This is a genomic window from Rhodococcus sp. OK302, assembly GCF_002245895.1.
Taxonomy (GTDB): Bacteria; Actinomycetota; Actinomycetes; order Mycobacteriales; family Mycobacteriaceae; genus Rhodococcus_F.
Genome location: NZ_NPJZ01000001.1, coordinates 56,760 through 114,430, shown reverse-complemented (window position 1 = coordinate 114,430; position 57,671 = coordinate 56,760). Strand labels below are relative to the sequence as shown.

Below are 57,671 nucleotides of genomic sequence, written 5' to 3'. Positions count from 1 at the left end.
CGGTGAGCGCATCCCGGAATCCGGCAACGCGCTCGCGGGAAGTGCTGGCATGGTCGGGTCCGGCAATTACCCCGAGGTCTCGGTAGCCGCAGTCGAGTAGGTGTTTTCCGGCGAGATATCCACCGCGGCGATCATCGCCGCTGACATAGGGGAGTCCGACGTCGATGTGTCGGTTGAGGAGCAGAACCGGGAGCGAACGAACGGCGAGCGACTCCACAAAATCGGTGCCCGGCAGGTGGATGCTGCTGAGCATGAGGCCGTCGACCTGACGGCTGATCAGGAACTCGACGGCTTTGCGTTGTGCATCCACGTCATCGGGTGGGCTGGAGAGCAGAACCGAGTAGCCGGCCGCAGTCGCGGCCTCTTCGATGCCTTCGAACATGGTGGCAACGACGCCGTCGGTGAGCCTGGGCATGACCACGCCGATCGTCGTGGTTTTACGTGTTCGCAGGCTGGCGGCCCACAAATTGGGTTGGTAGCCAAGGTCTTCGGCAACTTGGCGTACCCGTCGAGCTGAGTCGGACCACCCGTCGACGGGTTCGGATTGCCGTAGAACGCGCGACGCCGTCGAGATGTGGACCCCCGCCTTGTCCGCGATTTCTCGCAGTGTGGGCGGACGTCCACTGCTGCGGTCAGACGGATGAGGCGGCATCAAGGGCGGGGCTCCTGGTACGAATTCGGGGATTGACGGGTCCGTGGTCGGTCTCTACTCTAGGTGATGCAAACGATTGCACAATCGTTCTCGCCTAGTTTGTCAAGCAGGTTCCAGATTCCCCCATGGAGGTCCCGTGACCACGCCGCAGTCCCTGTCAGAACTCTTTGCCATCGACACCCTGCTCGACGCCGAGGAGATCGCGATTCGCGACACCGTTCGGAAGATGGTCGATAGTCGCATCCGTCCGCACATCGGGCAGTGGTTCGAGGACGCCGCCCTGCCGGCGCGGGAGTTGGCACTGGAACTGGGATCTTTGGGAGTGCTGGGCATGCACCTGGACGGCTACGGCTGCGCCGGGATGAGCGCCACCGCCTATGGGTTGGCGTGCCAGGAACTCGAAGCCGTCGACTCGGGAATTCGCAGTCTCGTGTCAGTGCAGGGTTCGTTGGCGATGTTCGCGATTCATCACAACGGCAGCGAAGAGCAGAAGAACGAATGGCTGCCTCGCATGGCGACCGGTGAAGCCATCGGTTGCTTCGGCCTCACGGAACCCGACTTCGGATCGAACCCCGGGGGCATGCTCACCAACGCCAAGCGAGACGGCGACGACTGGATTCTGAACGGCACCAAGATGTGGATCACCAACGGTTCCATCGCGGATGTGGCGGTGGTGTGGGCGCGAACCGATGACGGTGTGCGCGGATTTGTTGTTCCCACAAACACTCCCGGCTTCTCGGCCCCCGAGATCAAGAACAAGATGTCGCTTCGGGCTTCGGTAACCTCCGAACTTGTACTCGAAGACGTGCGTCTGCCGGCGTCGGCGATGCTGCCCAAGGCCCGTGGCCTGTCCGGTCCGTTGGGTTGCCTCAACGAGGCGCGCTTCGGCATCATCTTCGGTTCGATGGGCGCAGCACGTGACTGCCTGGAGACGGCAATCTCGTATGCCCGAGATCGAAAGGTCTTCGACAAGTCGCTGGCGGCCTACCAGCTTACCCAGGCCAAGATTGCCGACATGGCAGTCGAATTGGGTAAAGGTCAGTTGCTTGCCATTCATCTTGGACGCCTCAAGGACGCGGGCACGGTGCGGCCCGAGCAGGTCAGCACGGGCAAGCTGAACAACGTGCGTGAAGCAATCAAGATTGCTCGCGAATGCCGAACCATTCTGGGTGCCAACGGCATCACTCTCGAGTACCCGATCATTCGCCATGCCAACAATCTCGAATCCGTACTCACCTACGAAGGTACGTCCGAGGTGCACCAATTGGTTATCGGGCGCGCACTGACCGGAGAGGAAGCATTCCGGTGACATCGGCACTGGGAGATCTGGTCATCGCAGACTTCGGGCGAGTGCTCGCCGGTCCCTACGCCACAATGCTTCTCGCCGATCTGGGTGCCGAGGTGATCAAGATCGAGCGTCCCGGCGTCGGTGACGACACCCGAAGTTGGGGGCCACCGTGGGTTGGGGACGAATCAAGTTACTTTCTCTCGGTAAATCGGAACAAGAAGTCCGTGACGTTGGACCTGCGTGACGAACACGATCTGTCGGTCGCGCAAGACCTGGTGCACACCGCGGACGTCGTTGTGCAGAACTTCCTTCCCGGCACCATGGATCGGCTCGGACTCGGTTACGACGCTGTGCGAGAAATGAATCCGGGTGTTGTCTACTGCTCGATCAGTGGTTTCGGCGGCAACAATTCGCTACCGGGATACGACCTGTTGATCCAGGCGGTCGGGGGACTGATGAGCATCACCGGGCCGGATCCGCAGACTCCCACCAAGGCCGGCGTCGCTCTGGTCGATGTCATCACCGGCCTGCATGCGAGTGTGGGAATTCTTGCGGCGCTGCGTCATCGGGATAGAAGCGGCGAAGGGCAGCACGTAGAAGTCAACCTGTTGTCGTCGTTGCTGTCGGCACTTGCCAATCAGTCATCGGGATACGTTGCGGCCGGGATAGTTCCGCAAGTCATGGGTAATCGGCATCCCAGCGTGGCGCCGTACGAGGTATTCCAGACTGCGGACCGACCGTTGGTGCTGGCGGTGGGTAACGATCGCCAATTCGGTGCGTTGGTCGAGGTTCTGGGTATCCCGGAGTTGGCTGTTGACGTGCGATTCTTGTCCAACGGCTCACGCGTCGCGCATCGAGAAGAACTCTTCGATGCCTTGACCGCTGCACTCGCGGCCGGTGACGCGGACTTCTGGTTCGAGAAGCTCACCGAACGAGGGGTTCCCTGTGGGCCGCTCAACAACATTGCCGAGGCAGTTGACTTGGCCGAGCGGTTGAACCTGAATCCTGTTGTGAATATCGATGATCCGCGTCGCCCAGAGCCGATCAGGCAGGTGGCCAACCCGATCGGTCTGAGCGTCACGCCGGCGACGTATCGGACGGCGCCGCCGAGGCTGGGAGAGGACTCGGCTATACCCGCAGGACAAGCTTTCCGGTATTCGCACCCGCAAACAGTAGATTGAGGCTGTCTCCGAAAGCATCGATGCCGCCGTCGACAATGTGTTCACGAGCAGTCAATTGGCCAGTCTTGATCCACTTTCCGATCTGTTCCTGCGCCTCGGAGTATCGATCGAGGTAATCGAACACTACAAACCCTGTCATCGTTGCCCGGTTTACAAGCAGCGAAAGGTAGTGCGACGGGCCGGGTTGAGGTTCGGTGGCGTTGTATCCGGCGATGGCGCCGCAGATGACCACGCGGGCGTGCAAGCGCAGGCGGGATAGTGCAGCGTCGAGGATCTCGCCACCGACGTTGTCGAAGTACACGTCGATTCCGTCGGGTGCTGCTGCGCGCAGAGCCTTGTAGACGGAGTCGTTCTTGTAGTCGACGGCGACGTCGAAACCGAGTTCGTCGGTGAGCCAAGCGCATTTCTCCGGCCCGCCGGCGATACCGATCACCTTGCAGCCGTGGATTTTTGCGATCTGGCCGACGAGGCTGCCCACGGCGCCGGCGGCACCGGATACGACAACGGTGTCGCCGTCCTTCAGCTTCCCGACGTCGAGCAGTCCGAAATAGGCTGTCACGCCCGGGAATCCGAGGGCGCCGAGCCAGGTGGGCAGGGGAGCGATCGACTCGTCGACACGCGTGACGTCGGTGCCGTCGGAAATTCCGTATTCGGAGGCACCGAACGATCCCGCGACAACATCACCGACTTTGTAATCGGGATGCTGAGAGTCGGTGATGTGTCCGACGCCGTGAGCGCGCATGACGGAACCGAGTTTTACGGGCGGAACATACGACTTGACGTCGTTGAGCCAACCGCGCATTGCGGGGTCGAGGGAGAGATATTCGACCTTGACGACAAACTCGCCGGGTCCGGCTACCGGAATGTCACCATCCACGTAGTCCCAGGTGGAGGCATCGGGAAGTCCCGTTGGTCGGGCGGCGAGGCGTACTTGGCGGTTGGGCATGTGTCCCTCTCGGCAGGTCAGTTGAACTTGAGGCCGGATTCAATATAGGCGATCAGGCGGTAACCGGGGAAGGGTTCCGGACCGTTCGCCTCGTATGGGTATGTTCGATCGATGAGCAACACAAACATCGAAGAAGTGCTTGCCGTGCCTGACTGGTTCACCAAGGCCTTGTCAGCGCCGGTCGAGACAGGCGCCCTGGAGGTCGAGGGTGCGACCATCCGGTTCCGTGCCTGGGGTCCGGTCGGGCCGGGAATCATCCTGGTCCACGGCGGCGGTGCGCATAACCGATGGTGGGATCACGTCGGACCGCAATTGGCGCACCGGCATCGAGTTGTCGCCCTCGATATGAGCGGGCACGGGGACAGCGACGCCCGGACAAGTTACGAGATGGCTCAGTGGGGGCGTGAAGCGCTCGCCGCAGGCCGTGCCGGTGGGATCGAGGGAAAGCCGATCCTGGTGGGGCACAGCATGGGCGGCATGGTGTCGTTCGTGACCGCACACGAGTACGGCGAAGAGCTTGCCGGCGTTGTCATCATCGACTCGCCGGTATTTGCGCCGACGCCGGAAGAAGAGGCCGGCCGTCACCAGGTCGCATTCGGGCCGAAAAAGGTCTATCCGAGTAGTGAAGTCGCGAAGTCGCGGTTCCGTTTCGTACCGCCCCAGGACGCCGCATTGCCCTACGTCCGAGACCACGTCGTGGAAACCTCGATGGTTGCCGCCGACGGTGGATGGTCCTGGAAATTCGATCCGAACTTCTTTCTGACGGTGCACAAAGAAGGTGTAATCACCCACCGGCCTCGGTGTCGCACAGCATATTTCCGTGCCGAAAACGGAATCATCTTCGAGAGCATGATGGATCGCATACGCGACCTACTGGGGCCGGAAGCCATCATTGCGGAGATTCCCGACGCCGGCCATCACGTCATGATCGATCAGCCTTTGCAATTGGTGACGGGGATTCGGACTGTGCTGAGCGCGTGGGAATCCTTGTGAAAAAGGCGATTGCCGGGATGATGGCCAGCGAGATCGCACCACCCGCAATCGCGAGAGCGGCGTAGCTGGTTGACGCCATCATGAATCCGGATGCCAGTCCGCCGCCGGCACCGGCGATGGCGATAGAGACATCTACCGTCCCTTGAGTTTTAGCGCGCGCGCTCAAGGGGACGGCTCCGGTGATGATGGTGGTTCCACTGACCAAACCGAAACTCCATCCGAGGCCGAGTAGGCCGAGTGCCAAAGCGAGGCTGAATACCGAATCGGTGGGCGCAACCGCGGCGGTGATTCCGGCAGCAAGAAGTGTGACCGCCGATGCGACTGCGACGACGCGAGGTCCGAAGCGGTCGACCAGAAACCCCGACAGCGGTGAGGGGAGATACATCGCTGCGACATGCACAGCGATCACGATGCCGGTGGCGCCGACCCCATGCCCGTGATGCTGCATGTGGATCGGCGTCATTGTCATGATCGCGACCATGACCAACTGGGACAGGACCATGATCGTCGTGCCGAGCGCCACGGCACTGTTCCACATCGATGTCGGGGCCGAAGTGAGTGAGGGAACGTCGTCGCCCTCGGTGTCGTCGGCAAGTGTCCTCGCCAGGATCAGTGGGTCGGGACGCAAGAGCACCCAGAGAACAAGTCCGGCGGCGCCGTAGGCGAGTGCAGCGAGCATGAACGGCCCGGCGAGGCGGGGAATCGACATCGCTTCGGCGAGATCGCCGAGGACGGTCACGAGGTTGGGGCCGATCACTGCGCCGACGGTTGTTGCGACCAGGACAGTACTGACGGCTCGTCCCCGGTGAGCGGGGGCCGCGAGATCGGCGCCGGCATAGCGGGCTTGGAGGTTGGTTGCCGTTCCCGCTCCGTAGACGAAGAGCGCAATGAACAACAGTGGAATGTTGTCCAAGGCGGCAGCAGCAACGACGCCGAGGCTACCGAGTGCGCCGACGGCATATCCGGTCGCGAGTCCGGCGCGACGCCCGAGTCGCTGCGAAAGCCTGCCGACGGTGGCTGCCGCAGCAGCAGATCCGATGGTGAAGAGAGCACTGGGGAGGCCGGCGAGGCCCGTCGAACCGAGCATGTCCTGCGCCAGGAGCGCCCCGACGGTGATGCCGGCGGCCAACCCTGCTCCGCTGAGGATCTGGGCTGCAACTAGTACTCGGAGGGTTCGCCGTTGAGCGGCGTTGATGTCTGGCGTGATGGTGTTCACGAAGTCAGCTGCGTACTGCTGCGACAAAGTTTTCGATCAACGCGTGATCCTTCACGCCGCGCGAAGATTCGACGCCACTGGATACGTCGACGCCCCAGGCTCCGGTGGCGTCCACTGCGTCGCGGACGTTGTCGGGGTTGAGTCCGCCGGCCAGAATCCACTGCCCCTGCGGGCGTGATTGCTGCTGCGCCCAGTCCCACGGCACTCCGGACCCGGCGTCAGCGCCGTCGATCAGGAGTTCGTCCTCACCCAGATCGAGGTTGTACCCGTCGCGCACCTTGCCGGAAACAACGGCACGAATCACGAGGAGTCCGGCGTCGCGCAGACGCTGGACCTGCTCGGCGGAATCGAGATCGTGGACCTGGACATACTTCAGTCCGGTGGCCCGGGCGATGTCGAGGATCTGATCGAGGGGATTGCCCAGAAATACGCCGACCGCTCTGATGCCGTCAGGTACCCGAGTAATGAGATCTGCCGCCAGTGCGGGATCAACTTTGCGGACGCTCTCGGCGAACACAAAACCGATGGCGTCGACGCCCAGTCGCACAGCTAGATCGACGGTATCGGCGTCGCGAAGTCCACAGACCTTGATGAATGTCACCTGGTTCAGGGTACTAGCCTCGAGCGAGCGACATTTCTTGATGTGAGAGGCACGACGTGGACTGGCTCTATCAAACGAGTGTGATCTCGGGGCCCTTACCGGTGTTCCTGACGGTGCTGGGGGCGCTCGGTGGAGTGTGGCTACTGAGTGGGAAGGCGCGGTGGTTCTACCGCTACGCGATCCCGGTGTGCGGGTTCGTTGCACTCCTGATCATGGTGGCCGCGTGGATCCTGGTGGAAAAGGTGATCGTGCCGTTCCCCGATCCGATCGCGATGTCGATCTACGTGTGGATCGGGATGGGCGTGTACGCGCTGCTGCTTCTCGGCCCACGCATCAAGGCGGGTGGGAGCATTCGCAGCGCCGCTGCCTCCGTGGTGGCAGCGTTGCTGGTTGTTCTCGCAGCTGCGACGCAGATCAATCTGGAGTTCTCGGCCTATCCGACGATCGGAATTGTGCTGGGCCACGACGATTTCGATCGAATCGCTCTCCGCGATGTACCCGGACCGACAACCCCGGTCGTCACCGGAAATCCTACGGACACCGTGTGGAAAGCGCCGGAAGGCATGACAACTCACGGCCGGGTCGCGACTTTGCCTGTCCCCGGCACGGTTTCAGGATTTGTCGCCCGCGATGCGGAGGTGTACCTACCGCCGGCATACTTCACGGATCCGCGTCCGCTGCTTCCGGTTCTGGTGTTGATGGCGGGGCAACCCGGGAGTCCACAAGACTGGCTGCAAGGTGGGAAGCTCACCGCCACAATGGATTCCTTTGCACATGAACACGCCGGGCTGGCGCCGATCGTCGTTCTGGCCGACGCCACCGGTACACAATTCGCAAATCCGCTGTGTACCGATTCCCCGGCCGGCAATGTCGCGACGTACCTGGCCAAGGATCTACCGGCGGCAGTGACCGCAGCATTCCAGGTAGATACGAATCCGAAGGCCTGGGCCATCGGCGGACTCTCCTACGGCGGAACGTGCTCGCTGCAGATGGCGACCAACTTCCCCGACGTCTACCCGACCTTCCTCGACCTCTCCGGTCAGCTCGAGCCTTCACTCGGCGACCGCGCGCGCACCGTCGACCAGATATTCGGTGGCAACGAAGCGGCGTTCAAGAAGGTCAATCCGATGGACATTCTGGCGGGTCGGAAGTTCCCGAATTCGGGCGGAATCGTCGTGGTCGGTTCCGACGACAAGGACTTCAAACCAGGTCAGCAGAAGGTCTACGACGCGGCAAAAGCTGCGGGTATGGATGTGAAGTACCTCGAGCTGCCCGGAGGCCACAGCTTTGTCGTGTGGTCGGCTGCTCTTCAGAAGGAACTGACCTGGTTGTCGCAGCGTATGGGGCTGATCAGCTGAGTTTCTTTCCCTGTAATTGGAACGTGTTCTATATTCGGTGTATGACTGCTCCCCGGCAGTCGTCCTTGATCGTTCACTGACTGGAGTGCAGGCACATGTACGAGTGGTCCGACACCGACCTGATGTTCCGCGACGCCTTGCGGGGCTTCATCGACAAGGAGGTGCGCCCACACGTCGACAAGCTCGAAAGTGGTGAACTGCCTCCCTTCGACATCATCCGCAAGCTGTACGAGACCTTCGGACTGGCCGATATGGCACGCGAAGGCCTCGAGAAGTCGCTCGCCCGTGAGCGTGGCGACGCCCCCGCCGGTGACGGTGAGAAATCCAGCGCCTTCAGTGGCGCCGGCAGCATGGGCGTCGTACTCAACAGTGAACTGGCCGGCGTCACCCTCGGCCTCGTCGCCACCATGGGTGTGAGCCTCGGATTGACCGCCGGCACCATCCGCAGCCGCGGCACCCTGGCGCAGAAGGAACGCTGGCTGCCCGGGCTGGTCACGTTCGACACCGTCGGCGCGTGGGCCATCACCGAACCCGACTCCGGATCGGACGCCTTCGGCGGCATGAAGTCCTACGTACGACGCGACGGCGACGATTACATCCTCAACGGCAACAAGACCTTCATCACCAACGGTCCGTACGCCGACGTCACCATCGTCTACGCCAAGCTCGACGAAGGTGACGCGTCCGTCGACCGCCGCGACCGCAAGGTTCTCGCGTTCATCCTCGACAAGGGCATGGAAGGCTTCACGCAGGGCGCTCCCTTCAAGAAGATGGGCATGAACTCCTCGCCCACCGGCGAGTTGTTCTTCGACAACGTGCGCATCTCCAAGGACCGACTACTCGGCGAAACCGAAGACAGCGGAAAGTCCGACGGAAAATCCAGTGCCAAGGAAAGTTTTGCTGCCGAGCGCATCGGCATCGCATCCCTGGCATTGGGCATCATCAACGAATGCCACCGGTTGAGCATCGACTACGCAAAGTCACGCAAGCTGTGGGGCCGCGAAATCGGGCAGTTCCAGCTCATTCAGCTCAAGCTCGCCGAGATGGAAATTGCGCGAATCAACGTGCAGAACATGGTCTTCAACGCAATCGAGCGCACCGCGGCCGGCGACAAGGTGACCCTGGCAGAGGCATCGGCGATGAAGCTGTACTCATCCCGTGCGGCAACCGAGGTTGCAATGGAAGCCGTCCAGTTGTTCGGCGGCAACGGCTACATGGCGGAGTACCGCGTCGAGCAGCTCGCGCGCGACGCGAAGTCGCTCATGATCTACGCCGGCAGCAACGAAATCCAGGTCACGCACATCGCGAAGGGACTACTAGGCTAGTTCTGGTTCAGAAACGGAATTAGCGACGCCAGAACAGCTTCGGAGGCTGCGACGGCACTGGCATGATCAGTGCCCTCGATAACGGTCAACGAACAATCAGGGATCAGGGATGCGGCGTACTCGGTATCGGGGCGCCGCTCCCGGTCTTTCGAGCCGACAAACATCGACGTCGGGGTGGTCATTGCGCGAAGAACGGCGTCGTCGATTCCGGGTTCGACATCCGACCGTCGCATGTACGCAGCCAAGGCCAGCGCATCATTGCGACGGAACGCCGCAGCAGTCTGCGGATCGACGGGCCTACCGCGTCTGATACCCCAGCCCTCGAGGAAGCCGTCCATACCGGCGCGCTCGAGAGCGTCGACGCAACCCGGGAAGAACAGAGCGTCGAACGCTCCGGTCATAGGTCGACTACTGCCGCCGCCGACGGTCAGCGATCGGACTCGGTCGGAATGTTCGATTGCCAGCGACAATACGGCTCGACCACCGAACGAGTACCCCAAGACATGCGCGGGTTCGAACGGCGATTCGGTATCGAGGATTTCGAGCAGATCCGCAACCACCAGATCCATTGCATAGGAATCGGAATCGTGTGGCTTGTCGCTCCGGCCATGACCACGCATGTCGACGAGGATGAGTCGATACTGCGCTTGCAGGGCTTTGGCGTAGCCGAATCCCCGCCAGATCGAGTGGGACAAGGCTGTGCCGTGCACCATCAGCAGGGGAGTGCCTGTCCCCACAACCTGGTACGCGATACGGGTGCCGTCGACCGGGTTCCTCACGTCCTGCATCACCGATTCAGTATGGACGTGAACCGGGCGGCGGGCTACTCGGGGTCGATTTCTTGAATTCCGTTCTCATCCATACTGATCCAGCGGGTGATTCCGATGTCCCGCAGGAAGGGGAGATCGTGACTGACAACTACAAGCGCACCCCGGAAATCTTGTAGTGCCTGCGTTAGGTGAGCGAGGCTCGGCAGATCCAGGTTGTTGGTCGGTTCGTCCAGTAGTAGGAGTTTTGGTGCCGGCTGCGCCAGAAGGATGGTGGCCAGCGCTGCGCGAAGCCGTTCGCCGCCGGACAGAGCTGACGCCAACACATCGGAATCTGTTCCGCGGAAAAGGAATCGAGCCAGCTGTCCGCGAATTTCCTCACTGGTTGCGTGCGGCGCAGCCAGTGCGACGTTGTCGGCGACCGACAGGTCATTGTCGAACACGTCGAGTCTTTGGGGCAGGGCACGGTAGGGAACGAACGGAGCTGACGCCAAGACTGCGTCGAGCAGTGTTGTCTTGCCGATTCCGTTGCGTCCCACTATTGCAATGCGTTCGGGTCCGGTGATCTGCAGTGAGATTTGTTGGCCGCTACGCAATGTCACCTCGTCCAGCGTAGTCACCTGCTGTCCTGGAAATACCTCGGTGGCAGGCAGATTCAGCCGAATCTCACGGTCGTCCCGAAGCAATTCCTCGGCGTCGGTGAGTGCGGACTTGGCGTCGTCGACCTTTCCGATGTGGCTGACCGCCAGCTTTCCCGCGGACACCTCGGCCTTACGCTTGCGAGTCTGCGCCAGAATGGGTGGCAGACGCTTTTCGTCGAGCATCTTCTGTCCGTACCGCTTTCGGCGGTCCAGCTTGATACGTGTCTCGATCAGTTCGCGACTCTGTTTTGCCAGATCGGTCTTGGCGTCTCGTACAGCAGCCTGGGCGTTTTCCTGTTCGGCAGCAACTATTTCCTGATACATCGAGTAGTTGCCGCCGAACACTCGGAGATTGCCGCGACGCAATTCAACCGTGAACTCCATGCTGTTCAGCAATTCCCGGTCGTGGCTCACCACCACGACAGTGCCCGGAAACTGCTGCACTGCATCGTGAACCCTGCCGCGGGCCTCGCGGTCCAGGTTGTTGGTCGGCTCGTCCAGTAGCAGTACCTGCGGATTTTTCAGTAGTGCAGCCGTGAGGCCGAGTAGTACTGTCTCGCCGCCGGAGAGAGTTCCCACCGTGCGTCCCAAGGCTTGGGTATCGGGTACAACACGCTCGAGGCCAAGGCGATGCAGAGTGGAGATCGCGCGTTCCTCGATATCCCAGTTGTTGTCGACTCGGGAGAAATCGGACTCCGTACCATCTCCGGTTTCTATGCGGTGCAAAGCCTTTCGCAGGTCATGAATGCCCAGGATGTCATCAACTCGGACGGCAGGGTCCAATGTGATGTCTTGGCGCAGATACCCGATCTCGCCGGAAGTGTTGACGGAGCCGGAATCCGGTGTCAGTTGGCCTGCAATCAGGCGCAACAGTGTCGACTTCCCGGATCCGTTCAGTCCCACCAGGCCGACTCGGCCGCTGGGAAACACGAGGTTGAGGCCGGCGAAAACCTGCTCGCCGTCAGGCCAGGTGAAGGTGAGATCGGAAAGCGACAGGTATGAATGAGAATGGGTCATGCGTACTCCAGAGGGTGCGGGGAACCACCCGGCTCAGCCGCGGCTGATGGGTGTGGATGCCTTCGCGTAATTAACCTCTAGATGAGCAACGGCCCGTTTCCTGTTCTGCTGTCTTGCGTTTGATGCGCTCACCGCTGGCGCGGACGCTTGTGATTCGCCGTCAACGGTACTCGATGGCCGTCGACGTAGGCAATTGAATTGTTGCGTGGATCTCCTCTCAGATTTTTGGGCCCTCCGCTCGCAGGTCTTCCACCTTCGACATCGCGTCCCGTAGTTCCGCGAGCCACTGTTCGCTGTGTTGGCCTGCCAAACGAACCGTCCACTTGAGGGCGTCAGCACGTGATCGAGCGACACCCGCGTCGACCAATGTGTCGAGAACCTTGCGCTCGGGTTGCCGCAACCTCGTCATCACCGGAACTGCGAGATGTGTGAACAGGACGGTCTTTTCGTCGAGTTTCACTCCCCACGCGACCTTGCGTCCGTATCGGGCTTCCGCCTCGTCGGCGATACGCATGCGATCGGCGCGTGTGGTTTCACGGAAGCGAGAGATACGCCCCTCGGTAGCCGCGTCTCCGCCGTCGACAGGCGGTAGTTCTCCGATGACAACAATTTCCTCGCGGTCCACCTGAACATCGGCGGGGCCGGTGAACCAGGTGTCGGGGAGTCGGCCGGCGAACCAGTCGGCCGCGTCACCGGCGTCGGGAACAGAAGCTTGTTGCCAACCACCCGGGCGACCGAATCCGCGCTCGCCGGGGCCGTGTGAATTTTTCATGACGTTCTCCTGAGAAGTCGTCTGCAGTGCTTATTGCACTGATTACATGATTACACCGATATTCGAAGCTTCGCCACAAATTCGGGCATGATCGAGAATGTGCGCCAGTCAAGAGTCGATACCCGCCGCAGATTGATCCGACGAGCCATAGCGTCGGTGGCGCTGGGAGCAGCTATGACGGGCAGCGTCGTCGCCTGCAGTAGTGGCCCTGACCAGCCGCGATCAGTGGCCGAGCAGTTCGCGTCGGCGCTCACGGCAGATGATGTTCAGACGGCTGCCAACCTCACAACGGATCCTGCCGCGGCATCGACAGCGATAACAGCCATGATCGACGGACTGGGGAAGGACGAGGGCACGTTCACGGTCTCGGATGCCGAAGAATCCAGCGACAACGCCGGAACCTTCACCCTCGACGCATCCTGGAAGTTCGCCGAAGGGCAGGACTGGTCGTACTCGACGCACGGGAGCGCATCGGCGAGCGGCGACAACTGGCTGATCCGATGGGACCCGACGTTGCTCGCCCCGGATCTGACGGCATCGACAACCCTTCGATACACACCCACGACGGGCACACCGCCCGTCGTTCTCGATTCCGCCCGCCAACCCATCATGGAGCAGCAGGTGGTGACCCTGGTGAATCTCGATCCCACCGCGGATACCGTTGCCGTAGCGGCACTTCTGTCACCGATCGCACCGACCATCACCTCGGACTCCTTGCGCAGCGACCTCGCTGCTGCCGCCGGCAAACCCGTCACCGCCATAACCCTTCGCACGGAAGACCTTGCACCCATTGAAGATCGACTGGTTGCCGTACCCGGTGTGACGCTGGCGCCGCAGGCACGGCTGCTTTCCGTCGACAAGGCTCTTTCGTCGCCGACATTCAGTGGGCTTGCGGATCTGTGGCAGCAAGGTCAGGACAAATCTGCCGGCTGGGCGGTGCAACTGGTGAAAGAGAACGGCGCCGCAACGACTCTCGCCGGGCAGGACGGCCCGGTCGCCCCGAACATTGCAACCACGATCGATCGAAACCTTCAGTTGGCCGCCGAAAACGCACTTGCCGGGGTCACGCAGCCGGGAGTGATCGTTGCATTGCAACCGTCGTCCGGTGCAGTTCTGGCAGTGGCGCAAAATTCGGCTGCAGATGCTGAGGGGCCGATTGCTTTGACCGGTCTGTACCCGCCGGGATCGACCTTCAAGACCGTGACGACGTCGGCCGCGCTGCAAGCCGGCGTCGCGACTCCCGACACGATCCTGCCGTGCCCCGGGACCGAGAACATCGAAGGCCGGCAGATTCCCAACGACGACGAGTTCGACCTCGACTCGGTACCGCTGCACACCGCATTTGCGAAATCGTGCAACACCACGATGGCGAGGCTCGCCGTCGGACTGCCCGCCGACGCTCTGCATAACGCGGCCCTGCAATTCGGATTGGGCGTCGACTATGTCACCCCGGGCCTGACGACGGTGACCGGAAAGGTTCCCGCCGCGAACACTCCGGCTGAGCGTGTCGAGTCCGCGATCGGGCAGGGCGCAGTCACGGCCACGCCGTTCGGGATGGCGTTGGTCGCGTCGTCGATCGCGAATGGTGCGACACCGGTTCCGATGCTTGTGAAGGGGCAACCAGGCGTCGCCGATCAGACGGTTGCGCCCGCTCCGTCGGCGGTGACCGAACAGTTGCGCAGGATGATGCGAGAGACCGTCACGGGCGGAACGGCCACCTCGCTCGCGGACATCGACGGACTGTTGGGCAAGACCGGAACGGCGGAAGTGGACGGGGGACCCGCCCATGGATGGTTTGTCGGGATCAAGGGAGATCTGGCATTTGCGGTGTTCATTGCCGGCGCCGACAGCTCCGCACCTGCTGTGCAGGTAGCCAGTACTTTTCTGCGCTGAAACCTCATTGCGGTTGCAGTTCGATGACGCCTCCGTGGCTCAACCGTGACACGTTCGTAGGCATCCCGTGCTTGTTACCGGTGTGACTGGAGTGAAGAGTTGCTGCAATGGGGACCGGATCACAGATAAGCCGTCGCGGGAAATACGTTATTGCCTCGATAGCTGCTGTCGTTATGACAGTGGCACTCGCATCGTGCGTCGTCGGGGGAGACAAGAAGACCGATGCCGCTTCGGTGGTCGAAGACTTTGTCAATGCCCTCAACAATCGTGACATCGACGCCGCCGCCGCCCTCACCTCGTACCCCAACGCCGCCCGCGCATCGATCGCGCAGATGTTTGACGGCCTCGACGCGAAGTCGACAGATTTCGACGTCGCGCAGGTTATGGACCTCGGTAACGACTCCGCATTCTTCACACTCGATGCCGCCTGGAACTTCGGCGAAGGCAAAGACTGGACCTACCAGTCGCAAGGCGAAGTCCGCGACCTCTCCGTCGGTTGGCGCTTGTCCTGGGATCCGGCCGTCATCGTTCCCGGCCTCGGCAATGGACGCACAGTCTCCTACACCCGGACCGATGCGGCGCCGCCCAAAGTCGTCGACGCCGGCGGCACTCTGCTCATGAACGAGCAGACCATCAACGCCATCACCCTCGACCCGGCAACAATGCCCGATCCCGTTGACACCACCACGCGACTCGCGAAAGTCATCGAACCCGTCGCTCCGCTCGTGACGTCGGAATCGATGCTCGCCGACCTCGCGGCGAACCCCGGCAAGCCGGTCACCGCAGTACTGCTCCGTGACCCCGACTACGCCTATCTCGAAAGCGATTTCGCCATCCCCGGCGTTGTGGTTGTCAAGACACCCAAGTTGATCGCGTCGGACAGGCGGATCGGCTCGCCACTCCTGGATCCGCTGCGCACTGTGTGGCAGGCAAACCGCGACGCCACCGCAGGATGGGCCGTCAACCTCGTTGATTCGGGCGGCGTGCCGACCAAGCAAGCCGGCGTCCAAGGGCCTCCCGGTCCTGATGTAGCCGCAACCTTGGACTCTCACACACAACTCGCGGCCATCGAGGCTGTCGTCAGTGCCGGAACTCCCGCAGCCATCGTCGCGATCCGACCCTCTGACGGTGCGATTCTTGCTGCAGCACAAAACAATCAGGCAATCGAACAGGGACCGATCGCATTTACCGGACTACGTCCGGCCGGGGGTGCCCTCGACCTCGTCCGGCTCGCCGCCTCAATTCAGAACGGCGTCGACCCCCGTGCGGTGTCCCCCGAACAATTGACGGGTACCGCGCAGCAACTCGGCCTGGGCAACGGATTCAACATCCCCGGCTTGGACCAACAGACGGCAGTATTTGCGTCCGACCGCCCGGGTAGCAATCAGTCCGTGAGCAACATTCTGGCGTCGAACAAGACAGTGAACACCGGCGATCCGCAGGTCACTCCGTTCGGAATGGCAATGCTCGCAGCATCTATCGCACGCGGCAGTGCTCCGACGCCGATGATTGTGTTCGGTCAGCCGGCCACCACTGACGTCGCCGCATCCCCATTGCCGGCCGATGTGAACAACCGTCTGCGCGACTCCATGCGCGGCGCCGGTGGGCTGGTGGGGTACCCCGATCTCATGGCGGCGGGGGCTGCGAGCGGTGACGATCGCTGGTTCTTCGGATCACGCGGTGACCTGGCATTTGCAGTGCTCGTCGCTGATGCGGACGGCAACGACCGGGCGCAGCAGATGACGGAGAAGCTCTTTCAGGAGCTTGCCAAGCCTGCCGACAAGTAGGTACCGGCACCGGGTAGGTTCATGATTCGTGAACCTGCTCGATTTCGGATTCCTCGTCGTAGCGGGATTTTTCAGCGGACTCGTCGGATTTGTCACCGGACTGGCATCCATCGTTTCGTATCCCGCGTTAATCAGTGTCGGATTGTCGCCCGTCAGTGCCAACATGACCAATACTGTTGCGCTGGTTGCCGTCGGCGTCGGAGCGTTGGCGAACTCCTCCCGTGAGGTTGCCGACACCGGGCCCAAACTTGTTCGGTGGGGTTTCTATTCGGCACTCGGCGGTGTTGTCGGGGCACTGATTCTCATGCTTGCGCCGGAAGGATCCTTCGAATCCGTCGTACCGGCGATGGTTGCTTTCGCGGCACTCGCATTGCTACTGCAGCCGAAAATTCGTGAGCTTTCCGGTGGGGGAGAGCGTCCGGGAATCTACTCCGCGGCACTGTTTGCCGTTGCCGTCTACGGCGGTTACTTCGGTGCCGGCGCGGGCGTGATCTTTCTTGCGGCAACGCTGATCCTCACGTCCGAAACAGTGTGGCGTGCAACGATCCTGAAGAGCTTCTTTCTCGGTATCGCGAATCTGGTTGCAGCGCTCATCTTTGCGTTCTCCGGACAGGTGCACTGGGTGGCTGCGCTGGCGATGGCTCTCGGCGCGTTGGCCGGTGGTTGGTGCGGACCTCCCGTCGTCAAGAAAATCCCGCCATCGGTACTGCGCGTGGCAGTGGCAATGGCGGGATTCGCTCTGGCGCTGTGGCTGTGGGTCAAATAGCTACTGCACGCCCTGCATCAGCTTCTTGATCCACGGCGACGCGACCGCGAGAATGACTCCGATTCCGATCGACGTGAATCCGATGACCAGGAAGAACGGCTTGCTGTCGTCGATGTCGAAGTAGCCCGCCAAAGTTCCCGCCATCGAAGTGCCCAACGCAACGGACAGGAAGAACAACGCGACCATCTGGGTGTGGAAATGCTCCGGCGCGAGTTTGGTTGCGAGAGAAAGACCAACGGGGGAGAGGAACAGTTCCGCGAAGGTGAAGAGCAGGAGCACTCCCGCCAGTCCGAGGAGTGGCGCGCTGTTCGGTCCACCGCCGGTGATGGGGATGAAGGCCAGAAATGCCAGACCCATGATGCCGGTACCGATTGCGAACTTGATGGGCGACGACGGTTGGCGTGGCCCGAGTTTGGTCCACATCGCTGCAAAGACACCGGCGAAGATGATGATGAACACCGGGTTGATGGATTGCACCCAGGTCGGCGGAAAATCCCAACCGAAGAGGTTGCGGTCCAACAGTTTGTCCGAGATGACGGGCACGGTGGTGAACTGTTGCTGGAACAGCGACCAGAAGGCCGCGCTGGCAATGAACATCGGAATGAACGCGAATACTCGACTGCGTTCGACCTTCGTGATGTTCTTGCTGGTCAGCATGAGCAGGAAGTACCCGACCGACGCAATGATGGTCAAGCCGACCACGATGTCGGACATGTTGTCCGCTCGGATCAGCCCGGTGATCGACGCGATGGACACCACGATGATCGCAACGATGCCGATACCGATGTAGACCGGACGCTTCTCCGGCGGGAGCGGATTGCCCGGGACTTCACCGATACCGCGAAGGTGCTTGCGGCCCAAGGTGTACTGAATCAGGCCCAGTGCCATGCCGACGGCGGCGAGGGCGAATCCGGCATGGAATCCCCACTCCTTCTGCACCGCGCCGGTCAGCAGCGGACCGACCAGTCCGCCGATATTGATTCCCATGTAGAAGATGGAGAATCCGGCGTCGCGACGTTCGTCCTTCTCGGAGTACAGATCTCCGACCAGAGATGTTGCGTTTGCCTTGAGCCCGCCACTGCCGAACGCGACCATGACCAGGCCGATGCCCACACCCCATAAGCCCGGGAACACCGCTAGCGCGAGGTGGCCGGCCATGATCAGCGAAGCGCTGTAGAACAGGGTCCGTTCGGAGCCGAGCAGGCGGTCTGCAACCCAGGCGCCCAGAATCGTGGACAGATAGACGGTGCCGCCGTAGGCGCCGACAATGCTGGTCGCGGCGGCCTGGCTGATGCCGAGGCCGCCGTCGCTGACGCTGTAGTACAAGTAGTAGATCAGGATGCCTTGCATCCCGTAGAAGGAGAATCTCTCCCACATCTCCACACCGAAGAGGTTGGCCAGCGCAAATGGCTGGCCGAAGAACCCTCGGTCTTCTTTTTCGCTACGTTCGACCGGCTCCGTGGTGTTGCTCATCCGAAAAGTGTCCTACTTCTACGGACATTTCGGGACCGTCGACACGGTTACGGCCGGGCGCGAATTTTTGCGACCACCGGCAGCAGAGCGCGCCAACCGAGAATGAAGGCGCCGAGGAAGAGCGTGGCCACCACGATGAAACTGAACTGCGTGCCCTGACCGCTGAGAACTCGAAGCAGCATTCCGAAGACGAGGGTGGAGAGCCACACGACCACGCCGGTAGGGATCAGGAGAGTGGCGTCGAACTTGTCGCGGTAGAGCGCGAGCGTGCCGGACCAACCGATGACCAAGCCGGTAAGGAAGGGCCAGGCAGTCATCGTCAACCCGGCGAGCGCATTCGCTTCGTCGTGGGTACGACGGCCGATTGCGCAGAACACGATCACGATTACGGCGTCGATCAGGAGGGGGAGCGTGTGCTTCTTCACGCCGTCAACCATACGACTGTGCGCCTTTATTAACCGCGGGCGGTTAATAAAGGCGCACAGGGGCGAAGGCCTTAAGCCTGCAGAGCAGCCTCGATCTCGAGGGTCAGGGTGATCTTGTCGCCGACAACCGTTCCGCCGCCTTCGAGGGGCATCTCGAGGGAGATGTCGAAGTCCTTGCGGCTGATGACGGTGGTGGCTTCGAAGCCGGCAACCGGGCCGTTGCCCATGCCCGGGTTGACGCCGTTGAACTCGAGGTTCATTTCGATCTGGCGGGTTACACCGTGGAGTGTGAAGTCGCCGGCGAGGACGAAGTCGCTGCCCTTGGCGCGCACTGCGGTGGACTTGAAGATTGCCTTCGGGAACTTTTCGACGTCGAAGAAGTCAGCGGACTTGATGTGGCCGTCGCGCTGCTCGTTCTTGGTGTTGATGGAGTCGACGGAGATCTCGGCCTCGGCGGAAGGCGTGCCGTCCTCGGCGACCGTGACGGTTCCGGAGAACTCGTCGAACGTTCCGCGAACCTTGGAGACCATGAGGTGGCGAACCGAGAAAGCGACGGCCGAGTGAGTGGGGTCGATGACCCAGGTTCCGGCGGTCAATGCGGGCAAGGTGGTGGTGGCGGTGGTCATCGAAGCTCCTCGATAATTAGTTGAATGTTCAATTGCTTGTTGGTTCAACTATGAACCCTCGGGATTTCTTCCGCAACCCAGAGTGGCTTGCATCACACGGTGTGGATTATTACGTTTGCGGCTAAGCGCCCGGTTGTTGGCGACGCTCGAACTCGATAGCCATCTCGGCGTCGTCGTGACGAGTTGCGCGGAAAGAAATCAGGAAGACAATCCATCCGACGATAACCACCAGCACGAAACTCACCATGCGGTAGACGAATACGGACGCGATTGCCTGCGCGCCGGTGGCTCCGGCGATGGTGAGCGCCGTGATCAATGCAGCGTCCACGTAGCCCAGGCCGCCGGGCATCAGCGGAATACTTCCCACCGCCTTGGCTGCCGCAAAAGCGATCAGCAGCCCGGCAAACGAGGGTTGCGCACCAACGGCCCAGCATGCGAATCCGAGGCACGCCACGTCGGCAACACGATGGATTGCCGACCATCCGAAAGCGACGACGGTATCGGTGCGGCTCAGTTCCACCGAATCCAGTTGAGTGAGAATCTCGGACCAACGCGCCATTCCACGGTCTGCCGGGTTCTCGCGAAAGTTGTTGTATCGGGCAAGAACCCAATGTCCGACGCGCTCGATACTGCCGGGGTTCTGCGCGATGTACCGCAGACCGAAAAATATGAGAGCTACACCGATCATCGAGATGGTCATCGTGATCGGGCTGACCTTGGTGCCGAAAGCCAATGCACCGGTGGCGCCGAGAAGAGCCAGCGTCGCAGCTGCGATCACACCACACATCGCCAACTGCCACGAGGCGACTACCGGCGTCGCACCCCACTTGCGGGTCTGTTTGTACGTGAAGGCCGTGGAGAACACCTGCCCCGCGGGCAACGTCAGCGCCATCGCGGTACTCGCGTAGATGACCGAGAGGTTCCGGGCGTGCCCGGCCACCACCCCGGCAGCATTGAGGAGTCTCTGCTGAACCGATGCGTAACCGCTCAGCGACAAAGCCTGTGCGCCGACGCACGCCGCAACCCAACCCCAATGGATTTCCGTCAGCGTGCGCCACGATTCACTGAGCTTGGGCCAAAGGATGGTTCCCTCGACAATCAGCAGAGCGATCAAGGCCAGACCGACGACGTATTTCAGCCACCAGAAGCGCCCTCTGACCCGGCCGGATGCGGCCTTGGGCGGGGTATTTCCAGGCTGAGCCATTGACTCAGCCTAACCAATCGGTTCGGGATCGACCTCAGGATACTTTTCCGGCCAGGCCAGATGGGTGAGCCGCCGGCGCCCGCGAAGCTGGACCTGCTCGCCCAGTTCCCACTGCGCCTGTTCTTCCTCATCAGCGAAGTACAGTGCGCTCGTCGACGCGAGAACTCGGCTGGGACGGAACTTCGCAAGCTCCGTCAGACGCGAAGCCTCGTTCACCGGATCACCGATCACCGTGTACTCGAAGCGCTCCGCCGCACCGATATTTCCAGCGACCGCCAACCCCGCACTCACACCGATCCCTACGTCCAGACCGGTGATTTCATCGAGCTTGAAGCGCAGTTCGCGGGCCGCGGCAAGGGCAGCGGTAGGCGCATCCGGGCGGTCGAGGGGAGCGCCGAAGATGGCGAGCGCCGCATCTCCCATGAACTTGTTCACGAACCCGTTGTGACGGTCGATCACGTCGACCACAACCCGGAAGAACTCGTTGAGCAGTTCGACTACTTCGCCAGGCGGACGCTCGGCCGCAGCACCCGTCGACCCGACCATGTCGACAAAGAGGACTGCAACAAATCGTGTTTCGCCGCCGAGTTCGGTACCGAACTGCAAAGCGCGTCGAGCAACGTCTTCACCGACATGCTGACCGAACAATTGCCGGAGCAGCCTCCGCTCGTCGGATTCCTTCATCATCCGGTTGAACCCGACCTGCAGACGCCCGATCTCACTGCCGTCGAACACCTCGACACGAACGTCGGTGGCACCGCGCTGGACCCGCTCGATGGCCCGTCGAAGCTGGCGGATGGGGTCGGAGATCTGACTGGAAGTCAACATGGACAGCGCAAGAGCCTGCACGATCGCCATGATCGAGATCAACAGGATTGTCCAGGCCAACGAGTCGGGCGCGAAATCGAAGTCGCTGCTGAGTTGAGTGGCGCAGAGCAGGATGATGCCGGCGACGGGCATGAGCGTGCCCAGCCCCCACGTCATCGCCAGGCGGGTGCCGACGCCCGGAGCCATCGTCCGGTCGAATTCGCCTTCGCTGAGAGCTTGGGCCGCGACGGGTCGCAGGATCCGCTCGCCGAGCATGTACGTGAATCCGAAGGTCGTGGTCGCAGCCATGCACACGGTGACGACCACCGCGATAGCCAATCCGGGTACCTCGTTGATGGTCAGCAGCACGAAGATGACGCCGCCGAGGACCCAGAGAACAAGGTGGACGATCGCCTGCCGGAGCGGGGCATGCAGCGCTGCCATCTGCTCACTGCGTGTCGGCGGCCCGCCGCGCAATCGCCACCGAATGACCTTGCGGAGCATCATCGCCGCCGCAGTCAGACTGACAACTCCCGCAAACGCGAGGTAGATCCCGAATATCGCAAAGTTACGGACATGCTTGGCGACGATCGAGTCGGACTCCTGGATGGGCACGCCGTACCGGACGAACGCAAAAACCAGTACTGCACCGAGCAAATTGGCCGCGAGCATCGAGAGCATATAGATGGGCCATCGACTGCGGATCGTCACCGCTATCGCTCTGTATGAGGCCCGCACAGCGTTCAATTTAGCTGGCTGGGGTCGAACTGTTGGTATGCGCGTCCGATTTTGCGTCCTCCCTCGCTTGTCGGCATAGAGAGTTAGGCTCCCGATGTGAACGCAAATGTGGGGAATGCGGACGGGGATTTCGGTCTGAGCGAGTCCGAGCGGGTATGAGAAAGCCCATCAGCGCCGACGCCCAGGCAGTGCATCCCGGCGTGCGCATCGCCGCCGAATGGTCATGGCGCCTCATCATGATCTTCGCGGGCTTGGCCGTCCTCGCCTACGTAGTATTGCGACTCGAGACAGTGCTCATTCCGGTGGGACTGGCGCTCCTGGCGTCGGCGCTGCTGGTGCCGTTGGTGGACCGCTTGCAGGCGTGGGGTGTACCGCGATCCGCAGCGGTAATCCTCGTACTGCTCGGCGCGATCGGAATTGTCGCCGGAATCTTGGCCTTTGTCGTCGCGCAGTTCATCGACGGACTGCCACAGCTCACCGACCAATTTGCCGCCAGCGTCACCCAGATCCAGAACTGGCTGACCAGCGGCCCGCTCCATTTCAGTGAAGATCAGATTCGGCAGGCCGGCGATTCCATCGTGAAGTCGGTGCAGTCCAATCGTGAAGAACTGACCAGCGGCGCCCTGACCACGGCAACCGTCATCGGTGAGATATTCACCGGTGCCTTCCTGACCCTCTTCACTCTCATCTTCTTCCTGTACGGCGGCGATCAGATCTGGGGATTCGTCACCAGGATCGTTCCGCGTGATTCCAGACGCCGAGTACGGATCGCCGGGTCCGCCGGCTTCGGATCGCTTATCGGATACGTACGCGCGACAGTTGCAGTTGCCGCTGCGGACGCCATCGGAATCGGTTTGGGCCTGGTCATCCTCGGTGTTCCGCTGGCCATGCCCTTGGCTTCGCTGGTGTTCGTCGGCGCGTTCATCCCGATTATCGGCGCCTTTCTCACAGGCTTTCTCGCAGTTCTCGTTGCCCTGGTCACGAAGGGACTCCTGACCGCCCTGATCGTGCTCGGCATCATCATCGGCGTGATGCAACTCGAAGCGCACGTCATGCAGCCGTTGCTGCTCGGACGAGCGGTTCGACTGCATCCATTGGCAGTGGTTCTCGCGATTACCACGGGCATCGTCCTCGCCGGGATAGTCGGCGGACTCCTCGCAGTACCCATCGTCGCCGTCCTCAACACGGCAATTCGCTCGTTGCTCGCAGACGACCCTGAGACTGTGTACGAGCAACTGCACGTCGAAGATCCCGAGACACCCCTCTACCCGGCGCAACCCGACGAAGTGCGAACCGAACCGCGAACCGAAAATCCGATCGCACCGAGCGATGTCACACCCGATGACTGAACCTGAACTGCCTGAACCTGCACAGCCTGAATCTGAGCTGCCTGAACCTGCCGGCCGACGGCGATTGCACTACCGGCCCACCGTTTCCGGAGTAGACACCGATCCGGATGCGCCGCTGTGGCGGGCCGCGCAGGCATTTCGGCTGGTCACACTGATCTACGCGATCAGCTATCAATTCGCGTCGGCTTCGGACTACACAAATTCACGTCTCAGCTGGTTCTTTGTCGCGCTGATGGCGGTGTGGTCCGGAGTCTCCGCGGTATTGCTCGCCGGCGGAACGGTTCCGCACACCGGTACGCTCAAACGTCAGATACAGCGGCGACGTCGGATACGCACTTACGTCGTGCTCACCGATCAAGTAGTCGTCATTGCATTGATGGCGTCGACGAGGCTCGTCTCCGACCCCGAGTGGTACCAGAATCACCAGACCTTGCCCACCACACTGTGGGCGACCAATGCGGTGATTTCTGCGGCTATTCTCGGTGGCCCCTGGCTCGGAATCGCGTCGGGCGTTCTCATCTCCGCGGCGAGCGCGATCATTCGCGACCAGATCAATCTCGATCTGTGGCGTGACGCCACAGCCCCGGTCCTGGTCTCGGTGGGTTTGGCGCTGGGCGTGGCCACCACCACCGCCAGACGCGCCCATTTCCAACTCGAACAAGCGGTGCGTCTCATCGCTGCTACCGAAGAACGCGAACGGCTTGCCCGAGAAGTTCACGACGGAGTTCTGCAAGTTCTGGCGATGGTTCGAAGACGAGGTGCTGAACTCGGGGGCGGCGCCGCGGAACTCGCCGAACTGGCCGGGGAACAGGAAGTCGCGTTGCGGATGCTCATCTCCGAGCAGAGTTCCGGCGTCACCGCCGACGTCGGTGGCCAGAGCGTAGACCTCGCTCCACTGCTCACCACTCAGGCGAGCACAACCGTTTCCGTTTCCACTCCCGCCCACCCGGTGGTTCTCGGTCGCGACTGCGCAATCGAACTGGCCGCAATCGTCGACAATGCCCTGTCCAACACGGCTCTCCACGCCGGACCTGGCGCCAAAGCGTACGTACTTCTCGAGGATCTGCCCGGCGAAGTCATCGTCAGCGTCCGCGACGACGGCGTTGGCATCCCGGCAGGTCGTTTGGCTGCCGCCGAAGCCGAAGGCCGCATGGGAGTATCGAAGTCCATTCTCGGTCGTGTGGCGGCGCTCGGCGGCACCGCAACCCTGCACACCGGCCCCGGGGAGGGCACCGAATGGGAGATCAAGGTTCCGAAGGGGAGCGATGACAGTGACTGAAGAAGGCGGAGTCGCGGGCGTTTCCGTGATGGTGGTCGACGATCATCCGATGTGGCGAGACGGAGTGTCCCGAGACCTCGAATCAGCCGGGTTCACCGTGACAGCCACCGCTGACGGTGTCGAGCGCGCCCGCAATCGGGCAGCCGCCGTCAAGCCGGACGTCGTTCTCATGGACATGCACCTGACAGACGGAAACGGGGCCGAGGCCACCGCAGCAGTGCTCGAAGTCTCGCCGAACAGCAAGATTCTGGTGCTGTCAGCATCGTCCGAACGCGACGACGTTCTCGACGCGATCAAAGCCGGAGCATCCGGCTACCTGGTCAAAAGTGCCTCCGTCGCGGAACTGCTCGACGCAGTACGAGCCACCTACAACGGGCAGGCAGTATTCACCCCGGGCCTTGCCGGACTGGTTCTCGGCGAGTACCGGCGGATGTCCAGTGCCCCGGCTGACGACCGCGCACCGGAGGTTCCCAGGCTCACCGAACGTGAGACCGAGGTACTGCGACTGGTTGCAAAGGGCCTCAGTGCCAAGCAGATTGCGACGCGGCTTTCCCTGAGCCATCGAACCGTCGAAAACCATGTACAGGCCACGCTCCGCAAACTGCAGTTGGCCAACCGGGTGGAATTGACGCGCTACGCAATCGAGCAAGGACTCGACTAGCGCTTATCCTGGAGGCATGGAGGCCAGGAATCTACGAGTATCGGATGCAGAGCGAGAGCACGTCGGCGAATTGCTGCAGAAAGCAGTCGGGCAGGGAATGCTCTCGCTCGGTGAGTTCACCGAACGTATGGACACCGCGTTGGCCGCGAAGACTCGCGGTGAACTGAACGCCGTGCTGGCAGATCTTCCCGGCATCACCTTGATCTCGGATTACGAACCGCCGGCGTATCCGGCAGGCCAGCCCGGCTACCCGTATCCGCAGGCCCAGTACCCGCAACCTCAGCAGACGCAGTATCCCCAGCAGGTTCGGTATACCCAGCCGCAACCGCCGGTCGGTGTTCCCGCAACCGGGCCGTACGGCGCGGCCAACGCAGCGATCGTTCGTGGACGCATGTCGACGGTGACCCGAAACGGGGCCTGGATTGTTCCGCCATCGGTGGTGATCGACACCCGAATGTCCAGTGTCACCATCGATTTCACCCGCGCAGTCATGCAGACTCAGATAGTGCACGTCTCGATCAACGACTATGCGAGTTCGATTGCGCTGATCGTTCCCGAGGAAGCCACCGTCGACATGAACGACGTCGAAGCCATCGGAGGCAGCGCTTCCAACAAGGTGCGCAGCGGGCCGCACATGGGTCCGTTGCATCTTGTGGTGCACGGCAAGGTCCGTTTCGGTAGCGTCACCGCCAAACATCCCTTCGGGACGACCTTCCGAAAGATCCTGGGTTCCTGATCTGAAGAAGCACCCGGGGCAATCGAGTAGTACTACTCATCTGAATCCGGGTCTCCGATAGCAGGCTCGGAGTATGACCACACCAAGTTCTCCGGGCGTCGATCCGCGACTCGTGACGGCGTTGTCGACCGAATGCGAGAGTATCGGTCGAGCGCTGCACCACCTGGGGCAGAACCTGTCGATCCTGCAGTCGCAGTTGGTGAGTGTGCCTGCGCAGATGCCTGTGCAGGTTCCGCCCCCGGCAGCTCCGTCTCATGTTCCGCCGCTGCAACAGCAGTACGCTCCGGCACCCCAACAGCAGTACTCTCCGCGGCCGCAACAGCAGTATGTTTCGGCGCCACAGCAGTATGTCGGCGCGCCGTACACCCGTCGTGAGCCGTGGTGGCAGCGCGACGGAGTGATCAGTCGGCTACTGGCGATTGCCGGCGTCTCGGTCACCTTGATCGGGGTTGTCATGCTTCTGGTGCTGGCGGCTCAGGCCGGATTCTTCGGGCCACCGCTCCGCGTCATCGGTGGTGCCGCGCTGTCCGGGGGATTGATCTTCGCCGGATTTCGGGTGTACGGACGCCCCGGCGGCCGGATAGGCGCAATTGCGCTGGTGGCTACGGGATTGGCCGGTCTCTACCTCGACGTCATGGCCGCGTCGGTCCTGTACGGCTGGCTCGTTGTACCGGTGGCGATGGTGGTCGCATTCGGAATTGCCGCTGCCGGAATTGCCGTGGCAGTGAAATGGGATTCCGAACCGCTTGCACTGCTGATCGTGCTCGGCGCTGCACTGCTGGCCCCGGTGCTGACGGGTGCAATCACATTGACGCTCATCGGTTTTCTGGTCGCAATCCAGCTGGCGGCATTCTCCGCCCAGCTTGGTCGAGAATGGAAGTACCTGGGCTTGGCTCGAACGGTGCCGGTGGTACTCGCACTCGTCGTCGCCGTTGCTTCGGGGCTCATTTCCGGCGCAACCGATAGTGAAGCAGCTCAATTGGTTGTCTGCGCAATTCTTGTCGCTGCGATCGGCTTGACCTCTTCGGTTCTGGTGCAGCGCGCCGGTTCACCTTCACGCGGCGGCGTTCCGGGCGGATGGTCGAGTGCAACCTTCGTTGTTGCGACACTCCCGCTGATCGCTGTCGGCTTGCTCCTCGACCGTCAGATGGTGGCCGTGCTGTACGGCGTCACGGCTGCGCTTCTCCTGTCCGGAGCTGCGGTGGGCCGTGCTCTGTCGGCTAACCTTCGAATGTCAGTTGCCGGCGCCGGGGCATTGGCGCTGCTGCTCTGCTGCGCGGCGGGATCTCCTGAATCGTTGATCGCCGCAGTTCTTCTCGTGGTTGCGATGATTTTCTTCGGTGTTGCATTCTCGGCCGGATCGCGATTCGTGTTCGCCCTCGGATCGATCTTTGCCGCGGCCGGGCTGATCGGATTCCTGGTGTCGGTTCCGCCCGCGGCGCTGATGACGGCTCGGGCTGCGTCGGCGCACCTCGATGCGATCTCTGCCTTGACAGGCCTCGCTGTAATCGGCGTACTCATCGCCGGTGCGTGGACGATCCGACGACTGAAGTTGGTAGACGAGAACAACATTGCCACGATCTGGGCCCTCGCCGGTCTGGGTGCCCTCTACGGATTGACGTGCGCACTGGTGGCTTCGGGCATCGAGATCTGGGGCGCGGCAACAGGATTTGTGTTCGGCCACAGCGCCGCGACCGTAGTGTGGATGCTGGCAGCCACATCTGCCCTGGTGTACGGCCTGAACAACCGCCGGCACGCGCACGTGATGCTGGGAACCGGGCTTGCGCTCACCGGCGCCGCGCTAGCGAAGCTCTTCCTGTTCGATCTCGCAACACTCAGCGGTCTGGTGCGTGGTGTTGCATTCCTCATCGTCGGACTGCTGCTCCTGCTTGTCGGGACGCGCTACGCACGCGCATTCGGCAAGCAGGAACAGGTCAACTCTGCTTCTTCTGCCTCGCAATGAGTTCGCTGACACTGACGGCATTGTTGTCGTCAGGGCGGTGGCGTCCACTGGCTGCATCCTCCGCAGTGCTTCCGGTGACCGCAGTGCTTCCGTTGACGGGGGTTTCGGTGACAGGCTGGCTGGCACCGTTGTGTGCAGTCCCGTTGCTTGCACTCCCGTTGCTTGCACTCCCATTGGTTGCGACAGTTGCTCGCACGACGGGAAGTGGCCTCGATGCGGGCGGCGTCGCCTCCGTGGTGCGCAGATCCGACAACCAGCTTTCGATCGGACGTTCTTCGGCTGCAGTGGGAGACGCCGGTGTAGGTTTCACAGCCTTGTACATCGGGTTGGGAACCGGCGCTTCGATCAGGTCCTGCGGGGCCGTAAGAGGTGGCCGGTCCGTACTGCGGCGCCGCGGCGTCTCGCCGGGCTTGACGGTGGGCGCTTTGACGGACATTTCGCCGAGGGGGATGGGCTCGGTGAGGGGGTCTGGTTCACGTTTACCCGAAGCCGGCGTGATGGGAGGCTGCACCCGAGATGTCGCGGTCTTGGCGAAGCCTGGTCCGGCGATCGCGCCGACAGGCATGAGCTGCGGGATGTTGGCGAGTGCAAGCTCACTGTCCAGAATCGGCTCGCCGAGACCGATCTTTTCCTGGATACGTTTCATCCAGGCCGGAGCCCACCAGCAGTCGTCGCCGAGCAGCTTCATTGTGGCGGGCACGAGGAACATACGGATGAGCGTGGCGTCGATGACGAGCGCCGAGATCATGCCGTACGAGATGTACTTCATCATCACGAGTTCGGACAGGCCGAATGCAGCGGTCACCACGATGAGGATCAGAGCGGCCGCAGTGATGATTCGGCCGGTGTGCGCAGTTCCGATACGGATTGATTCGGTCGTGCTTGCGCCCTGGGCGCGGGCCTCCACCATGCGGGAGAGCAGGAACACTTCGTAGTCGGTGGAGAGGCCGTACACGATCGCGATGATCAGGACCAGAACTGGCGACATGATGGGGCCGGGCGTGAAGTTGAGCATCTCGGAGCCATGTCCGTCGATGAAGATCCAGGTCAGGATTCCGAGTGTCGCCCCCAATCCGAGGGCACTCATCAGAGCTGCCTTGATAGGCAGGACCAATGATCCGAAGGTCAGGAACATCAACAACGTCGTCAGCAGAAGGACCGTGACGACCATCAGCGGCAGGCGGTCGAGGAGTGCGTCGACGCTGTCCTGCTCGATGGCGGGGGTGCCGCCGACGAGGACCGTCGTACCTTCAGGCCATTCCGCGGACCGGAGGTAGTCGACGGTGGGACGAGCCTCGTTGCGTTCGGTCAGGCCCGCTTTGAGGACGTTGACGCCGTTCTTCGTCGCCTGCTCGGGAGTGAACTTCTCGACGAGTCCCGGAGCGGTGTTGGCCGTCTTCATGATCTGGCCGAGAGCTGCATTGTCTGCGCCCTCGATGACCAGACGGACAGGCTCGGTGCGGTTACCCGGGAAGAGTTCGTCGAACTCGGCTTGCGCCACGCGGGTGGGACTGTTGGGCGGCAGATACGTCTCGTTGATGCCACCGAACTTTATGCCGCTGAGCGGAATGATCATCAGGAGCAAAGCGACGATGATCGGGATCGCGACTTTGAGCGGATGTCGCATCACGAACGTGGTGAGCTTGCCCCAGAACCCGTTCTCGATTTCTTCGTTGGTCTTGGTCTGACGCAGTCGCTTGAAGGTCAGGGCGTCCACCCGTTTGCCGAGAATTCCGAGAATTGCGGGCAGGATCGTGACGGACGCAATCGCGGCGAGCATGACGGCGGCGATTCCGCCGTAGGCAACGGATTTCAGGAAGCCCTGAGGGAAGAGTAGAAGTCCGCCGAGGCTGACCGCGACCATCGTGGCCGAGAACATGACTGTTCGACCGGCCGTCATGACGGTTCTGCGGACTGCGGAAGGGATGTCGTGCCCCTCGGCTATCTCTTCGCGGAATCGAGTGACGATAAACAAGCCGTAGTCGATGGCAAGACCCAGTCCGATCAGCGAGACCACGGGCGCAACAAATGCGTTGACCTCGGTGAAATTGGTGATCAGACGGATGATGCCGTTGGCCCCGATGACAGTGAGGCCACCGATGATCAGGGGGAGTGCCGCAGCGACCACGCCACCGAACACGAAGAACAGCAAGATACCGACGGCGGGAATCGCGAGCATTTCCATGCGCTTGATGTCATTGGCCATCGTGTCGTTCAGAGAGTTCGCCACCGGCTGCAGGCCGGCCAACTGAACGTCGACGCCGTCGATGTAGAAGGCGCTCTCGACGTCGCGGAAGTTGTTGGACACAGCTGTGTCGTTGTCGCCCGCGATGGCGACGCTGGCCACCGCGTGCTGCCTCGTCGGATCCGCCAAGGCGGCGACGGAGAGTCCGTCGCCGACCTTGAAGTACGAACCGTTGATCTTCATGATCTGGTCGGGGTGCTCGGCGACGAGTCGTTTCAGGCTGTCGATGACTTTCGCCTGGAACTCGGGATCGTCGACGGTCTTGCCTTCAGGCGCTGTATACAGCGCCAAGACGTCGCCCGTTGTGCTCCGCCCGAATGTGCCGTCAGCGAGTTTGGCAGCCTCGACCGATTGCGATCCCGGATCGTCCCAGCCGCTCTGGCTGAGGTGATCTTGCAGGCTCAGACCGTAAGCGGCGAGCCCAAGAAGACCCGCCACCATGACGGCGATGACGGTGAAGCGGGCACGGTAGACGATGCTTCCCCAGCTGGCGAACACTGATCAACTCCTATTCGGCAACACTTTTTCGCCCGATGAGCAGGGCGGAAAGCGGTCGGAACGGCTGCAACCAGGCGCCCTCGTCGGGCAGAGTATCCAGGCTTACCCGCGGCAGAGGCTCGCGGAAGACGCCGGGAATGTCCTCGAGATCGACGAAGTCCAAGATGTCGGACGACACAGCCCAGCTGGCGTGCTCGCGGAATCCGAGTACTTGAACCGGAATGCCGGTTGCTGCGATGTTCTCCAACGGTTCGCGGAATGCTTGCCCGTCGGCGGACGCGACCATAATTCCGGCCAAGCCCTCGCCGTACCGCAGAGCGATGTGCTCGAGCATGTCTGAATCGACATCGCTGTCCTCATCGACCTTCGGCTTGGCGAACACCGCAAAACCCACATTACGCAACGCTTCGACCCAGGGGCGTACAACGTCGGCGCTGCCGGTCGCGATGTTCGTGAAGACTGTCGCTTCGGGCTCGAGAGTGCCGATTTCCCGAGTGGACAGCTCAGCGGTGCGCGAGAGTAGCCAGCGGCCGAGAGCGTCGAATCGTGGCCGGTAGGCGGCCGTCGGGCGTCCACCGAGGATGGCACCGAGGCCCATGTCCAGGTTAGGGGCGTCCCAGACGAGAAGTACCCGCTTGGGGTGGCGGGAGTCACGACCGAGGTCGAGGGGAGATCCTGATGACGTGACGTCGTCAGATAGCTGTTCGCTGACACTCATGCTCTGATCTTCCCCCATATGAACTCGTTGATTGCACTTCCGACTTGATGGGCCTTGTCCTCGAACTTCGTGACAGGCCGCTCATGGGTCATCGGGGACTCCCAATCGAGTGCCGTCAGCAGAGGCTCCTGGTTACCGATTTCATCGATCCATTCGGCGTAGTCGGCATGGTCTGTGGCGACGTGAAGAACTCCGCCCGGCTTGAGACGGTTGGCGATCAGCGCGAAGGTCGGAGCCTGCAACAGGCGACGCTTGTGGTGCCGAGCCTTGGGCCACGGGTCCGGGAAGAACACGCGCACACCCGTCAACGATTCGGGGGCGATCATGTTTTCCAGAACGTCCATTGCGTCACCACGGAGTACACGAATGTTCGGGATTTCTTCGCGTTCTACCTGCTGGAGCAGCTGCGCAAGCCCGGGGCGATAGACCTCGATGGCGACGAGATTGACGTGCGGCTCGGCCTTGGCCATCGCTGCGGTGGCGGTTCCGGTGCCCGATCCGATCTCGATGATCAGGGGTGCGTCGCGTCCGAACCAGGCGTTCGCGTCGAGGGGGTATCGGACACGTCGGCGCCGATGAGCGGCCACTGACGGTCCCACGACTTCTGCTGTGCGTCGGTCAGCGCACCCCGGCGCGAGCGGAAACTTGTCACGCGCGGATGGAGACGGGAACCCTTGGATTCTTCCGTCTCGCCAGCGTTCGGGGTTGGCAGTGCGTGCTGATCGGCTTCGTTCACGCGTCCATTGTCACGCATGAGCGCCATATATCGCAGACGGGTCTGAAGTTCGACTTGAGGCTTTCTGTGAAAAGCGCGGAAAACAGGACAGGAATCCGTGTAATTCAACACCGGATGACGTGCCGGGAACAGCTCCCGCGAAGTGGACCTGACAGAATCTGGCCAGCACGAGGGGAGCGTGGGGTGGGGATGAGAACTGGGGCTCGATTGATGTCCGCGGGTTCGCTGGAGGATGCGAGCGCGGAACCGATGGACGAATTGAGACGGCTCGCGTACCGGCTGATGCCGATCGATCAGCGCGCCGCAGAAGCCGTGCATTCGATTGTCGGATCGCTGACAGCGCCGCTGCAGGTGCTTGTTGCCGGACGAAGCGGAGTGGGTCGGTCGGCAGTGGTCCGGTTGCTCGAAAGTGACAGCAGAGCGACGCGTCGTGTCGGCGGTGCTCCGGTGATCCCGACGGAGACGCGAGCATTAGATGTGCCGGGGGCAAGTGATCCGGACCTGACCCACCACTGCGTCGTGTACGTGGTTGTCGACGGAATTCGTGATGTGGATCGGCGTGCAGCGGGGCGGTTGTCCGATCGTGGGCTTGTCGTCGTGAACAAGGCCGACTGCGTGGGTGACGGCTGGGGAGCTGCCGTCGGACGAGCCGCCGAGATTGCGGATGAGGTCGGGACTGCCACGGTTCCCCTGGTGGCGTTGACGGGAGAAGGCGGTGGCGTCTTTTTCGACGCCCTCGCCCGGATCCTCGAGACTGCGTGGTGGCGCAGAGTCGACGGAATGCGATCAGTACTCGACAGGCTTGCCGCCGTGGCCGACGCAGACGAGGCCGGCGCGCAGGACGAAGTCGAGCGGTACTTGGCTGACGAGAGCGGGGTGATCTTTGCCGCGACTGCAGCACTGGTGCGTCCGGAGTTGCAGGAGTTTGTCGCCGCAGCGCCCGCTTTGCCGAAGACGGTCGACGATGCGCTGTTGTGCGCAACATGGTGGGGCGGGCAGGCGCAACGCGAGCACTCTTCGTGGCCGGACGCGATTTCGCTCGTTCAGCGTGGATACGTCAGAAGGTGGGCTTCGCTCGGCGGCGGACCCGAGCGACCCGAGGTCGCTCCGTGACCGACGATCCGACGGGAGCGTCCGCCGCGATGCGGCCGGTGGTGGAGCGATGGAATCCGGCCGGGGCGTCGGGGAACGTCGAAGAAGGTGAATTTAGCAGTGCTGCAAAGGTTCTTGTTATCGGTCTGCCTCGGTGTGGGCGCGAAGAGGTGGAACAGTTGCTTCGCTCGCGCGCTGGATATGTCACCGTCGAGTGCGCGACCGACGCGATAATCGTGCTGTTGGTCATTGACGCCGCCAGCGTGATCGGAAGAGAAGAACTGGAGTTACTCGACGAGGCGGGGGTTGGTGGCGTTCCGTTGGCGGTAGTGCTGACCCGTGTGGACGTCTATCCGGACTGGGAATCCGTACGTGTCCGTGACCTGGGCATTCTTGCTGCCCATAGTGATGTCTACGGTGCCGCCGCCGTCATCGATTTGTCCGAGCACGATGGGGCGGCGTCGTTGTTCGCCGTTGTCGACGCAGTCCGATTGCGTGCCGTATCCCAGCCCGGCGGCGAAGTGATCGCGGAAACCCGAAGAATGATCGACCTCGAGATCCGAAATCTCCGCGAGAATGTCCCCGGCGTCGAATTACGTTCGGAGCGAGCACAGTTACTGACCGAACGTGACGGCCGACGCAGTGAACGTCTTGCCCAGATGCGAAGCCGGCTCCAACGGGCACGCGGTGATCTCACACAGCAGATTGCAGACACCACCCGTACGACGGTGGCGTCGGCACGCATCTGGATCGACGAGTCTGTCCGAGCTGAACTCCTGAGCTTGCCGGAGCGTCTCGAACATGAAGTTGCTAGCGACACAATCATTTTCGATGCCGCGATGTCCACTGCAGTCGGATTGGGGGAGGCCGGTGGCCATCTTCCCGTGCCGCGTTTTCCCGACGGACCGGCCGCGCGGCCGCGCGGGAACGAAGAGCGAATCACCGTGTTGGTCGGGGCATCGGCTGGACTCGGTTTGGGTCGGATCGCAGTCACTCCGTTGGAGATGATTCCGGCCCTGGACATTGCAAGCATTCCGGTGACCCTCGCGCTCGGCGGGGTAGCAGCGTGGTGGTTGAGTCGAGCGAGAGGCGTTGCCGCAGACCGAGCGCACGCTCGCGCCTGGTTGGTCGAAACGATGTCTACCGTGCGAGCGCAATGGGAGCAACGCGTACTGAACGGACTTCTCGACGCGGAAGTGGACCTCGGCAACGCGATCATGGCGGAAAGTCGTGAATTGATTGCGTCGGCGCAGGCTCGAATCGTGGAGATCGACGCCGAACTCCGGACGCTGAGCCAGGCGCATACCGGACAATTGGCAGCCTGTGAACGAGACCTTGCAGTTCTGAACGGATCCGGTCCCTGAGCAGGTTATCCACAGGCACAAACCTTCGAGGGGGAGGAGCTGCCGAAATCTGGTAATACTGATGAGTCTCGTCGTTCGGTAGGGGTTGCCGTAGCGAGGCGCAGCAGGCACTGACTACAGGGGGAACCATGGACAGCTTTCTGATCACGGCAGACAACGTCGACACAGGTCGGTTCGACGTCTGCCACCTGCCCGTCGTGCATCTGCCGGCCGAGGGCATCGATCCGGCAACGTTCGGACCGGGGTCGGGTGCCGTCGACGTCGGCGATCTGACGGTCAATCTCGACGCTTTCGATCTGGACGGGGACGGAATCGTCGACAGTCGCGTCATCCATTCCGACGATGCACTCGTCGTCGTCTCGGATTTCGATCACGACGGCGCCGTGGACCGCGTGGCGATGGTCGAAGCCGATGGCGACTACTCCGCGTGGGAATGCCACCGCGACGACGAAGGCCTGTTGGTCTGGGACCGCATCGACGCCGGGACTTTATGAGTGAAGTTGCCGGGACTTTTGGAGCAAAAGTGGCCGTTTGAGGCCTTCTCGGGCCGGGTACGCCGCCTGAATACACCATCTGAATCGTTTCTGTGACAATTCTGACCACACCCGATTACCTGCAGGTGAACAGCCAGCGTTAACCTCACTACATAGGACACCCGGCGTCCGTGGAATTCACGTGAGTGGATGACGCGGCTGGACCCCGTCGAGAGGGGGACACCGGGATCAACTGGTATCGGGGCGCTACCTGTGAAGGTGCGTCGTGTGTCAGAAGAACCCGGTTCCGGCTCACCCCAGGAGAGTTTGATGACCTCAGCGACCATTCCCGGTCTCAATGGAACTGACGGCACGCCCCCCACGCAGCACAAGGAACTCCTTGCGTGGGTGCAAGAGGTTGCCGAACTCACCCAGCCGGCTCGCGTCGTCTTTGCTGACGGCTCGGACGAAGAGTGGGACCGGCTGACCAACAAGCTGGTCGAGGCAGGCACCTTCACACGCCTCAACGACGAAAAGAAGCCGAACTCGTTCCTCGGCAATTCCGATCCTTCCGATGTGGCACGCGTCGAATCGCGCACCTACATCTGCTCGAAGGAAGAAGTCGACGCAGGCCCCACCAATAACTGGATGGACCCGTCGGAAATGCGCACCCTCATGGGTGACCTGTACCGCGGTTGCATGCGCGGACGCACCATGTACGTGGTGCCGTTCTGCATGGGACCCCTCGGCGCCGAGGATCCGAAGCTGGGCGTCGAGCTCACGGACTCCGAGTACGTCGTCGTCTCCATGCGCGTCATGACACGCATGGGTGCCCAGGTTCTCGAGAAGCTCGGCACCGACGGATTCTTCGTCAAGGCGCTGCATTCGTTGGGTGCTCCGCTGGCCGAAGGCCAAGCCGATGTCGCGTGGCCGTGCAACGACACCAAGTACATCACTCACTTCCCCGAGGATCGTGAGATCTGGAGCTTCGGTTCCGGCTACGGCGGAAACGCTCTCCTGGGCAAGAAGTGCTTCTCGCTGCGCATCGCTTCGGCAATGGCGCACGACGAAGGCTGGCTGGCCGAGCACATGCTCATCCTCAAGCTGATCTCCCCCGAGGACAAGGCCTACTACATCGCGGCGGCATTCCCGTCCGCCTGTGGCAAGACCAACCTCGCGATGATCCAGCCGACCATCCCCGGATGGCGTGCCGAGACCCTCGGTGACGACATCGCCTGGATGCGTTTCGGTGACGACGGACAGCTGTACGCCGTCAACCCGGAATTCGGTTTCTTCGGCGTGGCACCGGGCACCAACTGGTCCTCGAACCCCAACGCCATGCGCACCATCGACCAGGGCAACACGGTGTTCACCAACGTTGCACTGACCGACGACGGCGACGTCTGGTGGGAAGGCCTCGAAGGCGACCCGCAGCACCTGATCGACTGGAAGGGCAACGAGTGGACGCCCGAATCCGGCAACCAGGCTGCTCATCCCAACTCGCGCTACTGCACCCCGATGTCGCAGTGCCCGATCATGGCTCCCGAGTGGGACGACCCGAAGGGCGTGCCGATCTCGGCAATCCTCTTCGGTGGACGTCGTAAGACGACGGTTCCGCTGGTCACCGAGGCTCGCGACTGGCAGCATGGCGTCTTCATGGGTGCCACGGTCGGCTCCGAGCAGACCGCAGCAGCAGAGGGCACGGTCGGCACGGTTCGCCGCGACCCGATGGCAATGCTGCCGTTCCTCGGCTACAACGTGGGCGACTACTTCCAGCACTGGATCGACCTCGGCAAGGCTGCCGACGAGTCCAAGCTGCCCAAGGTCTTCTACGTCAACTGGTTCCGCCGCGGCGACGACGGACGTTTCCTGTGGCCAGGCTTCGGTGAGAACTCTCGCGTCCTGAAGTGGATCGTCGAGCGTATCGAGCACAAGGCTGCCGGCATCGACACCCCGATCGGCGTCGTTCCCACCGGTGACGCTCTCGATATCGACGGCCTGGATGTGTCGGCTGCCGACATCACCGAGGCTCTCGCGGTCAACATCGACGAGTGGAAGGCCGAGATCCCGCTCATCGAGGAGTGGTTCGACTTCGTCGGCGAGAAGCTGCCTACCGGCATTCGCGACGAGTTCGAGGCTCTGAAGCAGCGTCTGGGCTGAAGTCCCTTGCGTTCTAGTTCTTCTGCATGACCCGATGCCGCATCGATTCGATCTAATCGAATTGATGCGGCATTCGGCGTTTGAGGGCATTTTCGTGCTGATTCGGGTCGCTTCTGGTAATTTGACCGGCCCGGTTGAGGCATAGGCCACATCGAATGATGCAATACGTTGTCAGCGAAACGATCCGGTCGACACTGCGACCGCATGGAGGTACGGAAATGGCCGGAATTTACAACGACGTCACCGAGTTGGTCGGGCGCACCCCGCTGGTGCGACTCAACCGTCTTACCGAGGGTCTCGGCGCACAGGTTGTAGCGAAGCTCGAGTTCTACAACCCGGCAAACAGTGTCAAGGACCGTATCGGCGTTGCGATCATCGACGCCGCCGAGAAGTCCGGTGAACTCAAGCCCGGCGGCACCATCGTCGAAGGCACCAGTGGTAACACCGGTATCGCCCTCGCCATGGTCGGCGCTGCACGCGGCTACAAGGTCATCCTGACGATGCCTGAGACGATGTCCACCGAGCGTCGCGTCATGCTGCGTGCCTACGGCGCCGAGATCGTCCTGACCCCGGGCTCCGAGGGCATGGCCGGCGCAGTCGCCAAGGCCAAGGAAATCGTCGAGCAGACCGAAAACGCTGTCTCGGCCAACCAGTTCGGCAACCCCGCGAACCCCGCCATCCACGAGGCCACGACGGGCGAAGAGGTCTGGGCAGACACGGACGGCGCCATCGACATCTTCGTCGCCGGCATCGGCACCGGTGGAACCTTGACGGGCGTCGGCCGCGCGTTGCGCGCACGCAAGCCCGGCGTCCAGATCGTGGGCGTCGAGCCTGCCGATTCGCCCATCCTCACCGGTGGCCAGCCCGGCCCCCACAAGATCCAGGGTCTCGGCGCAAACTTTGTGCCGGACATCCTCGATCGCGAAATTTACGACGAGATCGTCGACGTCAAGTTCGACGACGCAGTCACCACGGCCCGCGCATTGGGTACGGATGAAGGCATCCTCGGTGGTGTCTCCTCCGGAGCCAACGTCTGGGCCGCACTCGAATTGGCGAAGCGCCCCGAGAATGCCGGCAAGTTGATCGTCGTTGTTGTCCCCGACTTCGGTGAGCGTTACATCTCCACCCCGCTGTTCGAACACATCCGGGACTGAGGTCAATGAGTATCCTCGGGACCATTCGCGAGGACCTGCAGGCTGCGCGCGGTCAGGATCCTGCCGCGCGCAGTAATGCGGAGAACGCGCTCGTTTACTCAGGGCTGCACGCCATCTGGTCGCATCGAGTTGCGCACAGGATGTGGGCAGTGCCCGCACTGCGCGGCCCCGCCCGGGTGCTGTCGCAGCTGACACGTTTTGCCACCGGCATCGAGATTCACCCCGGCGCCACCATCGGCCGACGGTTCTTCATCGACCACGGCATGGGCGTCGTGATCGGGGAAACGGCTGAGGTCGGCAACGACGTCATGCTCTATCACGGAGTCACCCTCGGCGGTCGTTCACTCGAGCAGGTCAAGCGTCACCCGACGCTCGAAGATCGCGTCACCGTTGGTGCGGGTGCCAAGATCCTCGGCCCCGTCGTCATCGGCGAAGGCAGTGCTATCGGCGCCAATGCTGTTGTGACGCGAGATGTTCCGGCTGATTCCATTGCAACCGGAATTCCCGCAGTGGCGCGTCCGCGCACCACCAAGGAGAAGTTGGTGGATCCGAACAGTTACATCGATCCGGCGATGTATATCTGAACTTGTTTGTCGGTGGCCGCCCCTCGTTTCGAAGGTGGGCGGCCATTGGCGTCTGTTCAGGCTCGTGTCAGGTGCCATCCTCGACGCCCCAGCAGCGCGGCAGTCAGAGCGCCCAATCCTGCTCCGAGGAACGGGAAACTGGCAAGTAGGAACCAATTCCTCGTCGGATTGGATTGAGAATCGAAGTAGAGGTTCAGTGACGCTTCGTAGTCCTGGCTCATCTGCACGTTAGTTAGCGGTGCGTACCCTCCCTGATACAGGATCTCGGTGTCGTCGGAGCTGGTCATTACGTCGATCAGAACGCCTAGCAAGGGAATTCCTCCGACTACAAAACCGAGAACCGCTAGGACAACGACCAGTGCGCGCATCAATCGAGAGTATCCGGGGCAGGCTCGACAATTGGGGGAGTGAGCACCTCTTTCATGAAGTGAGCACCCGTTCCGTCTTGATGGAAGGGGTGCCCACTGTGCACAAAGGGTGCTCACTCAGGCCGCGATGGACGGTTCTTCAGGCGTCGAGAGTGTCAGGATCGCCCGCACGACGCGTGGACTCTGCTCGAGTGTGCGCTCGAGTTCGCGCAAGGTGTGGGCGACTCGCGATTCTGCGTAGTCGCCGACCAGGTCGACGCTCGCAACCAGGTACACCTGCCGCGGACCGAGGTATTCCATGCGCAGGAACGTGATTCGGTTGATGTCGGGAAGCGCGGTGAGTGCTTCGATGCCGGCTGCGCGGAGCGTCGGCGATGCTTCTTCGCCGACCAGGAACCGGCGATTGCGATCGATCAGGATCACCGCGATCACGCCCAGCAGGATGCCGACGCAGATGGATCCGAGGGCGTCGGGAATCGGTGAGCCGGTGATCTGGTGCAGCAGCACGCCGACAAACGCGATGACCAAACCGATCAGTGCCGCAGCATCTTCGGCGAACACGGCCCGCGTCGTGGGGTCGGATGTGTTGAGTGCCTGCGCAAGTACGTCGCGGTTGACGGCTGCTGCTTCACCACGGAGTTGTTTGTACGCCTGGCGGAACGAGATGCCCTCGAGGATGAACGAGACTCCGAGAACTGCGTAGGCAACACCGAAGTCGGTGGCCGGCTCGGAATGGAATAGTTCCTGGATTCCGTGGGTGATCGACACTCCAGCGCCGAGGGCGAAGAGTCCGAGGGCCGCGAACATCGACCAGATGTAGGCCTCGCGGCCGTATCCGAGTGGATGTTCGCGGTCCGGGACTCGCTTCGATCGCCTGTTGGCGATGAGGAGCAGCACCTCGTTGCCGGTATCGGCCCACGAGTGGGTGGCTTCGGCGACCATCGACGCAGATCCGGTGATGATCGCGGCCGCTGTTTTTGCCGCGGCGATCACAGCATTTGCGGCAAACGCCAGTACGACGGTGACGGTGCTTTCGTCTTGTGATGCCTTTGTCTCGGTTTCGGTGCTCACGATTCTCAGGCTAGGCGGGGGCGGACGGTTTGGCGCTGTAAGTGAGCACCCTTTTCGTGCAGTGAGCACCCCTTCCGTCTTGATGGAAGGGGTGCTCACTGTGCACAAAGGGTGCTAGCTCAAGTCAAGATCAGCTCGTGTAGCCGGGGGGCATGAGCACGGACTTGCTCTCACAGAAGGCTTCGAGGCCTTCCGGTCCGTTCTCGCGTCCGATGCCGGAGTTCTTGTAGCCACCGAACGGTGAGCCGGCATCGAAGGCGTACCAGTTGATTCCGTAGGTTCCGGTGCGGATCTGCGCGGCAATTTCGAGGCCGTGCTCGATGTCGGCGGTCCACACGGAACCGGCGAGGCCGTAGTCGGAGTCGTTGGCGATCTTGATGGCCTCGTCCTCGGAGTCGTACGGAATCACCGACAAGACAGGTCCGAAGATCTCTTCGCGGGCGATGGTCATGGAGTTGTCGACATCGGCGAAGATGGTGGGCTCGACGTACCAGCCCTTGTCCAGGCCGGCGGGACGGCCGCCGCCGAGAACGAGACGAGCGCCCTCTTCCAGACCCTTGGCGATGTAACCCTCGACGCGCTCACGCTGCTTCTCGGAGATCAAGGGGCCGAGCTGGGCTGCCGGATCCGAAGGATCGCCGACGGTCATGTAACCGGCAGCGGTCTTCATTCCCTCGATGACCTCGTCATAACGTGAACGGGGAGCGAGGATTCGGGTCTGTGCAACACAGGCCTGGCCGGTGTTCATCAGGCCGGACATGACGAGCATCGGCATACCGGCAGCAATGTCGGCGTCCTCGAGGATGATCGCAGCGGACTTGCCGCCGAGTTCGAGGGAGCAGCGCTTGAGGTTCTGTGCCGCGATGGCGCCGATCTTGCGGCCGACGGCGCTGGAGCCGGTGAAGGTGATCTTGTCGATGTCGGGATGCGAGACCAGGTATTCGCCGGTCTCGGCGCCACCGGGGAGTACGGAGATGACGCCGGCGGGAACGCCTGCCTCGGCAAAGATTTCGGCAACCACATGGACGGAGAGCGGCGACTCGGGAGCCGGCTTGAGTAGGACGGCGCAGCCTGCGAGCAGAGCGGGAGCGAGCTTGTTGATCGCGAGGAACAGTGGAACGTTCCAGGCGAGAACGGCAGCGACGACGCCGACGGGCTCACGGGTGACCTTGGTCTGGCCGAAGACGCCGGTGCGCTTCTCTTCCCAGGCAAATTTGTCAGCGAGTTCGGAGTAGAAGCCGAGCGTCGCCATCGACGGGGTCTGCTGCATCATGGCGACCATTGAAGGCGGCTGGCCCATCTCGTTGGAGATGAGCTGGTTTAGTTCTGCGCTGCCCTCTTCGAGGAGCTTGGCGGCCTTCGCGAGGATCGCGCCGCGCTCGGCGGGCGTCGTCTTGGCCCACGGACCGTTGTCGAAAGCGTTGCGGGCAGCGGCGACTGCGGCATCGATGTCGGCGGGGGTGGCGACGGGGCAGCTTCCGACGAGCTCTTCCGTTGCCGGGGAGAACACTTCGAGAACCTGGTCGGTGGCGGGGGTGACCCACTCGCCGCCGATGTAGAGCTTGTCGTACTTTGTCATCACAATCATTCCTCGGTGTTGTCGGTCTGAGGTTCTGGGGCCATATCGGTGAAACTGGTAAAGCCGTAACGCTCGTGGGGTCCGATGGCGGCGACTTCGAAAAGTCCCGTGCCGTCGAAGGTTTGATCACCCTCGGTGAGATGGAATTTGCTGAGGTTGTCCACGGGGGAGAACATGCGCTGCATGGGTTCGAATTCGTGGACTTTGTGTCGCAGGCCTTGCACGACGAGTTCGCCTTGCCACATGCCGTGACGCCAGTCCTGCTCGAGTCCGTAGCCGGTGCCGATGCCGATGTGGTTGGCCAGCAACAGTTCACAATCGACGGTCAGTACCTCACCACTGGGGCGATGGAAGGTGAGGGTGGCGCCGGTGACGTCGCGGGTGGCGGGGCAGAAGATCAGATTATGCTCGGGTCGGCCGAGCCATTCCGTGTCGCGGCCCGGTTCCGGCCACACCCGCATCGCTTCTTCGATGAGGCGTCGACCCTGTGCGTCTTCCTGCATGATGACGGAGATGGTGAAATCGTCGAATTGCATGACGGAGTAGACCCAGAAGAAGTTCTGGATATCGTCGACGGCGCGGCGGCCGGGGGGTTCGGCCTCGCCGACCGGACGCACGCCCCACGAACGATCGCGGTTGCCGCGCCACGTTGTCGGGTCGATCGCGATCTTGTCACCGTCGACGGTGAGATTTCCTGTCCACGTTCCCGTTTGCAAGAAGCGGGACGTTTCGAAGGTAACTCGTTCGAGTTGGCGACGAAACTGCTTGGGTTCCAAGGCCGCCGGGATGGTGGCGTCGAAGGTGATGTCGAAGGAGAGATCGTATTCACTGCTCGGTTCGAGGACGACACGAAGTTTCTGCAGGCCTTCGAGGACCTCGATGCGCAGTGGTCCGACCGTGGTGTCGGTGCGGTCGGCACCGAGAGCCTTCGACATCCGAGCCACGATGTGATGGTCGCCGTGGCGGAGGACCGCAAAACCGTCCATGACACCGAGATTGGGGTACTGCCCCAGTCCGACGATGAGGAAGGTTTCATCGTTGTCAGTGGGGTAGCAGTTGAAGTAGTAGCGGTCGTAGAAGTTTCGGTCCGAGGTGGCAACGTGCCGGACAGGCTCGGCGATCTGGTGAATGGGGTAATCGTCCATCGGTGACAACATGCTCAGTTCACGCCTTCCCAGTAGGTGCCGTCGAGCATCGCGGTGAGTGATGCCCGGTGCAGGATCATGTCGTCCGGGTCTGCGGGGGTCTCGGCGTGGCCGAAAGCTATTGCACGGGCTTGGACGCGGTACATCACCGTGGCGTGTCGCAAAGCTGCGTAGGTGACGTAGTACTCCAGGTTGGAGGGGGTGTGTCCGGTGAGTTCGGCGTAGGTCGAGGCTACGTCCTGGAGCCGAAGGAAATCGGGCAGGCCAGGCAAGTTTGCAAGGGTGGCAAGATCTTCGAAGAACCTGTGCTGGAACACCATCCAGCCGAGATCCATCTCACGCGGGCCGAGCGCCGCCATTTCCCAGTCGAGCACCGCAGCAGGTTCGAAGTCCTGGTACATGACGTTCCCGATCCGGGAATCGCCCCAGCTGAGTACTGCGGGGGAGTCGTCGGCGGGGTTGTTGGCTTCGGCCCAATCGAGGCAGCGTTCGATGAGAGGTGACCGTGCTCCGTCCGCGACAGTCCACTCGTAGAATCGACGCTGATCGGCGATGTGTGCCGAGACTGCTTCTCGGGCAGTCGAACCCGATCCCGGGAGTTGAAGGAAGTCGAATCGCTCGAGCGGCTTCTCGATAGCGTGCAACTGGGCGAGAACCTTCACGGAACTGTTCTGAAGCGTCAGGCGCTGCTCCGGTGTTGCCTCGGTTACCCAGGATCCGAAGGTGTAGGGCATGACGTCTGGCGGAACCTGGCCGGAGATGCGTTCCATCACGAAAAACGGTGCGCCGAGAGCGTCGGAACCCGATTCGGACCAGTAGACGGACGGGACCGGAACGTCGGAATGCTCGCGGACCTGCGCCATCGTTCGGAACTGGGCTTCGAGGTCGTAGGTCGGAAAGATCGGCATGGTGGTCGCCGCCGGTGCAACGCGCGCGACCATCGGGTGGTGCTCGCCGTCCCACGTTGCGTCGAAGAGGATGGTTTCGCTGGACATGCCGTTGGCGGCAGGCAAGGTGACGTCGCCGACGGTCACGCTGGATCCGGCCGGTACTTTGGCCGCCATCCATCGCTCGAGGCGCTCACGCAGGTCTTCGGTGTCACGCTGGGAACTGCTCGGTCGGGCGACCTGAGCGAGATGTTCAGCTTCGTCTGCTGAGGCAACGTCGGAACTCATGGTCACCTCCTTCCACTGTTGTCGTGTGCCAAGCCTGCGATGTGTGAGTCGGAACACTAAAACACGTTACAGAAATAAGTACCAGACGGCATCCGTTTACTGGGACTTGCCTTGCAGAAATCGGGAAGGAACCCGTGTCAGATATCGACGTCGAGGGACAGCAGTCCGGCGCCCGTCAGAGTTCCGGCAGTCCCGAGTTGAGCGGGCACGATGCTCAGGTCCGAGATGAATGACAATCGGGCATGTCGGGCAGCCGCTTCGAGGAGCGGTTCCCACAGCGGTGGGCCGGCCTGGGAGAACCCGCCGCCCAGGACGGCAAGGTTCACATCCAGTAGAGCCGCGGCGGACGCGATCGCGATCCCCAAGGCGTGGCCTGCTCGCGCAAGCGCCGCAGTTGCTACGGGGTCACCACCGCGCGCGTCCTCGGCAAGATCGAGTCCGGTGCTGCCGGTCCACCCCTGAGTTCTCGCCCACCGAACGGCCGACGGACCGCTCGCGACGGTCTCGAGGCAGCCGGCGCCACCGCAACTGCAGGGTTCGTCGGCACCAGGGACAGAGCTGGTGCCGGAGACAACCAGGTGCCCGATGTGGCCGGCATTGCCGGTGCGACCGGTAGCAATGCGTCCACCGAGGACAACTCCGCCGCCGATTCCCGTGGAGACGACCAGGCTCAGGAGGTTCGGGATTCCGCGTCCGGCGCCGTGATGATGTTCGGCCAGCGCCGCGGCAGCGCCGTCCATCGCAAGCGCTGTGTGGGCGCCCGGAAAAAGCGCTTCTACGGATTCGACCAGCGGGAACCCTCGGGCCCACTCGCTGATGTTGATGGGTGCAACGACGCCGCCGACGGTATCGACCGGGCCGGCGCAGGCGATCCCGATCGCGTCGACTTTTCTGCCGTCGGCAACTCTCCGAAGTAATGCCGCGCAGGTGGCCCAGGTGTCTGTGTCGGGAGTTGGCACGGTCTCGACATCGGGGACTCTTCCGTCCTCCCGTACGGCGCCGGCAGCCATCTTGGTGCCACCGATGTCGAGTGCGAGGCGCACGTTATTTCTTTTCGAGAACCACGACGAGGTTGCTCACCAGAAACTCCCGCAGGCCCGGAACGCGGACCATCCACCAAGCCCACGACGGGTGATAGCGGGGGATTGCGGCGAGTAGTTCACCCTGCTGTGTTCCACGGGCCCAGCGTAGGCCGTCGGTGGCGCCGACTTTGAACAATGACGTGCCGAATTTGTTCTTGGGTTCGCGGCCGGTGGTGCGGAGATAACGCCGGGCAGCGTACTCGCCGCCGAAGGCGTGCCACGGTCCGGTTTCGTGGCCTCCGAACGGCCCCCACCACAGGGTGTACGAGAGGACCATCAGCCCGCCGGGTTTGGTGACGCGCAACATTTCCTCGGCCATCAGCCACGGTTCGCTCACGTGTTCGGCCACATTCGACGAGAAGCAGATGTCCACGGACGAGTCCCGGAACGGCAAAGCCAGGCCGGATCCGCGAACAGCGCCGCCGACGGTCAGGCCGGCTGCGTGCATCTCCGACGGATCGGGTTCGACCGGAATATAGCGGGCGCCGGCGGCTTGGAACACTTCCGCGAAGTAGCCGGGACCGCCGCCGACATCGAGAACCGTCAACCCGTCCAAAGACTGACCGGTGTGACCTTCGTGCAGGTCCGAGATCAATTCGACCGAGTCGCGGGCCAGTGCGCCGTAGAAGATATCGGGCGCGCTTTGCTCGTGGCGGAAGTCGCTGAGCAACGCGACGGATCGTTTGAGGGTTGCCCGTCGGCCGAAAATGCGGGTCACTGCGGGCTTGGTCACGGAAAGCAACTTTAGCGACTCGTGTGCTCGGTCCACGAATACCGTCGAATCCAGTGTTCACCGAGCGAGGCAATCCGGACGCAGAAACAGTTAGGGTGTTCCGCAGGGTTACCGACCGGTCACGGTGGGCATCCCCCGCAAGACCACACGCACCCGCTGCGGTCGCAAGGACGAACTCGTAGGAGTAACGCACGTGCGTGAGGTTCTGTTGCTCTGTTGGCGCGACACCGGGCACCCGCAGGGCGGCGGAAGTGAGCGGTACCTCGAGCAAGTCGGAACCCAGCTCGCCGCGCGCGGAATCCAGGTGACGTTGCGGACGGCGTCGTATCCCGGTGCTCCCGCGTCCGAGAATCGCGACGGCATCACCATCAGCCGCTCCGGTGGACGCTTCAGCGTGTACCCGCGGGCACTGGCTGCGATTGCCGCCGGCCGACTCGGATTCGGTTCGCTCAAAGGCATTCGTCCCGACGCCGTCATCGACACGCAGAACGGGATCCCTTTCTTCTCGAAGATGGTGACCGGCGCACCTGTCACCCTGCTGGTTCATCACTGCCATCGCGAACAGTGGCCGGTGGCCGGCAAACTTGTCGGCCGGATCGGCTGGTGGGTGGAATCCCGGTTGTCCCCGCGGACGCATCGAAACAGTCAGTATCTGACCGTGTCACTGCCTTCGGCCGAAGAGTTGGCGGACCTGGGAGTGGATCGCGGTCGAATTGCCGTGGTGCGCAACGGGGCTGATCGACTTCCGGTGGGCGTCGACGCAGGTGGTTCGATCACCCGCGCCTCTCGCCCGACGATGTCGGTACTCTCGCGTCTGGTGCCGCACAAGCAGATCGAGGATGCTCTCGAAGCTGTTGCAGTACTTCGGCCTTCGGTTCCGGATATTCATCTCGACGTCATCGGCGGCGGCTGGTGGGAGCAGAACCTGCGTGATCGTGCTGCCGAGTTGGGTATCGACGACGCAGTGACGTTCTACGGACATGTCGACGAGGCGCGCAAGCATGAACTGTTGGGGCAGTCGTGGATTCACCTCATGCCTTCTCGCAAGGAAGGCTGGGGGCTGGCCGTCATCGAAGCTGCGCAGCATGGTGTGCCGACCATCGGATACCGCAGTTCCAAAGGTTTGACGGATTCGATCGTCGACGGTGTGACCGGCCTTCTGGTGGGCGGCGAAAGCGTCGGTGATGCGGACGTGGCCGAACTGACCGAGGCAGCCGGAATTCTATTGCGCGATCACGAACTTCGAACGGTTCTCGGCGAGAAAGCGCGGGTATGGTCCGGCGAGTTTTCTTGGGAGCAGACCGGAACCGGGGTGTTCGAAGTATTGACTGCCACGGCGGACGGGAAACGGGTCTCAGGTTTGGTGGCGCCGCGCGAGTCGAATTCTGTTCTTGTGCAATCCGACTGACAGCAGTGCAACTATCCCCATCAGAACCCAGGCCAGGTGGGCGATGATGACGGCGGCGCGAGAGATGCTCGAAGCTTGGTGCACGGCAATATCTCCGGGTACTCGATAAAGCGCGAGATCGTTGTCGGCGAATACCGTCTCCAGATCGCGGAGTGAAGACTCGTCGAATTGGCCTGGCGTATCCCGTTCCACCAATACCCATCCGCCGCCGAGTGCGGCCAATTCGGCGCTTCCGCCGCCGGAAAGCAAGAGATCCTCGACCTGGCCGGCGCGAGTTCCTTCTCCACCGACAGCTCCACCGGCGACTATCAGTTGTCCTGTTTGCAGGACGTCGAGGGGGAGGAAACGCGGCGCCGGATCGAGAACCGGGGCGTCTCCGCTGTATGTGAAGGCACGGAACATTCCGGCGGGAAGTACTGCTACATCACCGGATTCGCCTCTCAGCTGCTCGGATACTGTGGTCCAGGACTGCGGGTAGGTTACAGGTTTCAGTGCCCCGCCGACGCCCCAGATCAGATCGGGCAGTGCCAGGACAGTGACGACCACGGCAGCGATCGACCACGTCGGTCTGGGCAGGGGAAAGCGCTGTTGCGCCCACATCACGGCGGCAGCTGCGGACAAAGCGTAGAAGGGCGCCGCCAGAGCCACCCACTTCTGTGAGTCTCGGAGCAGGCCTGCGCCCGAAAAGGATTCGACAGACCAGCGGCCCACATCGAGGCCCCACGGCGTCGCGCCCAAAGCCGGAGCGAGCACGGCGGCGAGGGCCAGGAGTCCCAGGGCGGCAATAACCGGATTACGACGACGCCGCCACAGCGCGGGGATGCCGCTGAGCACCACGATCAGGAGCAGAACCGTCCCGACCACGGCGAAGAGCGTTGCGCGCGTAGCCGGAACCGCAGCCGAATTCCAGACGCCACCCAAACCGGCGAGACTGCCCAGTGTTCCGAGTCCGGGTTCCGCGCGGGCGGCAAACGCTGCCACCCCGGCAGGGTCGGAGCCGGCGCCGGCGCCGTCGGACAGAAGTGTTGCAGTCAGCCACGGCGAGGCGACAACCAGAAAGAGTGCGAATACCCCGCTCAGGCGTCGCAGGACCGGCGATTGCCCGCCGGGTGACCCAACCACCACCAAGGCCGTCGTCAATCCCAGGAGTGCGCCGGTAGGCGTCAGACCGGCAAACGCCAAAGCTGCTGCCAATGCCCACCAGGAACCGGGAATCCGGCGTCGTACCCCGATGCCGGCGCACACAATCCACGGCAACGCGCCGTAACCCGCCAGCAGGCTCCAATGTCCTTGCAACAGACGCTCGGCGACGTACGGGTTCCACAACATGACCGTCGACGCCACCAGTTGTGGTCCCAGTCCGGCGCTCGGCAGGAGTACCGCAACCATGCGCGCCGCGCCCCAACCTGCCAGCCAGAGTGCGGTGAACAACAGGGCTTTCACTACCAATCCGCCGTCGACGACTGTGCTCAGTGCCGCAATGAGAGCGTCTTGAGGCACCGCGCGTGCGGCTGCATCGGTGAGTCCGAGAGCGGAGTCCGTGAGGTACGACCGAGGGGTGCTGACGGCGTCGCGCAGCAGAAGGTAGCCGGAGCCGAACAGTGGCCCGAGGATCAACGCCGACAGTGCCAGGCTGTACACCGCCGCTACGAAGCTGTCGCGTTTCGGCTGCACTGTCATGACGCGCACGATACGTGGTGCATCATTGGTCGCATGGCGCGCCAACCCCTCGACCGTTCCGCTGCAGCAGGGGTCAGCATGGTGATGGCCGGTTCCATGACGGCGAATGTTGCTGCGTACCTGCTTGCGTGGTTGGCGAGTAGATGGTTGGGCCCCGCCGGGTACGGCGAATTCGCGAGTCTCCTGGCCGCGCAGTTGGTGCTGGCAGTCCCGGCCTTGGCGTTGCAGACAGTGGTCGCCCGTGAGGCCGTACGAGGTAAGAGCGTAGAAGCCTTGCGGTCGTTGGGTTATCGATGCGCGGCGATCGTTGCGGTCCTTGCTGTTGTTCTCACTCCCGCGATGGCCTGGCTTCTCGATACCGGAATTGTGGCAGCGTTTTCGGCTTTGGTGACAGCTCCGATGTTGGTGTTGCTGGCCACGGAACAGGGATTGTTGCAGGGGTGTGGCCGATTCGGTGCGCTCAGTGCCGTTCTTGCGGGCGCAGGAGTAATGAAAGTTGTTCCGGCAGTGTTAGTTCTGGCCTTCGGCGGCGCAGCCTCCGGGGCGCTGGTCGCGGGTGCGGCCGGAACAGCGTTGTTGGTGGCGGTAGTTCGGATTCTCGACCGGACCGTAGTCCAGAGTGAGCATCAGCCTGTCCGTATCGGTGTTGCGTCCGTGCTCGCGGCCTCGCAGGTCCAACTTGCCCTGATCGCGTTGTCGTCGCTGGACCTGCTGATCGTCCGCGTGGTCCTGAGCGAATACGACGCCGGTATCTACGCACTGGGCGCGGTGGCAACCAAGGCTGCGTTCTGGCTGCCTCAAGCGGTCGGGGTAGTTCTGTATCCGAAGATGGCGAATCCCGCGCAGTCGGCCCGCGCTGTGCGGACTGCGTTGGCCGTGCTCGTCGGAATCGGCGCAACTCTGGTGCTGGGCGCGGCAATCGCAGGCCCGTTGGTGCCGGTGCTCGTGGGCGACGATTACGCCCCCGTGGCGTCGATGCTGTGGGCCTTTGCCTTGCACGGCGCAGTGCTGGCGGTGTTGCAGTGCGCTCTGCTCGCGGCAATCGCGTCGGAACGCACGAGGGTTGCCGTACTGGCGTGGATCGGGCTAGTCGTCGAAGGCACGGTGATGCTGGTGTGGGCGGAGACGCCGGGCGAGTTGATCGGGACTGCGGTGGTAGTCGCGTCGGTGACAGCGGTTGCTGTGGCGACTGCAGCGGTGCGGAGTGCTGATCGTGCGAGTGTGAGCGCGAGCTAGCACCCTCTGCAACGAGTAGGCACCCCTTCCGACGTGCGGGAAGGGGTGCCTACTTCATACAACGGGTGCCAGCTTCACTGGCGAAACTCTCAGTCCTTGCGAAGATCCGGACGCGGGATCACCTGAGTGTCGTCGGCGGTCCAGTCGTGCTCGCCGGGAGCGGGGCTGGCGGGACGCTGTCCGCTCGGAGCCTGGCCGCCGCCGCCATGCGCCGGCGCCGGGGTTCCACCCTTGCCGCCGCGCACACCGAGGAAGATACCGGCGGCCAGTGCGATCAGGCCGAGGATGCCGGCGATGATCGGAACGGTACGACCGACGAGGTTGAGCAGATCCATACCGTCCTTGGCCTGCCCGATCTGGTACTCGATGGTTGCTTCGTCGAAGGGAAGCGTGACGTTCAGGACGTCGACGTCGACCGAGTTCTTGTTGCGGCCGTAGTACTGATGCAGCTGCTCCTGGCCCTTGACGATGACACCGGTCTTGGGCTCGACCCACAGGTCACGGACGTTGGTGTACCAACGCGTCATCGTGATGGGGGTTTCGCCACCCGGTACGCCCCAGGTGTCGGCAGGCAGCGTCAGCTTGTTCGTGGGGGAGTTGACGACCTTCGACAGATCGACAGGTTCGACCGTCTGCGTGAAGTGGTAGACCTTCATGCCGTTGATCTCGGTCTCTTCGACGAAGTCGATGTCCTGAGTCGCGCGAGCATTGAGATCGAAGTACGGGTAGGTCTTCTTCTCCGTGTTGAACGGGAACTTGTACTGCAATCCGTCGCGGGAGAGTTCCTGCGCCGGCTGACCGGGGTCGGTCTGAATGGTTCCGACCGGGTCGTTGGTCGGCATGGAGCTGACGCGATCGAGCGTGACGGTGTCGACGGATGCAGTCAAGAGTCCGCTGTCGCCCTGCTTGTCGGTGCGGATGACGGTCTGGCCGGCTTGGACCGTGATGACGTCGGCATCGGAGGGATCCTGCGTCGTGACGTAGCGCTGAGCGACGATCGGTACGTTCTTGTCGACCTGTGCCTTACCCGCGAGCAGTGACGCGGAGTTGAGGACGCTGCCGTTGCCCGTCGCGATGGTGGTCACCTCGAGGTCGAGCGGCGTCTTCTCCAACTTTCCCACCATGTAGGTAGGAATGAGGACGGCGATGGCCAAGAGGAAGGCTCCAAGGCCCACCAGAATGCAAGGAAGTATCCGGCTCGGCCCTGAGCGTTCCGCCATGCTGTGACTCCTACCCGTTAGTAGTTTTGAGGTTCGGGAACCTGCACGATATGAGCTGCGCAGGTCGTATGGGGTCACCGTAGACACCCTGTGTGGCAGAACACTAACAGTCCACCGGCCCGGTTTGTCGCATGAGGTCATGAATTGGCCTGGCATTTTCTTTGAAGTGCCTGGCGGTTTCGGACAATGAGCCTGGAGTGCACAATTATCCGTGATGATAAGTCCCGTGAAATCTTCTCGAACCGTCCCGCCGCAGGCCCGGGGCTTCATTCCCGCTTTGGACGGTATGCGAGGTTTGGCGGCACTCGGCGTTCTTGTCACTCACGTTGCATTCCAGACCGGCGAAGCACAATCCGGCGCGATCGGAAGAGCTTTCGGTCGGCTTGATCTTGCCGTGGCAGTGTTCTTTGCACTGTCCGGATTTCTGTTGTGGCGTCCGCATGCAGCTGCGGCCCGCGGAATCGGTCGACCACAAGAAACCGTGAAGTATTGGATATCGCGCGCGACACGTATTCTCCCCGCGTACTGGGTGGCAGTGACGCTCATACTTCTTTTCCTGCCCGGAGCCGGCGGCGGATACCAGGTGTGGCTCGCGAATCTCGGTCTGGTGCAAGTCTTCGTTCCTTTGACGCTCACCGAGGGACTCACCCAGATGTGGAGCCTCTCGGTGGAGGTGGCGTTCTATCTGTTGCTTCCTCTTTTGCGCTTTTGTTGGTGCGTCTTCGGGGAGGTGCGGCGCGGTGGCGGATTCCGTTGCTGCTGGGGGTGTCGGGGTTGGCGTTGACGTGGTCGTTCCTGCCGGTCCCTGCCCCCGATTTCATTCATCATGACAATTGGTTGCCGGGGTATCTGCCGTGGTTCGGGGTGGGGATGGTGTTGGCGGAATTGGCTGTCGGCCCGTCGACGTGGATGCACCGTCTCGCTCATCACCGGTTGCTGTTGGCGGGTGTGGCGCTCGTTGCGTTTGTTTTGTCGTGCACCGATCTGGCGGGGCCGGAGGGGCTGGTGCGTCCGGAGCCTTGGCAGTTCTCGATGAAGATCCTGCTTGGTGCGATCATCAGTTTTGCGCTGATCGCTCCGTTGGTGCTGCGGGATCTGGCGGAGCATCGTTTTCTGGCGGGCACGACGGCGTTGGCGATCGGCCGCTGGTCGTACGGAATTTTCATCTGGCATCTGGCGGTTCTCAACGCGGTGTTCCCGGTGTTCGGAATTGCGCCGTTCTCGGGCAGCTTCTTCTACGTTCTGGCGTTGACGTTCGTTCTGAGTGTGGCTGTGGCGTCGGCAAGTTACGCGCTGGTGGAGGAACCGGCGCGTATCTTCGTGACCCGTTGGGAAAAGCGTCGCCACATCGGTGAGTCGGCAAAGGGCAATGCGGCCAGTCCGGTCACGACCAACGCCACCAACATCGAGAACTGAATCAGGAACGAATCTCCGACGTATCCGCCGGGCGCCCGCCAGGGTCCGGTGGAAAGCATGGTGATGCTGACCATCGCGGCGACACCGGCAGTTCCGACCATGACGCGGGCGGTGCGAACGGGTCCGATCTTCCGCATCAACCCCAGAGCAATCGCGGAACAGACGACGACGATCGCCGCTCCGGTTCCACCGCCGATTACCGTGGATGCCGCCAAGACGCCTAGCCAGCCCGCAGAGACGCTATGCCAGGGCCGCGGCGGTGTCGGGGACTTCGGGGCGCGTCGAGTCGGGAGAAGCGCAGCCAGCATCAACGGAATCAGCAGTACCAACCCGCCGAAGATTCCGAGTCGGTACCAGCGGTCGCCGGGGAAATCGAGAGCGATGGTCCCGGAGGTACCGGCGGGCACGATCCAGCCCTGCTGCCAGCCGTTCACTACGACTGGTGCCAATTCGGAACCGTCCGGCGCGGTGGCGATCCAGCCGGTACTCGTGCTTTCCGGGTTGACGATCAATTGATCGGTGGCGGCATCGTCGACGATGAGTTCGCGGTGATTGGCCGTCCACGCCGAAGACACGAGCGCGCTGTTCTTCTGCGCTGTCAGAGGAGCAGAACCGACAGTGGTGAGGTCGAGGATGTCGACCGAGAATGCCGGTCCGGGTTCGACCAACACCTCCGGTTGGCCTGCGGGAAGGTCCGCAGATGCGTTTATCCCGCAGACCGTCGCCTCGATCGGCGCTCCGGTGCGGAGTTGCCCGGCCGTGGTGTCGATTGTTGTGGGGAACTGTTGTCCCGCAATCGTGATCGTCGGGCCGGTGCCGCAGGGCACGTTGATCTGCCGACCGTCGAGGGCGTTGTCGGATTGCACGCCGGAACCCGCAACAGCTGTGCCGTCGCTGCCGATCACGCCTACTTCTGCCAGGCCCGTCGGCTGCACCTGAGCGAAGCCCATTGCGTTCTGGTCGAGAACCGGATCCCAGTCCGCGATACTCAGAACGATCTTGTCGGTGACGAAGGGGGACAGTGACACTCGATTTCCATCGTCAAGTCTGCGCACCTGAGGCCCGTTTCCGAGATTTACGGCAACGCTGGTCGGCAACGACGGCAAGACGCCGAGACTGGGCGTGATGTCGAGGGCAGTGACCAGGGTCGGTTCCGGAAGCGTCAGGGTAAGAGTCGGTTTGGGGCCACCGGGCTCGGCGGTGCTCTGGGACGCGGACCAGGTGGTCCGTGGATCGCCGTCAACGGCGGCAAATGCTGATCCGCGGGTGTCGCCGATATCGCTCGAACCGGAGGCCGTGATTCGGCCGGGAACGCGTAGGAGCTCTTCCAATGCGTGGCCCTGGCGCGCTCGAACCGTCAGAGCGGCTGTGACAGAAGTATTTTCGGGGACGCTCAGGGTGCGGCTGAAACGGCTCGGTTCCTCGGGGATCGCCATGAATGCGTTGCTGCATCGCACTCGTTCAGTGGTGTTCGCGCAGGAATTTCGGCCCGGGAATTCCTGGGTCAGATTCCAGGAAGATACGGAAGAGTTGTTCGGTGTCGCCGGTAGAACGGTGTCGAAGCGAATGGGAACCGGCTTCGGCGCACTGCGATCGGCGAAGTCTTCGACGATGAGCTCGCTGATACCGAACTGCGTTCCGACCGAGCCATTTTCGGTATGCGTTGCCGTCACCCGGAGCCACGGCGTGGTACCGACCGGGATGGAGACGGTAACGGGCTCGCCTGGCCGATCGACCTTGACCGCGGTGCTTCCGTTCGGTGTGGACACCTCGAGCCATTTGACGGGTGCCCCGATTGCGGCGGCGCTGGTAGTCAGATGGAGCAGGCCACTCGAAATGGGAGTGTCGAAGTCGATCTGCAACCACTGTCCGAGGGCACGTTCGATTCCGTTGCTGAACCAGCCGGTACCCGGATCGCCGTCGACCGTCGCGGCGGGACTGCTCGACGGCGACGTCCCGCCCAGTTGGGTGGCGTCGGACGCCGAGCTCGAGACCGTGATCGACGCGCCGCTCCACTGCCCTTCTACCAGCGACGGCCCTTCTCCCAGTGGGGTATCGGTGACGGGGTAGTCGGGAACCAGGTTGTACGTGCGTCGTTGACTCTCGGGAGTCCTCAGCGCGGAGCTGTGATTGTCCACCTGACCGAAATCGGTTTCGCGATCACGAGGAGTGTCGGTCACGGTGACAGTATTGAGGGGCAAGCCTGCGGCTGCTGTATCGACCGGCAATCCGGCAGCGGCTGCATCGGCGGCGAATACGACGGGGCCGGTGCCGGGAACCAATCCGCTTTCATGCAGGCGTTGAACGGCTTCCGGTCCACCTTGGATGCGCGGGACAGTGGTGAGGTCTACCGCATACGGGCCGCTGACAGCGTCACTGCCATCGGGTGGGGTGACCTGGAAGATCTCGATCGGCGAGTAGCCGGGGCGCAGATCGCTGTCGGCGACAAGGCCTTCGATCGGCTTCGGTGAGGCGTCGTCGCCGAATTCGGCGACCTTGTTGATTCCGGGGGAGCCTTCGACCGCCTGATGGACCAGGATCGGCCGGGCGGAGCGAGAGGTGTCGCCGTCCAAATCGTTGCGCATGACGAGGAAGTGAATGCCTTGGCCGAGAAGCGTTTGCGCGAGTCCGTCGGAAGGACGGCCGTCGGCGATCAGGCGCTGCACGGAGTCGAGGGCACGAATCGCGCCGGGCGGGGTCAACGGGACCGAGTCGCGGACAGCCCACGGCGTCGTCGCCAGCGCTTGAAGGGGTTCGTCGCGGGTCAGTCCCCACACCTGGCTGCCGAAGGGCGCTCCCGGCACTATCAGGGCGCGTTCGGCTTCGGAGCCGGGAGAGGTGTTGTCTTCCAGCCATTGTGCGGCTTCGTTCCAATACGACGGCACCTCGGGGTATGCGCCGCGGGGTGCCAGTTTGCCGGTCCACGCCAAGGCCGTCGAGAGAGTGAGCGCGACCAGGATCAGGGAGGTCAACGCAACCATCGGTTCGCGTTCGGGGTGAATGAAAGCGCGTCGCCAACGCGCAGTCGGAACAGAGCCCGGCAGCGGGACTTTCGCCAGCAGATGGGCGAGTCCGAGTACCAGCGGCAAGCGGACCAGCGGCTCGAGCTTGTGGACATTGCGCAGGGGTGCACCAGCGGAGTCGAGGAACAGACGAACCTGATCGGAGATCGGCGAACTGAGCTCACCGACGTACCCGGCAGCCAATCCGGTGATGCCGACAAAGAGGATGAGCGTCAATCGTCCGCGGGCAGGCATGGAACGCATGGCGAGTCCGGCGAGTCCGGCCGCCGCAACCAAGCCTGTCGCGACCACGGCTGCTGGTTGAGTGACGAGAACAGCTCCGGCAATACGTTCCGGCGATACGAACGGTGTCCAACTATCGGTGCCCCGGAGGATTTCAGCCAGCGACGTCCACTGCGTCGTGACGCCGGCAGATTCGATGTAGTCGAGGAACGGTGGGCTGACCTTGCCGAGGAGGAGCAGCGGAACGATCCACCAGAGCGTGCCGAGAGCGACGAACAGTGCCCACCATGCGGTGAACGTCAGCCACGCGCGGTTCGGTTTGTACGAGAGCCACCAGATAACAGCGACGAGGCAGGCGGCGGCGGTAGCGACCGCGTTGATCGAGCCCATGAGGGCAACGGCAAGGCCGGATTGTGCGGCCAATTTCCAATAGGGCCTTCGGCCCTGTGCGCCTTTTTGGTAGTCGGCGCTACCAGAAAGGCGCACAGGGCGGAACGCCACAATTACCGGCAGCAACACCCACGGCGCCAACATCATCGGCAAGGTTTCCGACGAAATCGAGCCGAGAGTCGTGAGTACGCGAGGGGACAGGACAAACGCCACTGCCGCGATAAGACGAGAACTCCGGCTACCGACACCCAGTGCTTCGGCGACGCGGATGATGCCCCAGAATCCGGCGATCAGCAGTAATGCCCACCAGATGCGCTGCGTCATCCAGGGCGGAATGTGTGCAAGTTCGCCCAACGCAAAGAAAGGGCCGTGCGGGAAGAAGTACCCGTAGGCCTGGTTCTGAACTTGGCCAAGTGGAGCCTGACTACTCCACTG

Annotated in this window: 45 protein-coding genes and 2 pseudogenes (2 of these 47 cut by a window edge); 22 read left to right on the top strand and 25 right to left on the bottom strand. The window is 62.4% G+C overall.

Annotation, left to right across the window (positions count from 1 at the left end; all coding sequences use genetic code 11):
• Window positions 1–652, bottom strand: partial view of a LacI family DNA-binding transcriptional regulator gene (locus BDB13_RS00495; protein ID WP_094269917.1) — the 5' portion only. 383 nt of this gene lie to the left of the window's left edge; the window shows 652 of its 1,035 coding nt (coding positions 1–652); it begins with the start codon at window positions 650–652; its stop codon lies beyond the left edge, outside the window.
• 136 nt (window positions 653–788) lie between these two features.
• On the opposite strand from BDB13_RS00495, the gene BDB13_RS00490 reads away from it, so the two are divergent.
• Both BDB13_RS00490 and BDB13_RS00485 read left to right on the top strand, forming a co-directional pair.
• Window positions 789–1,961, top strand: coding sequence for an acyl-CoA dehydrogenase family protein (locus BDB13_RS00490; RefSeq protein WP_094269916.1), 1,173 nt, complete (start codon window positions 789–791; stop codon window positions 1,959–1,961).
• Window positions 1,958–3,121, top strand: coding sequence for a CaiB/BaiF CoA transferase family protein (locus BDB13_RS00485; protein WP_094269915.1), 1,164 nt, complete (start codon window positions 1,958–1,960; stop codon window positions 3,119–3,121). Before BDB13_RS00490 ends, BDB13_RS00485 begins: the two co-directional genes overlap by 4 nt.
• On the opposite strand, the gene BDB13_RS00480 is transcribed toward BDB13_RS00485, so the two are convergent.
• Window positions 3,069–4,067, bottom strand: a complete 999-nt coding sequence (locus tag BDB13_RS00480; protein WP_094269914.1) for an NADP-dependent oxidoreductase — start codon at window positions 4,065–4,067, stop codon at window positions 3,069–3,071. The two genes, BDB13_RS00485 and BDB13_RS00480, sit on opposite strands and share 53 nt — an antisense overlap.
• Window positions 4,068–4,178: 111 nt before the next feature.
• On the opposite strand from BDB13_RS00480, the gene BDB13_RS00475 reads away from it, so the two are divergent.
• Window positions 4,179–5,060, top strand: a complete 882-nt coding sequence (locus tag BDB13_RS00475; protein ID WP_094269913.1) for an alpha/beta fold hydrolase — start codon at window positions 4,179–4,181, stop codon at window positions 5,058–5,060.
• Here the strand turns inward: BDB13_RS00475 and BDB13_RS00470 are convergent.
• Together BDB13_RS00470 and BDB13_RS00465 are read right to left on the bottom strand one after the other, a co-directional pair.
• Complete coding sequence (locus BDB13_RS00470) at window positions 4,990–6,276, bottom strand: MFS transporter (RefSeq protein ID WP_176459490.1); 1,287 nt, start codon at window positions 6,274–6,276, stop codon at window positions 4,990–4,992. The genes BDB13_RS00475 and BDB13_RS00470 overlap by 71 nt on opposite strands.
• 4 nt (window positions 6,277–6,280) lie before the next feature.
• Window positions 6,281–6,877, bottom strand: coding sequence for a phosphoribosylanthranilate isomerase (locus tag BDB13_RS00465; protein ID WP_094269912.1), 597 nt, complete (start codon window positions 6,875–6,877; stop codon window positions 6,281–6,283).
• A 56-nt stretch (window positions 6,878–6,933) separates the two neighbouring features.
• Here BDB13_RS00465 and BDB13_RS00460 point away from each other — a divergent pair, with 56 nt between their 5' ends.
• Both BDB13_RS00460 and BDB13_RS00455 read left to right on the top strand, forming a co-directional pair.
• The gene (locus tag BDB13_RS00460; protein WP_094269911.1) at window positions 6,934–8,235 is read left to right on the top strand and encodes an alpha/beta hydrolase; all 1,302 of its coding nucleotides are present in this window, start codon (window positions 6,934–6,936) and stop codon (window positions 8,233–8,235) included.
• A 95-nt stretch (window positions 8,236–8,330) separates the two neighbouring features.
• Window positions 8,331–9,560 carry an acyl-CoA dehydrogenase family protein gene (locus BDB13_RS00455; protein WP_094269910.1) on the top strand — a complete coding sequence of 410 codons (1,230 nt, stop codon included), beginning with the start codon at window positions 8,331–8,333 and terminating at the stop codon, window positions 9,558–9,560.
• Here BDB13_RS00455 and BDB13_RS00450 read toward each other — a convergent pair.
• The 3 genes from BDB13_RS00450 to BDB13_RS00440 form a co-directional block, all read right to left on the bottom strand.
• Window positions 9,557–10,348: an alpha/beta fold hydrolase gene (locus BDB13_RS00450; RefSeq protein WP_094269909.1), complete on the bottom strand. Its 792-nt coding sequence runs from the start codon at window positions 10,346–10,348 to the stop codon at window positions 9,557–9,559. The two genes, BDB13_RS00455 and BDB13_RS00450, sit on opposite strands and share 4 nt — an antisense overlap.
• A 35-nt stretch (window positions 10,349–10,383) precedes the next feature.
• Window positions 10,384–11,985: an ABC-F family ATP-binding cassette domain-containing protein gene (locus BDB13_RS00445; RefSeq protein WP_094269908.1), complete on the bottom strand. Its 1,602-nt coding sequence runs from the start codon at window positions 11,983–11,985 to the stop codon at window positions 10,384–10,386.
• Between the two features lie 217 nt (window positions 11,986–12,202).
• Window positions 12,203–12,757 carry a hypothetical protein gene (locus BDB13_RS00440; protein WP_094269907.1) on the bottom strand — a complete coding sequence of 185 codons (555 nt, stop codon included), beginning with the start codon at window positions 12,755–12,757 and terminating at the stop codon, window positions 12,203–12,205.
• A gap of 87 nt (window positions 12,758–12,844) precedes the next feature.
• Here BDB13_RS00440 and BDB13_RS00435 point away from each other — a divergent pair, with 87 nt between their 5' ends.
• From BDB13_RS00435 to BDB13_RS00425, 3 genes are all read left to right on the top strand, one after another.
• Entirely contained in the window at window positions 12,845–14,650 is a 1,806-nt protein-coding gene (locus BDB13_RS00435) for a penicillin-binding transpeptidase domain-containing protein (RefSeq protein WP_176459489.1), read from the top strand.
• Between the two features lie 107 nt (window positions 14,651–14,757).
• Window positions 14,758–16,437, top strand: a complete 1,680-nt coding sequence (locus BDB13_RS00430) for an NTF2-like N-terminal transpeptidase domain-containing protein (RefSeq protein ID WP_094269906.1) — start codon at window positions 14,758–14,760, stop codon at window positions 16,435–16,437.
• 28 nt (window positions 16,438–16,465) lie between these two features.
• On the top strand, window positions 16,466–17,203 hold the full coding sequence (locus BDB13_RS00425) for a sulfite exporter TauE/SafE family protein (RefSeq protein WP_094269905.1): 738 nt from the start codon (window positions 16,466–16,468) through the stop codon (window positions 17,201–17,203).
• On the opposite strand, the gene BDB13_RS00420 is transcribed toward BDB13_RS00425, so the two are convergent.
• The 5 genes from BDB13_RS00420 to BDB13_RS00400 form a co-directional block, all read right to left on the bottom strand.
• Entirely contained in the window at window positions 17,204–18,676 is a 1,473-nt protein-coding gene (locus BDB13_RS00420) for a peptide MFS transporter (RefSeq protein WP_094269904.1), read from the bottom strand. It abuts the gene before it with no gap.
• A 47-nt stretch (window positions 18,677–18,723) separates the two neighbouring features.
• The gene (locus BDB13_RS00415; RefSeq protein WP_094274567.1) at window positions 18,724–19,101 is read right to left on the bottom strand and encodes a DUF3054 domain-containing protein; all 378 of its coding nucleotides are present in this window, start codon (window positions 19,099–19,101) and stop codon (window positions 18,724–18,726) included.
• 71 nt (window positions 19,102–19,172) lie between these two features.
• Window positions 19,173–19,727: a YceI family protein gene (locus tag BDB13_RS00410; protein WP_094269903.1), complete on the bottom strand. Its 555-nt coding sequence runs from the start codon at window positions 19,725–19,727 to the stop codon at window positions 19,173–19,175.
• A gap of 121 nt (window positions 19,728–19,848) precedes the next feature.
• Window positions 19,849–20,931, bottom strand: coding sequence for a lysylphosphatidylglycerol synthase transmembrane domain-containing protein (locus BDB13_RS00405; protein ID WP_094269902.1), 1,083 nt, complete (start codon window positions 20,929–20,931; stop codon window positions 19,849–19,851).
• A gap of 9 nt (window positions 20,932–20,940) precedes the next feature.
• Complete coding sequence (locus tag BDB13_RS00400) at window positions 20,941–22,419, bottom strand: adenylate/guanylate cyclase domain-containing protein (protein WP_094269901.1); 1,479 nt, start codon at window positions 22,417–22,419, stop codon at window positions 20,941–20,943.
• A gap of 212 nt (window positions 22,420–22,631) precedes the next feature.
• On the opposite strand from BDB13_RS00400, the gene BDB13_RS00395 reads away from it, so the two are divergent.
• From BDB13_RS00395 to BDB13_RS00375, 5 genes are all read left to right on the top strand, one after another.
• Complete coding sequence (locus BDB13_RS00395) at window positions 22,632–23,825, top strand: AI-2E family transporter (protein WP_094269900.1); 1,194 nt, start codon at window positions 22,632–22,634, stop codon at window positions 23,823–23,825.
• Window positions 23,818–25,104, top strand: coding sequence for a MacS family sensor histidine kinase (gene macS, locus BDB13_RS00390; protein ID WP_094269899.1), 1,287 nt, complete (start codon window positions 23,818–23,820; stop codon window positions 25,102–25,104). The genes BDB13_RS00395 and macS overlap by 8 nt, the downstream gene beginning before the upstream one ends.
• Entirely contained in the window at window positions 25,091–25,765 is a 675-nt protein-coding gene (locus tag BDB13_RS00385; RefSeq protein ID WP_094269898.1) for a response regulator, read from the top strand. The genes macS and BDB13_RS00385 overlap by 14 nt, the downstream gene beginning before the upstream one ends.
• 16 nt (window positions 25,766–25,781) lie before the next feature.
• The gene (locus tag BDB13_RS00380; RefSeq protein WP_094269897.1) at window positions 25,782–26,501 is read left to right on the top strand and encodes a DUF1707 SHOCT-like domain-containing protein; all 720 of its coding nucleotides are present in this window, start codon (window positions 25,782–25,784) and stop codon (window positions 26,499–26,501) included.
• 73 nt (window positions 26,502–26,574) lie between these two features.
• Window positions 26,575–28,464 carry a DUF2339 domain-containing protein gene (locus tag BDB13_RS00375; RefSeq protein WP_094269896.1) on the top strand — a complete coding sequence of 630 codons (1,890 nt, stop codon included), beginning with the start codon at window positions 26,575–26,577 and terminating at the stop codon, window positions 28,462–28,464.
• Here BDB13_RS00375 and BDB13_RS00370 read toward each other — a convergent pair.
• The 3 genes and pseudogenes from BDB13_RS00370 to trmB form a co-directional block, all read right to left on the bottom strand.
• Window positions 28,436–31,207 carry an MMPL family transporter gene (locus BDB13_RS00370; protein ID WP_094269895.1) on the bottom strand — a complete coding sequence of 924 codons (2,772 nt, stop codon included), beginning with the start codon at window positions 31,205–31,207 and terminating at the stop codon, window positions 28,436–28,438. The two genes, BDB13_RS00375 and BDB13_RS00370, sit on opposite strands and share 29 nt — an antisense overlap.
• A gap of 10 nt (window positions 31,208–31,217) precedes the next feature.
• Entirely contained in the window at window positions 31,218–31,925 is a 708-nt protein-coding gene (locus BDB13_RS00365) for an NYN domain-containing protein (protein WP_094274566.1), read from the bottom strand.
• Window positions 31,922–32,679 (bottom strand): annotated as a pseudogene (gene trmB, locus BDB13_RS00360) (tRNA (guanosine(46)-N7)-methyltransferase TrmB). The gene BDB13_RS00365 and the pseudogene trmB overlap by 4 nt, the downstream one beginning before the upstream one ends.
• Before the next feature lie 171 nt (window positions 32,680–32,850).
• Between trmB and BDB13_RS00355 the strand changes: the two are divergent.
• The 6 genes from BDB13_RS00355 (at window position 32,851) to epsC (ending at window position 39,488) form a co-directional block, all read left to right on the top strand.
• Window positions 32,851–33,774 (top strand): GTPase domain-containing protein, encoded by a 924-nt coding sequence (locus BDB13_RS00355; protein ID WP_254922649.1) that lies wholly within the window; start codon window positions 32,851–32,853, stop codon window positions 33,772–33,774.
• Window positions 33,771–35,117, top strand: a complete 1,347-nt coding sequence (locus BDB13_RS00350) for a hypothetical protein (RefSeq protein WP_254922648.1) — start codon at window positions 33,771–33,773, stop codon at window positions 35,115–35,117. Before BDB13_RS00355 ends, BDB13_RS00350 begins: the two co-directional genes overlap by 4 nt.
• Window positions 35,118–35,245: 128 nt before the next feature.
• Window positions 35,246–35,611 carry a DUF6802 family protein gene (locus tag BDB13_RS00345; protein WP_094269894.1) on the top strand — a complete coding sequence of 122 codons (366 nt, stop codon included), beginning with the start codon at window positions 35,246–35,248 and terminating at the stop codon, window positions 35,609–35,611.
• A 309-nt stretch (window positions 35,612–35,920) separates the two neighbouring features.
• Entirely contained in the window at window positions 35,921–37,750 is a 1,830-nt protein-coding gene (locus BDB13_RS00340; protein ID WP_094274563.1) for a phosphoenolpyruvate carboxykinase (GTP), read from the top strand.
• A 218-nt stretch (window positions 37,751–37,968) separates the two neighbouring features.
• Window positions 37,969–38,904, top strand: coding sequence for a cysteine synthase A (gene cysK / locus BDB13_RS00335; RefSeq protein ID WP_094274562.1), 936 nt, complete (start codon window positions 37,969–37,971; stop codon window positions 38,902–38,904).
• Between the two features lie 5 nt (window positions 38,905–38,909).
• The gene (epsC, locus tag BDB13_RS00330; RefSeq protein ID WP_094269893.1) at window positions 38,910–39,488 is read left to right on the top strand and encodes a serine O-acetyltransferase EpsC; all 579 of its coding nucleotides are present in this window, start codon (window positions 38,910–38,912) and stop codon (window positions 39,486–39,488) included.
• Window positions 39,489–39,544: 56 nt separating this feature from the next.
• Here the strand turns inward: epsC and BDB13_RS00325 are convergent, their stop codons facing one another.
• The 7 genes from BDB13_RS00325 to BDB13_RS00295 all read right to left on the bottom strand — a co-directional run bounded on the left by BDB13_RS00325 (window position 39,545) and on the right by BDB13_RS00295 (window position 46,641).
• Window positions 39,545–39,856: a hypothetical protein gene (locus tag BDB13_RS00325; protein WP_094269892.1), complete on the bottom strand. Its 312-nt coding sequence runs from the start codon at window positions 39,854–39,856 to the stop codon at window positions 39,545–39,547.
• Between the two features lie 117 nt (window positions 39,857–39,973).
• Window positions 39,974–40,927: a cation diffusion facilitator family transporter gene (locus BDB13_RS00320; protein ID WP_094269891.1), complete on the bottom strand. Its 954-nt coding sequence runs from the start codon at window positions 40,925–40,927 to the stop codon at window positions 39,974–39,976.
• A gap of 130 nt (window positions 40,928–41,057) precedes the next feature.
• Window positions 41,058–42,506: an aldehyde dehydrogenase gene (locus tag BDB13_RS00315; RefSeq protein ID WP_094274561.1), complete on the bottom strand. Its 1,449-nt coding sequence runs from the start codon at window positions 42,504–42,506 to the stop codon at window positions 41,058–41,060.
• A 5-nt stretch (window positions 42,507–42,511) separates the two neighbouring features.
• On the bottom strand, window positions 42,512–43,663 hold the full coding sequence (locus BDB13_RS00310) for a hypothetical protein (RefSeq protein WP_094269890.1): 1,152 nt from the start codon (window positions 43,661–43,663) through the stop codon (window positions 42,512–42,514).
• A 2-nt stretch (window positions 43,664–43,665) separates the two neighbouring features.
• Window positions 43,666–44,826, bottom strand: a complete 1,161-nt coding sequence (locus tag BDB13_RS00305) for a phosphotransferase family protein (protein ID WP_176459488.1) — start codon at window positions 44,824–44,826, stop codon at window positions 43,666–43,668.
• Window positions 44,827–44,963: 137 nt separating this feature from the next.
• Window positions 44,964–45,869: an ROK family protein gene (locus tag BDB13_RS00300; RefSeq protein ID WP_094269888.1), complete on the bottom strand. Its 906-nt coding sequence runs from the start codon at window positions 45,867–45,869 to the stop codon at window positions 44,964–44,966.
• Between the two features lies 1 nt (window position 45,870).
• Window positions 45,871–46,641 (bottom strand): class I SAM-dependent methyltransferase, encoded by a 771-nt coding sequence (locus BDB13_RS00295; RefSeq protein ID WP_094274560.1) that lies wholly within the window; start codon window positions 46,639–46,641, stop codon window positions 45,871–45,873.
• 193 nt (window positions 46,642–46,834) lie between these two features.
• On the opposite strand from BDB13_RS00295, the gene BDB13_RS00290 reads away from it, so the two are divergent.
• Window positions 46,835–48,049 carry a glycosyltransferase family 4 protein gene (locus tag BDB13_RS00290; protein WP_094274559.1) on the top strand — a complete coding sequence of 405 codons (1,215 nt, stop codon included), beginning with the start codon at window positions 46,835–46,837 and terminating at the stop codon, window positions 48,047–48,049.
• On the opposite strand, the gene BDB13_RS00285 is transcribed toward BDB13_RS00290, so the two are convergent.
• Complete coding sequence (locus tag BDB13_RS00285; protein ID WP_094269887.1) at window positions 47,996–49,729, bottom strand: hypothetical protein; 1,734 nt, start codon at window positions 49,727–49,729, stop codon at window positions 47,996–47,998. The genes BDB13_RS00290 and BDB13_RS00285 overlap by 54 nt on opposite strands.
• Window positions 49,730–49,762: 33 nt before the next feature.
• Between BDB13_RS00285 and BDB13_RS00280 the strand changes: the two genes are divergently transcribed.
• A complete protein-coding gene (locus BDB13_RS00280; RefSeq protein ID WP_094269886.1) occupies window positions 49,763–50,965 on the top strand; it encodes a lipopolysaccharide biosynthesis protein in 1,203 nt (400 codons plus the stop codon).
• An 89-nt stretch (window positions 50,966–51,054) separates the two neighbouring features.
• Here BDB13_RS00280 and BDB13_RS00275 read toward each other — a convergent pair whose 3' ends face one another.
• Window positions 51,055–52,185 (bottom strand): DUF3068 domain-containing protein, encoded by a 1,131-nt coding sequence (locus tag BDB13_RS00275; RefSeq protein WP_094269885.1) that lies wholly within the window; start codon window positions 52,183–52,185, stop codon window positions 51,055–51,057.
• 214 nt (window positions 52,186–52,399) lie between these two features.
• Here BDB13_RS00275 and BDB13_RS00270 point away from each other — a divergent pair.
• A pseudogene (locus tag BDB13_RS00270) lies at window positions 52,400–53,586 on the top strand (acyltransferase family protein); the annotation flags it as partial.
• Here BDB13_RS00270 and BDB13_RS00265 read toward each other — a convergent pair.
• Window positions 53,472–57,671, bottom strand: the 3' portion of a protein-coding gene (locus tag BDB13_RS00265; RefSeq protein WP_254922983.1) for an alpha-(1->3)-arabinofuranosyltransferase. The gene runs 156 nt beyond the window's last position; the window shows 4,200 of its 4,356 coding nt (coding positions 157–4,356); its start codon lies off the right edge, out of view — the gene reads right to left on this strand; the stop codon is at window positions 53,472–53,474. The pseudogene BDB13_RS00270 and the gene BDB13_RS00265 sit on opposite strands and share 115 nt — an antisense overlap.

Coding starts and splice junctions, on each gene's coding strand:
- BDB13_RS00480 (WP_094269914.1), bottom strand. CDS start 4,067: ATGCCCAACCGCCAAGTACGCCTCGCCGCCCGACCAACGGGACTTCCC.
- BDB13_RS00475 (WP_094269913.1), top strand. CDS start 4,179: ATGAGCAACACAAACATCGAAGAAGTGCTTGCCGTGCCTGACTGGTTC.
- BDB13_RS00455 (WP_094269910.1), top strand. CDS start 8,331: ATGTACGAGTGGTCCGACACCGACCTGATGTTCCGCGACGCCTTGCGG.
- BDB13_RS00450 (WP_094269909.1), bottom strand. CDS start 10,348: ATGCAGGACGTGAGGAACCCGGTCGACGGCACCCGTATCGCGTACCAG.
- BDB13_RS00445 (WP_094269908.1), bottom strand. CDS start 11,985: ATGACCCATTCTCATTCATACCTGTCGCTTTCCGATCTCACCTTCACC.
- BDB13_RS00440 (WP_094269907.1), bottom strand. CDS start 12,757: ATGAAAAATTCACACGGCCCCGGCGAGCGCGGATTCGGTCGCCCGGGT.
- BDB13_RS00435 (WP_176459489.1), top strand. CDS start 12,845: ATGATCGAGAATGTGCGCCAGTCAAGAGTCGATACCCGCCGCAGATTG.
- BDB13_RS00430 (WP_094269906.1), top strand. CDS start 14,758: ATGGGGACCGGATCACAGATAAGCCGTCGCGGGAAATACGTTATTGCC.
- BDB13_RS00420 (WP_094269904.1), bottom strand. CDS start 18,676: ATGAGCAACACCACGGAGCCGGTCGAACGTAGCGAAAAAGAAGACCGA.
- BDB13_RS00410 (WP_094269903.1), bottom strand. CDS start 19,727: ATGACCACCGCCACCACCACCTTGCCCGCATTGACCGCCGGAACCTGG.
- BDB13_RS00405 (WP_094269902.1), bottom strand. CDS start 20,931: ATGGCTCAGCCTGGAAATACCCCGCCCAAGGCCGCATCCGGCCGGGTC.
- BDB13_RS00400 (WP_094269901.1), bottom strand. CDS start 22,419: ATGCTCTCGATGCTCGCGGCCAATTTGCTCGGTGCAGTACTGGTTTTT.
- BDB13_RS00395 (WP_094269900.1), top strand. CDS start 22,632: ATGAGAAAGCCCATCAGCGCCGACGCCCAGGCAGTGCATCCCGGCGTG.
- macS (WP_094269899.1), top strand. CDS start 23,818: ATGACTGAACCTGAACTGCCTGAACCTGCACAGCCTGAATCTGAGCTG.
- BDB13_RS00385 (WP_094269898.1), top strand. CDS start 25,091: ATGACAGTGACTGAAGAAGGCGGAGTCGCGGGCGTTTCCGTGATGGTG.
- BDB13_RS00380 (WP_094269897.1), top strand. CDS start 25,782: ATGGAGGCCAGGAATCTACGAGTATCGGATGCAGAGCGAGAGCACGTC.
- BDB13_RS00375 (WP_094269896.1), top strand. CDS start 26,575: ATGACCACACCAAGTTCTCCGGGCGTCGATCCGCGACTCGTGACGGCG.
- BDB13_RS00365 (WP_094274566.1), bottom strand. CDS start 31,925: ATGAGTGTCAGCGAACAGCTATCTGACGACGTCACGTCATCAGGATCT.
- BDB13_RS00355 (WP_254922649.1), top strand. CDS start 32,851: ATGAGAACTGGGGCTCGATTGATGTCCGCGGGTTCGCTGGAGGATGCG.
- BDB13_RS00345 (WP_094269894.1), top strand. CDS start 35,246: ATGGACAGCTTTCTGATCACGGCAGACAACGTCGACACAGGTCGGTTC.
- BDB13_RS00340 (WP_094274563.1), top strand. CDS start 35,921: ATGACCTCAGCGACCATTCCCGGTCTCAATGGAACTGACGGCACGCCC.
- cysK (WP_094274562.1), top strand. CDS start 37,969: ATGGCCGGAATTTACAACGACGTCACCGAGTTGGTCGGGCGCACCCCG.
- epsC (WP_094269893.1), top strand. CDS start 38,910: ATGAGTATCCTCGGGACCATTCGCGAGGACCTGCAGGCTGCGCGCGGT.
- BDB13_RS00325 (WP_094269892.1), bottom strand. CDS start 39,856: ATGCGCGCACTGGTCGTTGTCCTAGCGGTTCTCGGTTTTGTAGTCGGA.
- BDB13_RS00315 (WP_094274561.1), bottom strand. CDS start 42,506: ATGACAAAGTACGACAAGCTCTACATCGGCGGCGAGTGGGTCACCCCC.
- BDB13_RS00310 (WP_094269890.1), bottom strand. CDS start 43,663: ATGTTGTCACCGATGGACGATTACCCCATTCACCAGATCGCCGAGCCT.
- BDB13_RS00305 (WP_176459488.1), bottom strand. CDS start 44,826: ATGAGTTCCGACGTTGCCTCAGCAGACGAAGCTGAACATCTCGCTCAG.
- BDB13_RS00285 (WP_094269887.1), bottom strand. CDS start 49,729: ATGACAGTGCAGCCGAAACGCGACAGCTTCGTAGCGGCGGTGTACAGC.
- BDB13_RS00280 (WP_094269886.1), top strand. CDS start 49,763: ATGGCGCGCCAACCCCTCGACCGTTCCGCTGCAGCAGGGGTCAGCATG.
- BDB13_RS00275 (WP_094269885.1), bottom strand. CDS start 52,185: ATGGCGGAACGCTCAGGGCCGAGCCGGATACTTCCTTGCATTCTGGTG.